The 56,632-nt window shown below is 63.5% G+C and carries 55 protein-coding genes and 2 pseudogenes (2 of these 57 only partly in view); 45 read left to right on the forward strand and 12 right to left on the reverse strand.

The genetic code is table 11. The features are described 5' to 3' along the window. The 5 genes from AC5WEY_RS15875 to AC5WEY_RS15895 all read left to right on the forward strand — a co-directional run. Nucleotides 1-1,163, forward strand: partial view of a lysine N(6)-hydroxylase/L-ornithine N(5)-oxygenase family protein gene (locus AC5WEY_RS15875; RefSeq protein ID WP_495646625.1) — the 3' portion only. The gene continues 109 nt to the left of window position 1, outside the view; only the last 1,163 of its 1,272 coding nucleotides appear in the window; its start codon lies off the left edge, out of view; its stop codon occupies nucleotides 1,161-1,163. 5 nt (nucleotides 1,164-1,168) lie between these two features. Continuing rightward, nucleotides 1,169-2,233, forward strand: a complete 1,065-nt coding sequence (locus AC5WEY_RS15880) for an iron chelate uptake ABC transporter family permease subunit (RefSeq protein ID WP_495646626.1) — start codon at nucleotides 1,169-1,171, stop codon at nucleotides 2,231-2,233. Then, entirely contained in the window at nucleotides 2,230-3,294 is a 1,065-nt protein-coding gene (locus tag AC5WEY_RS15885) for a FecCD family ABC transporter permease (RefSeq protein ID WP_495646627.1), read from the forward strand. Before AC5WEY_RS15880 ends, AC5WEY_RS15885 begins: the two co-directional genes overlap by 4 nt. Next, nucleotides 3,291-4,097: an ABC transporter ATP-binding protein gene (locus tag AC5WEY_RS15890; RefSeq protein WP_495646628.1), complete on the forward strand. Its 807-nt coding sequence runs from the start codon at nucleotides 3,291-3,293 to the stop codon at nucleotides 4,095-4,097. The genes AC5WEY_RS15885 and AC5WEY_RS15890 overlap by 4 nt, the downstream gene beginning before the upstream one ends. An 80-nt stretch (nucleotides 4,098-4,177) precedes the next feature. Continuing rightward, complete coding sequence (locus tag AC5WEY_RS15895) at nucleotides 4,178-5,071, forward strand: siderophore-interacting protein (protein WP_495646629.1); 894 nt, start codon at nucleotides 4,178-4,180, stop codon at nucleotides 5,069-5,071. Here AC5WEY_RS15895 and AC5WEY_RS15900 read toward each other — a convergent pair. Beyond that, a complete protein-coding gene (locus tag AC5WEY_RS15900) occupies nucleotides 5,068-6,267 on the reverse strand; it encodes an FAD-dependent monooxygenase (protein ID WP_495646630.1) in 1,200 nt (399 codons plus the stop codon). The genes AC5WEY_RS15895 and AC5WEY_RS15900 overlap by 4 nt on opposite strands. A 120-nt stretch (nucleotides 6,268-6,387) precedes the next feature. Between AC5WEY_RS15900 and AC5WEY_RS15905 the strand changes: the two genes are divergently transcribed. Genes AC5WEY_RS15905 through AC5WEY_RS15915 form a run of 3 tightly spaced genes read left to right on the forward strand, consistent with a single transcriptional unit; the run spans nucleotide 6,388 to nucleotide 10,055 of the window. Next, on the forward strand, nucleotides 6,388-7,431 hold the full coding sequence (locus tag AC5WEY_RS15905) for an iron ABC transporter substrate-binding protein (protein WP_495646631.1): 1,044 nt from the start codon (nucleotides 6,388-6,390) through the stop codon (nucleotides 7,429-7,431). 9 nt (nucleotides 7,432-7,440) lie between these two features. Continuing rightward, the gene (locus AC5WEY_RS15910) at nucleotides 7,441-9,003 is read left to right on the forward strand and encodes an ABC transporter permease (protein ID WP_495646632.1); all 1,563 of its coding nucleotides are present in this window, start codon (nucleotides 7,441-7,443) and stop codon (nucleotides 9,001-9,003) included. After that, complete coding sequence (locus AC5WEY_RS15915) at nucleotides 9,000-10,055, forward strand: ABC transporter ATP-binding protein (RefSeq protein ID WP_495646633.1); 1,056 nt, start codon at nucleotides 9,000-9,002, stop codon at nucleotides 10,053-10,055. Before AC5WEY_RS15910 ends, AC5WEY_RS15915 begins: the two co-directional genes overlap by 4 nt. A 3-nt stretch (nucleotides 10,056-10,058) precedes the next feature. On the opposite strand, the pseudogene AC5WEY_RS15920 reads toward AC5WEY_RS15915, so the two are convergent. Continuing rightward, nucleotides 10,059-11,096 (reverse strand): annotated as a pseudogene (locus AC5WEY_RS15920) (MFS transporter); the annotation flags it as partial. Nucleotides 11,097-11,155: 59 nt separating this feature from the next. Here AC5WEY_RS15920 and AC5WEY_RS15925 point away from each other — a divergent pair. The 4 genes from AC5WEY_RS15925 (at nucleotide 11,156) to AC5WEY_RS15940 (ending at nucleotide 14,866) form a co-directional block, all read left to right on the forward strand. Further along, the gene (locus tag AC5WEY_RS15925; protein WP_495646634.1) at nucleotides 11,156-12,622 is read left to right on the forward strand and encodes a recombinase family protein; all 1,467 of its coding nucleotides are present in this window, start codon (nucleotides 11,156-11,158) and stop codon (nucleotides 12,620-12,622) included. A gap of 834 nt (nucleotides 12,623-13,456) precedes the next feature. Next, entirely contained in the window at nucleotides 13,457-13,642 is a 186-nt protein-coding gene (locus tag AC5WEY_RS15930) for a helix-turn-helix domain-containing protein (RefSeq protein ID WP_495646635.1), read from the forward strand. 13 nt (nucleotides 13,643-13,655) lie between these two features. After that, nucleotides 13,656-14,315 (forward strand): hypothetical protein, encoded by a 660-nt coding sequence (locus tag AC5WEY_RS15935; RefSeq protein WP_495646636.1) that lies wholly within the window; start codon nucleotides 13,656-13,658, stop codon nucleotides 14,313-14,315. Continuing rightward, on the forward strand, nucleotides 14,312-14,866 hold the full coding sequence (locus tag AC5WEY_RS15940) for a hypothetical protein (RefSeq protein WP_495646637.1): 555 nt from the start codon (nucleotides 14,312-14,314) through the stop codon (nucleotides 14,864-14,866). The genes AC5WEY_RS15935 and AC5WEY_RS15940 overlap by 4 nt, the downstream gene beginning before the upstream one ends. A gap of 69 nt (nucleotides 14,867-14,935) precedes the next feature. On the opposite strand, the gene AC5WEY_RS15945 is transcribed toward AC5WEY_RS15940, so the two are convergent. Beyond that, nucleotides 14,936-15,070 (reverse strand): hypothetical protein, encoded by a 135-nt coding sequence (locus tag AC5WEY_RS15945; RefSeq protein ID WP_495646638.1) that lies wholly within the window; start codon nucleotides 15,068-15,070, stop codon nucleotides 14,936-14,938. Between the two features lie 77 nt (nucleotides 15,071-15,147). On the opposite strand from AC5WEY_RS15945, the gene AC5WEY_RS15950 reads away from it, so the two are divergent. From AC5WEY_RS15950 to AC5WEY_RS15980, 7 genes are all read left to right on the forward strand, one after another. Further along, complete coding sequence (locus AC5WEY_RS15950; protein ID WP_495646639.1) at nucleotides 15,148-15,333, forward strand: ArsR family transcriptional regulator; 186 nt, start codon at nucleotides 15,148-15,150, stop codon at nucleotides 15,331-15,333. Continuing rightward, on the forward strand, nucleotides 15,330-15,548 hold the full coding sequence (locus AC5WEY_RS15955; protein ID WP_495646640.1) for a hypothetical protein: 219 nt from the start codon (nucleotides 15,330-15,332) through the stop codon (nucleotides 15,546-15,548). Before AC5WEY_RS15950 ends, AC5WEY_RS15955 begins: the two co-directional genes overlap by 4 nt. A 52-nt stretch (nucleotides 15,549-15,600) precedes the next feature. Continuing rightward, nucleotides 15,601-16,110 carry a hypothetical protein gene (locus tag AC5WEY_RS15960; RefSeq protein ID WP_495646641.1) on the forward strand — a complete coding sequence of 170 codons (510 nt, stop codon included), beginning with the start codon at nucleotides 15,601-15,603 and terminating at the stop codon, nucleotides 16,108-16,110. A 512-nt stretch (nucleotides 16,111-16,622) separates the two neighbouring features. Then, nucleotides 16,623-16,904 carry an endonuclease VII domain-containing protein gene (locus tag AC5WEY_RS15965; protein WP_495646642.1) on the forward strand — a complete coding sequence of 94 codons (282 nt, stop codon included), beginning with the start codon at nucleotides 16,623-16,625 and terminating at the stop codon, nucleotides 16,902-16,904. 138 nt (nucleotides 16,905-17,042) lie between these two features. Next, the gene (locus tag AC5WEY_RS15970) at nucleotides 17,043-17,657 is read left to right on the forward strand and encodes an HK97 family phage prohead protease (RefSeq protein ID WP_495646643.1); all 615 of its coding nucleotides are present in this window, start codon (nucleotides 17,043-17,045) and stop codon (nucleotides 17,655-17,657) included. 1 nt (nucleotide 17,658) lies between these two features. Further along, nucleotides 17,659-18,960: a phage major capsid protein gene (locus AC5WEY_RS15975; RefSeq protein ID WP_495646644.1), complete on the forward strand. Its 1,302-nt coding sequence runs from the start codon at nucleotides 17,659-17,661 to the stop codon at nucleotides 18,958-18,960. After that, complete coding sequence (locus AC5WEY_RS15980; protein ID WP_495646645.1) at nucleotides 18,960-19,118, forward strand: hypothetical protein; 159 nt, start codon at nucleotides 18,960-18,962, stop codon at nucleotides 19,116-19,118. Before AC5WEY_RS15975 ends, AC5WEY_RS15980 begins: the two co-directional genes overlap by 1 nt. A 1,299-nt stretch (nucleotides 19,119-20,417) precedes the next feature. On the opposite strand, the pseudogene AC5WEY_RS15985 reads toward AC5WEY_RS15980, so the two are convergent. Further along, nucleotides 20,418-20,864 (reverse strand): annotated as a pseudogene (locus AC5WEY_RS15985) (MFS transporter); the annotation flags it as partial. A gap of 62 nt (nucleotides 20,865-20,926) precedes the next feature. On the opposite strand from AC5WEY_RS15985, the gene AC5WEY_RS15990 reads away from it, so the two are divergent. After that, nucleotides 20,927-21,811 (forward strand): phosphoribosylaminoimidazolesuccinocarboxamide synthase, encoded by an 885-nt coding sequence (locus tag AC5WEY_RS15990; RefSeq protein ID WP_495646646.1) that lies wholly within the window; start codon nucleotides 20,927-20,929, stop codon nucleotides 21,809-21,811. Then, a complete protein-coding gene (locus AC5WEY_RS15995) occupies nucleotides 21,808-23,934 on the forward strand; it encodes a S9 family peptidase (protein ID WP_495646647.1) in 2,127 nt (708 codons plus the stop codon). The genes AC5WEY_RS15990 and AC5WEY_RS15995 overlap by 4 nt, the downstream gene beginning before the upstream one ends. 48 nt (nucleotides 23,935-23,982) lie before the next feature. On the opposite strand, the gene AC5WEY_RS16000 is transcribed toward AC5WEY_RS15995, so the two are convergent. Together AC5WEY_RS16000 and AC5WEY_RS16005 are read right to left on the reverse strand one after the other, a co-directional pair. After that, nucleotides 23,983-24,657: a response regulator gene (locus AC5WEY_RS16000; RefSeq protein WP_057476356.1), complete on the reverse strand. Its 675-nt coding sequence runs from the start codon at nucleotides 24,655-24,657 to the stop codon at nucleotides 23,983-23,985. Continuing rightward, nucleotides 24,654-26,147 carry a sensor histidine kinase gene (locus AC5WEY_RS16005; RefSeq protein ID WP_495646904.1) on the reverse strand — a complete coding sequence of 498 codons (1,494 nt, stop codon included), beginning with the start codon at nucleotides 26,145-26,147 and terminating at the stop codon, nucleotides 24,654-24,656. The genes AC5WEY_RS16000 and AC5WEY_RS16005 overlap by 4 nt, the downstream gene beginning before the upstream one ends. A 235-nt stretch (nucleotides 26,148-26,382) precedes the next feature. On the opposite strand from AC5WEY_RS16005, the gene AC5WEY_RS16010 reads away from it, so the two are divergent. From AC5WEY_RS16010 to AC5WEY_RS16030, 5 genes are all read left to right on the forward strand, one after another. Beyond that, entirely contained in the window at nucleotides 26,383-27,780 is a 1,398-nt protein-coding gene (locus AC5WEY_RS16010) for a cation:dicarboxylate symporter family transporter (protein ID WP_495646648.1), read from the forward strand. A gap of 130 nt (nucleotides 27,781-27,910) precedes the next feature. Next, the gene (locus AC5WEY_RS16015; protein WP_420030309.1) at nucleotides 27,911-28,420 is read left to right on the forward strand and encodes a glutathione peroxidase; all 510 of its coding nucleotides are present in this window, start codon (nucleotides 27,911-27,913) and stop codon (nucleotides 28,418-28,420) included. A 55-nt stretch (nucleotides 28,421-28,475) separates the two neighbouring features. Further along, entirely contained in the window at nucleotides 28,476-29,177 is a 702-nt protein-coding gene (locus AC5WEY_RS16020; RefSeq protein WP_495646649.1) for a DUF2334 domain-containing protein, read from the forward strand. A 169-nt stretch (nucleotides 29,178-29,346) separates the two neighbouring features. Beyond that, nucleotides 29,347-30,165: a hydroxyethylthiazole kinase gene (thiM, locus tag AC5WEY_RS16025; RefSeq protein ID WP_495646650.1), complete on the forward strand. Its 819-nt coding sequence runs from the start codon at nucleotides 29,347-29,349 to the stop codon at nucleotides 30,163-30,165. A 193-nt stretch (nucleotides 30,166-30,358) separates the two neighbouring features. Then, complete coding sequence (locus AC5WEY_RS16030; protein ID WP_495646651.1) at nucleotides 30,359-31,018, forward strand: LppP/LprE family lipoprotein; 660 nt, start codon at nucleotides 30,359-30,361, stop codon at nucleotides 31,016-31,018. Here the strand turns inward: AC5WEY_RS16030 and AC5WEY_RS16035 are convergent. Continuing rightward, nucleotides 31,015-31,653, reverse strand: coding sequence for an MBL fold metallo-hydrolase (locus tag AC5WEY_RS16035; RefSeq protein ID WP_057476361.1), 639 nt, complete (start codon nucleotides 31,651-31,653; stop codon nucleotides 31,015-31,017). The genes AC5WEY_RS16030 and AC5WEY_RS16035 overlap by 4 nt on opposite strands. Before the next feature lie 100 nt (nucleotides 31,654-31,753). On the opposite strand from AC5WEY_RS16035, the gene purS reads away from it, so the two are divergent. From purS to AC5WEY_RS16060, 5 genes are read left to right on the forward strand one after another with little or no spacing between them, the layout of a single operon-like run. After that, nucleotides 31,754-31,990 (forward strand): phosphoribosylformylglycinamidine synthase subunit PurS, encoded by a 237-nt coding sequence (gene purS, locus AC5WEY_RS16040; RefSeq protein ID WP_495646652.1) that lies wholly within the window; start codon nucleotides 31,754-31,756, stop codon nucleotides 31,988-31,990. Continuing rightward, a complete protein-coding gene (gene purQ, locus AC5WEY_RS16045; protein ID WP_495646653.1) occupies nucleotides 31,987-32,664 on the forward strand; it encodes a phosphoribosylformylglycinamidine synthase subunit PurQ in 678 nt (225 codons plus the stop codon). Before purS ends, purQ begins: the two co-directional genes overlap by 4 nt. Nucleotides 32,665-32,698: 34 nt before the next feature. Further along, nucleotides 32,699-33,049: a VOC family protein gene (locus AC5WEY_RS16050; RefSeq protein ID WP_495646654.1), complete on the forward strand. Its 351-nt coding sequence runs from the start codon at nucleotides 32,699-32,701 to the stop codon at nucleotides 33,047-33,049. Nucleotides 33,050-33,056: 7 nt separating this feature from the next. Next, nucleotides 33,057-33,386: a hypothetical protein gene (locus tag AC5WEY_RS16055; protein ID WP_495646655.1), complete on the forward strand. Its 330-nt coding sequence runs from the start codon at nucleotides 33,057-33,059 to the stop codon at nucleotides 33,384-33,386. After that, a complete protein-coding gene (locus AC5WEY_RS16060) occupies nucleotides 33,383-33,544 on the forward strand; it encodes a hypothetical protein (protein ID WP_156399415.1) in 162 nt (53 codons plus the stop codon). Before AC5WEY_RS16055 ends, AC5WEY_RS16060 begins: the two co-directional genes overlap by 4 nt. A 25-nt stretch (nucleotides 33,545-33,569) precedes the next feature. On the opposite strand, the gene AC5WEY_RS16065 is transcribed toward AC5WEY_RS16060, so the two are convergent. Continuing rightward, nucleotides 33,570-34,460: a hypothetical protein gene (locus AC5WEY_RS16065; RefSeq protein ID WP_495646656.1), complete on the reverse strand. Its 891-nt coding sequence runs from the start codon at nucleotides 34,458-34,460 to the stop codon at nucleotides 33,570-33,572. Nucleotides 34,461-34,516: 56 nt separating this feature from the next. On the opposite strand from AC5WEY_RS16065, the gene AC5WEY_RS16070 reads away from it, so the two are divergent. Further along, nucleotides 34,517-35,824, forward strand: coding sequence for a M18 family aminopeptidase (locus tag AC5WEY_RS16070; RefSeq protein ID WP_495646657.1), 1,308 nt, complete (start codon nucleotides 34,517-34,519; stop codon nucleotides 35,822-35,824). 314 nt (nucleotides 35,825-36,138) lie between these two features. Here the strand turns inward: AC5WEY_RS16070 and AC5WEY_RS16075 are convergent, their stop codons facing one another. Next, nucleotides 36,139-36,903: a nucleoside phosphorylase gene (locus AC5WEY_RS16075; RefSeq protein ID WP_495646658.1), complete on the reverse strand. Its 765-nt coding sequence runs from the start codon at nucleotides 36,901-36,903 to the stop codon at nucleotides 36,139-36,141. Between the two features lie 103 nt (nucleotides 36,904-37,006). Here AC5WEY_RS16075 and purL point away from each other — a divergent pair, with 103 nt between their 5' ends. The 10 genes from purL to purM all read left to right on the forward strand — a co-directional run bounded on the left by purL (nucleotide 37,007) and on the right by purM (nucleotide 50,460). Then, nucleotides 37,007-39,298, forward strand: a complete 2,292-nt coding sequence (gene purL / locus AC5WEY_RS16080) for a phosphoribosylformylglycinamidine synthase subunit PurL (protein WP_495646659.1) — start codon at nucleotides 37,007-37,009, stop codon at nucleotides 39,296-39,298. A gap of 101 nt (nucleotides 39,299-39,399) precedes the next feature. Next, nucleotides 39,400-41,127, forward strand: coding sequence for an alpha/beta hydrolase (locus AC5WEY_RS16085; RefSeq protein WP_495646905.1), 1,728 nt, complete (start codon nucleotides 39,400-39,402; stop codon nucleotides 41,125-41,127). Next, nucleotides 41,124-41,714 (forward strand): CPBP family intramembrane glutamic endopeptidase, encoded by a 591-nt coding sequence (locus AC5WEY_RS16090; RefSeq protein ID WP_495646660.1) that lies wholly within the window; start codon nucleotides 41,124-41,126, stop codon nucleotides 41,712-41,714. Before AC5WEY_RS16085 ends, AC5WEY_RS16090 begins: the two co-directional genes overlap by 4 nt. Nucleotides 41,715-41,716: 2 nt before the next feature. Next, nucleotides 41,717-42,103 (forward strand): sterol carrier family protein, encoded by a 387-nt coding sequence (locus AC5WEY_RS16095; RefSeq protein ID WP_495646661.1) that lies wholly within the window; start codon nucleotides 41,717-41,719, stop codon nucleotides 42,101-42,103. Nucleotides 42,104-42,228: 125 nt separating this feature from the next. Further along, nucleotides 42,229-43,791, forward strand: coding sequence for an amidophosphoribosyltransferase (gene purF, locus AC5WEY_RS16100; protein ID WP_495646662.1), 1,563 nt, complete (start codon nucleotides 42,229-42,231; stop codon nucleotides 43,789-43,791). Nucleotides 43,792-43,931: 140 nt separating this feature from the next. Beyond that, the gene (locus AC5WEY_RS16105; protein ID WP_495646906.1) at nucleotides 43,932-45,575 is read left to right on the forward strand and encodes an ABC transporter substrate-binding protein; all 1,644 of its coding nucleotides are present in this window, start codon (nucleotides 43,932-43,934) and stop codon (nucleotides 45,573-45,575) included. Between the two features lie 109 nt (nucleotides 45,576-45,684). Further along, nucleotides 45,685-46,671, forward strand: a complete 987-nt coding sequence (locus tag AC5WEY_RS16110; RefSeq protein WP_495646907.1) for an ABC transporter permease — start codon at nucleotides 45,685-45,687, stop codon at nucleotides 46,669-46,671. After that, entirely contained in the window at nucleotides 46,671-47,639 is a 969-nt protein-coding gene (locus tag AC5WEY_RS16115) for an ABC transporter permease (protein ID WP_032376376.1), read from the forward strand. The genes AC5WEY_RS16110 and AC5WEY_RS16115 overlap by 1 nt, the downstream gene beginning before the upstream one ends. Then, the gene (locus AC5WEY_RS16120) at nucleotides 47,636-49,273 is read left to right on the forward strand and encodes an ABC transporter ATP-binding protein (RefSeq protein WP_495646663.1); all 1,638 of its coding nucleotides are present in this window, start codon (nucleotides 47,636-47,638) and stop codon (nucleotides 49,271-49,273) included. The genes AC5WEY_RS16115 and AC5WEY_RS16120 overlap by 4 nt, the downstream gene beginning before the upstream one ends. A gap of 86 nt (nucleotides 49,274-49,359) precedes the next feature. Next, nucleotides 49,360-50,460, forward strand: a complete 1,101-nt coding sequence (gene purM, locus AC5WEY_RS16125; RefSeq protein WP_057476372.1) for a phosphoribosylformylglycinamidine cyclo-ligase — start codon at nucleotides 49,360-49,362, stop codon at nucleotides 50,458-50,460. An 88-nt stretch (nucleotides 50,461-50,548) separates the two neighbouring features. Here purM and AC5WEY_RS16130 read toward each other — a convergent pair whose 3' ends face one another. From AC5WEY_RS16130 to ygfZ, 3 genes are all read right to left on the reverse strand, one after another. Continuing rightward, the gene (locus AC5WEY_RS16130; protein WP_008719426.1) at nucleotides 50,549-50,743 is read right to left on the reverse strand and encodes a DUF3073 domain-containing protein; all 195 of its coding nucleotides are present in this window, start codon (nucleotides 50,741-50,743) and stop codon (nucleotides 50,549-50,551) included. A 247-nt stretch (nucleotides 50,744-50,990) separates the two neighbouring features. Further along, nucleotides 50,991-51,629: an MOSC domain-containing protein gene (locus AC5WEY_RS16135; RefSeq protein ID WP_495646664.1), complete on the reverse strand. Its 639-nt coding sequence runs from the start codon at nucleotides 51,627-51,629 to the stop codon at nucleotides 50,991-50,993. Continuing rightward, on the reverse strand, nucleotides 51,626-52,747 hold the full coding sequence (gene ygfZ / locus AC5WEY_RS16140; protein ID WP_495646665.1) for a CAF17-like 4Fe-4S cluster assembly/insertion protein YgfZ: 1,122 nt from the start codon (nucleotides 52,745-52,747) through the stop codon (nucleotides 51,626-51,628). The genes AC5WEY_RS16135 and ygfZ overlap by 4 nt, the downstream gene beginning before the upstream one ends. 85 nt (nucleotides 52,748-52,832) lie before the next feature. On the opposite strand from ygfZ, the gene AC5WEY_RS16145 reads away from it, so the two are divergent. The 3 genes from AC5WEY_RS16145 to AC5WEY_RS16155 all read left to right on the forward strand — a co-directional run. Beyond that, nucleotides 52,833-54,131, forward strand: coding sequence for a dicarboxylate/amino acid:cation symporter (locus tag AC5WEY_RS16145; protein WP_057476375.1), 1,299 nt, complete (start codon nucleotides 52,833-52,835; stop codon nucleotides 54,129-54,131). Between the two features lie 24 nt (nucleotides 54,132-54,155). Next, nucleotides 54,156-55,022 (forward strand): aminodeoxychorismate lyase, encoded by an 867-nt coding sequence (locus AC5WEY_RS16150; RefSeq protein ID WP_495646666.1) that lies wholly within the window; start codon nucleotides 54,156-54,158, stop codon nucleotides 55,020-55,022. Nucleotides 55,023-55,153: 131 nt separating this feature from the next. Beyond that, nucleotides 55,154-56,632 carry the 5' portion of a cytochrome ubiquinol oxidase subunit I gene (locus tag AC5WEY_RS16155; protein WP_495646667.1) on the forward strand. 57 nt of this gene lie beyond the right edge of the window, so the window shows 1,479 of its 1,536 coding nt (coding positions 1-1,479); the start codon lies at nucleotides 55,154-55,156; its stop codon lies beyond the right edge, outside the window.

Consider the following 56,632-nt stretch of genomic DNA (forward strand, 5'->3'; position numbering starts at 1 on the left):
GGCTGACCTCGTGCTTCATCGAGTCCAAGGACGAATTCGCCTGGCATCCCGGAATGCTGTTGCCGGGGACGACGATGCAGATCTCGTTCCTCAAGGACTTGGCCACCCAGCGCAACGCCAGCAGCGAGTACACATTTCTGGCCTATCTGTCCGAACAGGGCCGACTCAACCACTTCATCAATCTGCAGACGTTCTTCCCGAGCCGGCTCGAGTTCCACGACTACCTGTCGTGGGCCGCAGGCAAGGTCGACGCGACGGTGCACTACGGCACCCGAGCGGTCGATGTCGTCGACACCGGTGACGGTTTCGGCGTCCGCACCGAGGGCCGACGAAGCGGCACCGTGCGCGGTCGAAACATCGTGCTGGCCGGTGGTTTGACGGCCACCCTGCCCGACGGGGTGACCGCGTCGGCGCGGCAGTTCCACAATCACGACCTGCTCGGGCACCTGGACCGACTGCCGTCGCGGACGCATCGTACGTTCGTCGTCGTCGGTGCGGGGCAGAGCGCTGCCGAGGTGGTGGACTACCTGCACTCGACCTACCGCGATTCCTCGGTGCACGCAGTGCTCCGCAAGTACGGGTACAGCCCGGCCGACGACAGCCCCTACGCCAATCGCATCTTCGATCCGACGGCCGTCGACGACTTCTATTCGTCGTCGCACACGCTGCGTGATCAGTTGCTGCACTATCACCGCGGCACGAACTATTCCGCGGTCGATCTGCCGCTGATCGAAGAGTTGTACGCGCGTGAGTACGCCGAACGAGTCAGCGGAGAGCGCCGGCTGTTCGTGCACGGAGCATCGCGATTGGTCGACGCCGTCGAGGATCAGTCCGGCGTCCGGGCTGCCGTCGAGCACGGCCCTACCGGGCTGACCGAGGACGTACTGTGCGACGCTGTCGTCTATGCCACCGGCTTCACGTCCCTCGATCTCCCCGAGATCCTCGGTCCGCTGTTCGACGCCGTCGAGTTCGACACTCGCGGTCCGCGCGTGACGCGGGACTATCGGCTCGTCCTGCGTGAACCGAGCGCGGGGTCGATCTATCTGCAGGGCGGGACCGAGCACACGCACGGTCTGACGTCGTCGCTGCTGTCCAACATCGCTGTTCGTAGCGGTGAGATCGTGAAGTCCGCCGTGAGCACGAGGGTGCGAACGGTGGTGTGAATCGGGTGCGTACGAGCGTGGGCGACGAGCCGGAACAGCGAGATGTTCCGGCCGAAGTCGTCGGTCTCGCGCGCACCGATGCACGGCGGGCCGCAGGGCTGTTCGTCGTCATCGGAATCCTCGCCGCGCTGTGCCTGGTGAGTATCGCGGTGGGTACCGAATACATCCCCCTCGGTTCGGTGTGGCACGGCCTGTTCTTCTCCGACGGGTCGACCGAATCCGTAATCATCCGCGAACTACGGCTTCCGAGAACAGTTCTCGGCCTTCTCGTCGGGGCGGCGCTCGGGGTTGCCGGTGCACTGATTCAGGCGATGACGCGAAATCCTCTGGCCGACCCGGGCATCCTGGGTGTCAACGCCGGGGCGGCGTTCTTCGTCGCGATCGCCGTGGGCGTGCTGGGCTTCACCAGCATCGACTCCTACATCTGGTTCGCGTTCGCCGGTGCCGCGCTCGCCGCGGTCGCGGTGTACGCACTGGGGTCGATGGGGCGAGCGGGCGCGACGCCGGTTCGCCTGACGCTGTCCGGAATTGCGCTCGGTGCGGTACTCGGCGGAATCACCTCCGGCATGCTGCTGCTCGACCCGGATGCCTTCGACCGCATGCGGTTCTGGAGCGCGGGGTCTTTGGCCGGGCGCGGCCTGGACATCGTGACGGCGACCGGACCGTTCATCGCGCTCGGGCTGTTGCTGGCTGCCCTCGTCTCACGTCCGCTCAACGCGATCGCACTCGGTGACGATCTGGCGCAGTCGTTGGGGGCGCGAGTGATCCGTACGCGCATCATCGGTGTTGTCGCAGTGACTCTGCTCGCCGGTGCCGCGACCGCCGCGGCCGGGCCTATCGGATTCGTCGGACTGATGGTCCCGCACATGGTGCGGTGGTTCGTCGGACCGGATCAGCGCTGGATTCTGATCTACACGGTGTTCGCGGCACCGGTGCTACTGCTGCTCTCCGACGTGGTGGGCCGCATCGTGATCCGCCCCGGGGAGCTGCAGGTGGGCATCGTCACCGCTTTTGTCGGCGCTCCGGTACTGATCGTGCTGGTCCGCCGAAAGAAGGCGAGCGGACTGTGACCCCGGGACAGCACGGCAACGTGGACTTCGGGCGGCGACTGTGGATCGTTCGACTGCATGATCGGGTGGACGGTCGAATCGACATCCGAACGGTGGCGGTGTGTGCTGCACTGCTACTGGTGACTGCAGTGGTCGCCGTCGTTGCGATCGGTACCGGCGATTACTACATTCCGCCGAACAAGGTGCTCGCCGCGGTGGTCGGCGACGCCTCGCGCATCACCGAGATCATCGTCATGGAGTGGCGGTTTCCTCGGGTGGTCCTGGCATTCCTGTTCGGCGGTGCCCTCGGCGTCTCCGGTGCGGTTTTTCAATCGTTGACGCGAAACCCGTTGGGCAGCCCCGACATCATCGGATTCGCCACCGGGGCGTACACCGGCGCGCTCGTCGTCATCCTCACCCTCGGCGGTGGTTACTACCAGACCGGAGCGGGCGCGCTCGTGGGCGGACTGGCCACGGCCGCAGTGGTGTATCTGCTTGCCTACAAGCGCGGCGTGCAGGGCTTTCGGCTGATCATCGTCGGGATCGGCGTCAGCGCGATGTTGGCCTCGATCAGCACCTGGTTGGTCGTGAAGGCCGATCTGGCCGACGCGATCGCGGCCGCCGTCTGGGGCGCGGGAAGTCTCAACGGGTTGGGGTGGGCGCAGGTGTGGCCCGCGCTGGCTGTGTCGGCCGTCATTGCCCCGTGCCTGGCAGTGTTGTCGCGTCGGCTACCGATGCTGGAGATGGGGGACGACGCGGCACGAGCGCTCGGGGTGCGGGCAGAACCGACCCGCCTGATGCTGGTATTTCTCGGCGTTGCGTTGATCGCATTGGTCACCGCGGCCGCGGGACCCATCTCGTTCGTCGCGCTCGCCGCGCCGCAACTCGCTCGCAGGCTTACCGGCACATCGGGAGTGTCGATGGTACCCGCAGCCTGTATGGGAGCGCTGTTGCTGATCGTGAGCGATGTTGTTGCACAGCGTGCCTTTGCCCCGACTCAGCTGCCGGTCGGCGTCGTGACCGTATCGGTCGGCGGCGCATACTTCGTGTGGTTGTTGGCGCGGGAAGGCAGGATGCAGTGACAGAGCCTCGATTGCACACCGACGACATCACGGTCGGATACGACAAGAGCGTGATCATCGAGAACCTGACCGTCGCGATTCCCGACGGCAAGTTCACCGTCATCGTCGGGCCCAACGCCTGCGGTAAATCGACACTGCTGCGAGCGCTCTCGCGGCTGCTGAAACCTTCGCGAGGGGCCGTTCTGCTGGACGGCAACGAGATTGCGTCGTATCCGGCGAAGGAAGTGGCTCGACGCCTCGGCCTGTTACCCCAGACCTCGATCGCCCCTGACGGTATCTCGGTGGCCGATCTCGTTGCGCGAGGACGATATCCGCATCAGAAGTTGATCCGGCAGTGGTCGACGGCTGACGAGGCTGCCGTGGTCCAGGCCATGGACGCCACCGGCGTGACGTCGCTGTCGGCCCGGCAGGTCGACGAACTGTCCGGCGGACAGCAGCAACGAGTCTGGGTGGCAATGGTTCTCGCGCAACAGACACCGCTGTTGCTTCTGGACGAGCCGACGACGTTTCTCGACATCGCCTATCAGATCGAACTGCTCGATCTGTTGGCCACGCTGCCCCGCGAGAACGGCAATACTCTGGTCGCGGTGCTGCACGACCTCAACCATGCGTCCCGGTATGCCGACCACATCATCGCGATGAAGGACGGCGCGGTGGTCACCGAAGGTCCGCCTGCGGAGATCGTCACCGCAGAGCTGGTCGAGTCGGTGTTCGGACTGCCGTGCCGCATCATCGACGATCCGGAATCGCATACGCCGCTGGTGATACCCAAGGCGGTGGGTCGCAAGCTAGGCAAGGCTTAGTTTAGAATGTGGGCAGATGGCATCAGAGCTAGCCGGAAGGTTCTCTCGAGTAAACGACGAGATATGTATCGAGGACGAAGATGAGTGAACGACCGAGTGGCTTCTACTACGCCGACGTCGTTGCGGTGGAGCAGCTCACGGTGCACATGGTGCGCGTGACGTTCGGCGGCGAGCATGTGGCGGGCTACCGCACCCTCGGGGTGCCCGACGAGTGTGTCGGCGTCTATTTTCCTCGGGCCGGGGAGATGAAGCCGCCGCCGATGACCGAGGTCGACGGTGTGTGGTGGTTCCACGGTCTGGACGACGCACCGGAGGGCCGCAACTACACCATTCGGCGCCTCGACGTGGATCGCGGTGAGCTGACCATCGACTTCTTCGCACACGAGGGCGGCGTCGCGGCCACGTGGGCGCAGCAGGCCGCCCCGGGGCAGACGGTGTTGTTCACGCGTCCACGATCCTGGTATTCACCTCCCGCCGACGTCGAATGGCTGCTGCTGGTCGCCGACATGACCGGGCTGCCCGCACTCGGCCGGCTCGTCGAACAATTGCCGGCCGGCGCGAAGGCTCACGCCATTGTCGAGGTGCTCGAGCGCGGCGATATTCAATCCTTCGAAACCTCGGCCGACGTCACGTTCGATTGGCGTGTCGGGACCGGAAACGGAGATAGCGCAAGCGTTCTCGACGATGCCGCGTTGGCGTACCCGCTACCCGAAGGATGCGGCTACGTGTGGTTCGCCGGTGAGGCGTCGTCCTCGCGTCGGGTGCGGAAGTACTTCCGTAAGGATTTGGGTTACGACATAGCGCATTTCGACATCATCGGATATTGGCGGGCAGATTCCGAGAAGTGGCTCGAGAAGTACAAGCAGTACCAGGAGGAAGCGCTGGCGGTGTACAACGGCGTCATCGAATCCGGTCGCACCGAGCAGGAAGCCAGTGAGGCATTCGATGCGCTGCTCGAGCGGGTAGGGCTTTAGCCAGCGTTGTCGAACTCGTAGTCCGGCAATTCCAGCGTCGCCGCGTCGGGAGCGAGGAACTTACTGGTGACGGCCTGTACCGGCTTCGATCCGGCCAGGCGCAGCACGCTACGGAAAGCAGCAACTCCCACAGCAGTTTTGGGATGCGCAACGCGAGGCACGCCGGGCGGAAGCTTCTGAGCCTGCTCGACGAACGGCCGCATCCGCGTCTCGAAGGCCTCGAATCCGGCGCGATGATCGCTCGCCCGGGCGAGTTCGCCGGCCAGAACATACGCACCGGTGACCGACAACGTGGTGCCCATGCCACTCAACGGCGTTGCGCACCAAGCGGCGTCGCCGAGCATCCCGATTCTGCCGTTCGACCAGCGCGGGGCCTTCACCTGCGCGAGGTAGTCGACGTAGAGTTCCGAATCCGGTCCCAGCGAGTCGAGAATTCGGGGCACTTCCCAGCCGACGTCGGCGAACTTCGCCCGTAAGGCGGCAATCACCTGCTCGGTGGACGCGCCCTCGTACCCGCCGTCGTAGGACACCCAGGACAGGCTGAAACGCGTCGTGCCGAGGTTGTCCGGGCGCAGATTGGCGACTCTGGATCCGGGGGCGTTGCACCAACGCCACCAGCCGTCGTCGCTCGGTCCCTTCGGCAACACCCCGTAGGCGGTGTACAGGCCGACCGGTGTGGTCTCGGCCTCGGCAGGAAACACCAGTTCTCTGCTGCTGGAACGGACTCCGTCGGCGAACAGTACGAGATCGAACCTCTCCGATGCGTTCGACCCGAACGTGACATCCACGCCGTCGGCATCCTGAGCCACACCGACGACGCGATCGCCGTACCGGTACTCGGTTCGCGGACCGGCTGATTCCACGAGAATCCGAGCGAACTCGCCGCGCAGAATTTCCAACTCCGCCGTCGGTCCGTCATGGGAGCTGTCGCCGACCGGGAAAGCGGCGATGGTGGCGTCGTTCTCGTCGACGAATCGGGTGCCCTTCTCGGTGGTGCCGTTGGCGAGCAACGTCGCGTCCATGCCCATCCGCCGCAGCACCTCGCGACCCGATCCACGGACGTCGATGTTCTGGCCGCCGTGCCGCAGGTGCGGAGCGCGTTCGACGACGGTGACGTCGTAACCGGCCTTGTCGAGCCAGAAAGCCACGATGGGTCCGGCGATGCTGGCACCGGTGACGAGCACACGCGAAGTCATGAGGGCGGTAATGCCCAGGCGGGTGGCCGTTCAATCCGGAGGGGGGAAAGTAGCTGAGCCTCACCTTGGTGGTGTACTTTCATCGAATTGTCCGAATAACCCGTTTTCGTCAGGAGAACCGTGTTCACCGTTCGCCGTCTGGCGCTGCTCTCGTGCAGCGCAACCCTCGCCCTCGGTCTCGTCGCCTGCAGCTCGGATAGCTCTTCCGACGAAGGCACGTCCACCTCCGAGTCCGCCACCGCAGACACCGCGCTGGTGGTGTACTCCGGCCGCGGTGAAGAACTCGTCGACCCGCTGATCGAGCGCATCGGCGGCGGTATCGAGGTCGACTATTCGGGCAACACCAACGCCCAGGCCGCGAAGATCCTCGAAGAGGGCGACGCGACGCCGGCCGACGTGTTCTACGGACAGGATGCAGGTGCCCTCGGCGCTCTCGACGAGGCGGGCGCACTCGCGCCGCTGCCCGAGGACATCCTCTCGCTCGTCCCCGAGCAGTACCGTGGCACCGACGGCACCTGGGTCGCCACCTCCGCACGGGCCCGCGTGCTGGCCTACAACTCCGACTCGGTGCAGGCAGCAGACCTACCCACCGGCATCGACGGACTGCTCGACCCCCGTTGGCGCGGACAGATCGGCTACGCACCGACCAACGCGTCGTTCCAGGCCTTCGTCACGGCCCTGCGCGTGCAGCGGGGTGAGGACGGTGCTCGCACCTGGCTCGAAGGATTCGTCGCCAACGAGCCCGTCGCCTTCGAGGGCAACGGCCCGCTGCTGACTGCCGTCAACGACGGACAGGTCGCCACCGGCCTGCTCAACCACTACTACTGGTACCCGTTCAAGGACGAGAACGGCGCTGACGCTCCCGTCGAGCTGCACTACTTCGAGCCCGGTGACCCCGGCGCGCTGATCAACGTCGCCGGTGCCGGTGTGCTGGCTGCGTCGGACAACCAGGAGGCTGCATTCGACTTCGTCCGCGAGCTGCTCTCGACCGAATCGCAGACCTACTTCGCGAACGAGACCGCCGAGTACCCCGTCATCGACGGAGTCACCTCGGATTACGACCTGCCGCCGCTGTCCGAGCTGGGCTCCACCGATCTCGATCTGGGCCGGCTCTCGTCCCTCGAGGAGACCCAGACCCTGCTCACCGACGTCGGAATCATCTAGTCGGTGTTCGTGTCTGCACTCCAGCCGCTTCGGCGTCGCCACTTCGGCGGTCGTCCCGTTCTCGGGACGACCGCGTTGTGCGTGGGAGCGCTGACGCTGACACCCTTGCTGTACCTGTTCGTTCGAGCGTTCGACGGTGGTACCGAGAAAGTACTGCGACTGCTCCTGCGGCAACGCACCCTCGATCTCGTCGTCCGGACAGCCACACTCGCGCTCACCGTGGTGGTCGCTTCCGTCGTGGTGGGGACGCTGCTGGCCTGGTTGACCGTACGGACCGATCTGCCGGGTCGACGCATCTTCTCGATGATCCTCGCGGCACCGTTGGCCATCCCGTCGTATGTGTCCGGGTATCTGTGGATTGCCGAATTTCCCTCCCTTGCTGGATTCTCCGGCGCTGCGCTGGTGCTCACCGTGTCCTGCTTCCCGCTGGTGATGTTGCCGGTGTCCGCGGCGTTCGCCACCGCGGACCCGTCGTTGGCCGAGGTCTCGCGCACTCTCGGTCGAGGAGCTGTGCGCACGGCGCTCACCGTCGAGTGCCGTCGCGTCGTTCCGGCCGCGGCGGCAGGCGCACTTCTGGTGTCGCTGTACACCATCAGTGACTTCGGGGCGGTGGCTCTGATGCGATACGACGCCTTCACTCTCGGCATCTACAGTGCGTACCGCGGCGGACTCGACCGCACCGCGGCGGCGGTCCTCGGCCTGGTGCTCGTGGTGGGTGCGTTGGTGTTGACCCTTCTCGAACGGCGTGCTCGACGCGGCGCCACGGCGCGCGTGGGATCAGGCACCGACCGGATGGCCGAGCCTGTGGTTCTGGGCCGGTGGCGCGTGCCTGCTCTGGCCGTTGTCGTTGCTGCCCTGAGTGTTTCGGTTCTGGTACCGATTCTGGCCCTGGCCCGGTGGCTCACTCGATCGCTGCGCTTCACCGTCGACTGGTCGGATGTGCTGGCTGTCACGGCCAAGACCGTCCAGTACTCGGCGACCGCTGCCCTGGTGGTGGCTGTGCTCGCGCTGCCGGTCGCGCTGTTCGCGGCCCGATCCACCTCCAGGGGTGCCCGCACCGCGGAGTTGTCCACGTACATCGCGCACGGTCTCCCGGGCATCACCGTCGGACTTGCCACGGTGTTTCTCGGAATCAGGTTCCTACCGTCGTTCTACCAGACCGCAGTACTGCTGGTGCTGGCGTACGTGGTGCTGTTCCTGCCGTTGGCCGTCGGCAGCACCAGGGCCGTCGTCGACGCCACTCCTGTTGTTCGTGAGGACGTTTCGCGCACGCTCGGTGCCGGACGTGTGCGTACCGACCTTCGGGTGACCATTCCCGTCGCAGCACCGGGCATCGCTGCCGGGGCCGCACTGGTGTTCCTCACCGTCGCCAAGGAACTGCCGGCGACCCTGATGCTGCGACCGCGTGGAGTCGACACCCTCGCAACCACTCTGTGGTCCACCACCGAGGCGTTCCGATACGGCGAGGCGGCTCCCTACGCCGTGGCGCTGATCGTGATCTCCGTGGTTCCGACGATCGTTCTGACGCGGGCGCTGGGGCGCACGACACGGAAGAGGGTGGCATCGCCATGAGTACGGTGGTCTCCGGTCTTGTTGCCTCCTATGGCAGTACGACGGTGCTACACGGCATCGATCTCGACCTGGGCGACGGTGAGATGCTGGCCGTGCTCGGCCCCTCCGGCTGCGGCAAGACGACTCTGCTTCGATCGATCGCGGGGCTGCACCGGATCGACGCGGGTCGTATCACCTCCGACGGGCGGGACCTCTCCGTTGCCGGACGTGTCCAGGTACCCCCGGAGAAGCGGGGGATAGGCCTGATGCCGCAGGAAGGCGGCCTGTTCCCGCACCTGACCGTGCGTCGAAACATCGAATTCGGTTTGCGCACAGGGTTTCTGCGGCCATACCTGTCCGGTCGAGCGGAGCGGATGCGACGCGTCGACGAAATGCTCGAGCTCGTCGGACTGCCCGACGCGGGTGGTGTCCAGCCCAGCGAACTCTCGGGTGGTCAGCAGCAGCGCATCGCATTGGCACGTGCGCTGGCTCCGGCTCCGTCGGTGGTCCTGATGGACGAGCCGTTCGCCGCTCTCGATGCAGGTCTGCGCACCTCGATCAGGCAGGACGTGCGAGAGTTGTTGCAGGCCAGCAAGACCGCGTCGATCCTCGTCACCCACGACCGAGCCGAGGCGCTCGGCACGGCGGATCGTGTCGCTGTACTGCTGGGCGGACGCTGCGCCCAGATCGACACGCCGCGCCAGGTGTACGAGCGGCCGGCCACGCCCGCCGTCGCGCGGTTCGTCGGCGACGCGTACTTCGTCGATGCGGTGGGCCACGGCGGTTACGCCGAGACGATTCTCGGACGAATCGATACCATCACCCGCGCGAGTGGAACCGGGCAGGTCCTGCTCCGCCCGGAACAGTTGTCGGTCTCGGATCGGGGTGGCGGTGCATTCGTCGTCGAGCAGGAGTTCTTCACCGGCCCAGAGTCTTCGGTGACTCTGCGGCACCGCGATACCGGGCTGCGACTTCGGTGCATCGCCCGCACCTCCGATCGATTCGCCCCCGGCAGTGTCGTGGACGTATCCGTCACGTCTCCGGTGCACTGGTTTCCGCGTCAGGTGAGTTGAGGGCTATCGGGTCGGTTCCGCTGCTCGCTTGGGCATGAACAGTGCCGCGACAGCCATCACCGCTGCCGCCGCCAAGACACCCAGAAAGACCGGATGGATGGCGTCGGACAGTTGTTCGGGGCTCGGATCGCCGGAGACGCGCGAATTGACGATGGCACCGAAGATTGCGACACCGACTGCGCTGCCGATGGACCGGGCGAACATGTTGGTCGAGGTGGCGACGCCGCGCTCGGACCATTCGACGCTCGACTGGGCGGCAATGAGGGTGGGGCTGGCGATCAGGCCCATCCCGAGGCCGATCACGAAGCACACCGCGCCCACCTGCCACACCTGTGAACCGACACCGAGGCCGGTGGCGAATGCCGCTCCGACGACCGCGATGGAGGCACCGATGAGCGCCGTGGTGCGGAAGCCGAAGCGCAGATACACCCGTCCGGACTGTGACGCCGCGATCGGCCAGCCGAGGGTCAAGGTGGACAGCGAGAAGCCGGCGACGATCGCGCCGGTACCCAGAACGCCCTGTACGAACGTCGGCACGTACGAGGTGAGTCCGAGGATCAATGCACCGACGAGCAGCGAGATGAAGCTGCTGACCACCAGGACCCGACGCGTGAACACCCACAGCGGCAGGATGGGCTCCTCGGCGCGGGACTCCACCCACGCGAACACCGCAAGCAGTACGAAGCCCACGACGAAGATCACCAGGCTGATCGGCGAATTCCAGGCCCAGGACTGGCCGCCCTCGAGCAGGCCGAGCAGCACCATCGCCGCGCCGACGGTCAGCAGCCCGGCACCGAGGTAGTCGATCTTCGGCTTGGTGCGCTCCACGGCTCCCTCGTCGAATTTGCGCCACAGCATCACTGCGGCGAGCGCGCACAGCGGAATGTTGACGAAGAAGATCCAGCGCCACGACAAGTATTCGGAAAAGATCCCGCCCAGCGCAGGACCGAGCACCGAGGAGATCGCCCACACGCTGGCGAGGTAGCCCTGCACCTTGGCGCGCTCGGCCAGGGTGTAGATGTCACCAGCGATCGCCAACGCACTAAGCACACACGGACTAGCGTGGGAAGCTCGACCAACGCAGTACCGAGGAGCCCACCATGACGAACGTTCTCTTGTATGTGCGAGTTAGCAAGAATCTGACCGGCAAAGCGCGCTCGACCGAGCAACAAGAGAATGTGTTGCGCGCCGAGATAGCCGAGGGTTACCCCGATTGGGAAATCGTCGGAGTCGTCAAGGACGAAAGCATCTCCGCATCGGAGTACACGACGAAAGAGCGCCCCGGCTACCTCGACCTACAACACAAGGTGTCCGAGGGTGGAATCGACATCGTTGGAATCTACGAATTCTCTCGACTGACCAGACGCGGACCCGGCAGCGATTGGGAACACCTGACCGGATTGTTTCGCCTACACGGCGTGAAGCTCTTCGACAACGGCATCGGCCGCGCTCTCGACTTCAACAATCCAGAAGATGTCCACTACGCCGAAACAGCCGCTTCTCAGGCGAAGGTCGAATCGGCTCGCATATCGAAGCGAGTCAAGCGCGATACGGCAGCACGGGCCGCGCAAGGTGGGGTGCATTCACAGCTCGGATTCGGCTGGAAGAGGGACGACGAAACCAATGCTTGGGTACTCGATCCGATCGCGGCCGAAGCAATCCGAACCGCCGCTGTCGACATACTCGACGGATCGGCAAATCTCACGACGATCGCGAAGCGCTGGAATGCCGCAGGCATCACGACGGCCAACGGGTGCGCCTGGACCAACGGAGGAGTCCGCAAAACGATCGTGCGCGCTTCAGTGGCCGGATTGCGAGTGTTCCGTGGTGAGACGTTGAAAGAGCGCGGCGCGTGGGAACCGATTCTCGACATGGACACCTACGCCAGACTCAAGGCCGTCCTGAGTGACCCGTCGCGGCGCATGAACCGAGGAACGGTACCGAATCACCTACTGACCGGAATAGCGCGTTGTGGTGTCTGCCAGCGGGGTTTGTCGTTCATCAACAGCCAACGTTTCGATCACACGTACCGGTGCCCAACGGGCCACGTCTATCGGAGCGAAGTCGAACTCGACAAGCACATCGAAAAGAAGCTGTTCGAGGCGATCTACCGGTACACGACGGATCTGTTTGTGATGACCGCCGACAGCGAAACCGAACCGGACGACAGCCACGGTACGGCGGCACACCTTGCCGAAGCCGCGAAGCTCGAAGAACAGTTGACGCACGCCCGAAATGCTATGGCCGAGGGCAGCATTCCTATGGCCGAGTACCTGGAGATCGCCAAGCTGATACAGCCGAAGATCGACGGCCACAAGCGAGACGCCGAACGCGCAGCGCCGAACCGAGTTCTGTACGACTTCGCGTCTGCCGTCGCTCTCGACCCCGAAAGCAAGTACGGGATGACAATCGACGGAGGAACGCCGCCAGTATGGGAGAACGCCGATCTCGCGACCCGCCGTAAGTTCGTCCGAGCTGCCCTCGAAATCGTGGTGAATCCGATCGTCGGCAAGCACACGAACAGTCCGTTCGATCCTGCTTTCGTGTCGGTGCGCTTCCTGGGATAGCCGAACCGTCTCAAATGAGACAGCCCCTGTCGATTCTGTGGCAGGGGCATTTTCGTGTCTGGACTTTGTTGTCACACCACCGCAGTCGGTTTCGTTCGTCTCCGTCGATCTGAGGGCCGCTAATCGCAGGGCATGACCGCGCACCTGAATTCGGACGACAGGAAACAGTGGGTCGCGTTCGGAGTCGGAGAAGGATTGTCGCAGCAGGAGATTGCGGACACGCTCGGGGTGAGTCTTCGGACGGTTGCGGGAGATAAAGTGCAAGATTGCATTTTACCGTCCGACGCACCACCGGTCACCCGCAAACACAAGCTCGGACGCGAGAAGCTTTCACGCGTACTCGGGTGCGCGGCCTAGACCGAACTCCGCGCTGTACCTGTCCGATTTCCGCTTACGAACCTGCCTCGATGGCTCGTTGGCTCGCTCCACCAACAGCTGCATGGCGTGATCGTGGCATAACGAACCGCTGTACCAATCGAGCGCATAAGCGCCACCCCGAGCGCACCGGACGCCTTCGATCGACTCGTAAGAGCATTTCTTCCTGCCGTAGCTCGTGCCCTTCTTCGGAGCTGAACGAGCAGAATTCGGTATCCCTGTGGGCACAGTCGATTTCCCTTCGTAGGCATAGAGAAAGCCACCGCAACAGGTCAGGAGCACGCCATGCCGATAGCGCGGGTTCACCTGTTGCGGTGGCTTTCTGGTGTCGACGGCCACGACGACAATTCTGAGATTACCTGGTCAGGCGGGGTAGCGCGGACCGGTCCGCATTTGCCGAACAAAAGGATTACCGTTCATTACAGAACAACACGTGAGACTACAGACAGGACAACAGATATGAACATCGATCCTCGAAAGCTATTGAGTGTGAGCCAGTTTGCCGATCTAGTCGGAGTAGGACCGCACACGATTCGAGCATGGATCAGAGAGGGGCGTATCGAGGTCTACCGAATCGGCAACCGCGTCATACGGATTGACCCCGATCAGGTCGACGCGATAGTCACCAAGCAACCGCGCAAGTAGAGGACGGCCCACGATGACATGGACACGACTAGACGATGACTGGGCCGACGTAGCCGACGAACTCGAACTCTCACACGAAGCCGAGCTGTTCCACATCCGAGCGCTGGTGATCTGCAACAAGTCTGGAAGCGATGGACGACTCAGTGCGCGAACATTGGCGAAGCTCTCCGCAGTCTTCGATGACGTACCCGAGTTGATCGAAGAACTCGTGGACAAGATGGGCTGGATCGACAACGGGGACGGCACCCTTCAAGTCCCTTGGGATAGTCAGGAAAAGGCCGAGACCGTATCGAAACGCAAGCGCGACAACGCAGAACGCAACAGGAAGTTTCGAGCGCGTGGAGAGGAGATGAGGCGTGACCGGTCACGTAACGCGTCACCAGAGCCTAAAGCCCCTGACCAGCAGAGCAATAACCATGACGCGTCACGCGATGCATCAGATGACGTCTCACGTGACACTACCCCTTACCTTACCGTCCCTTACCGTCCCAAAGACGGTAAAAGGGAAAGGGAAGAGGAATTTTCAAGAGAGGTCGTCGCTCCGCTCGACTCCGCGCCTGGGGGCGCTCCCTCGCTCACTCCCACTCAAGACGACGACAGCGAACCTACAGACAGCGCACCAACTAGGCCGCGCAAACCTCGAAGAGAACCGAAAGTTGTGATGCAGCTATGACTTTCTTCGATGACAACTGCGAAGTGACCGTATCGGTATCGACCTGGAGACCAGACGCGCGCTACAAGTTCGTGGAGACCGACGACGGCGAAGAGGTGTACCTGTTGCACAGCATCCACTTTCAGTGGAAGGTCCAACCCGAGTGGGACGAGTTCGGCGCTGTCAAGAAGTGGCCTGGTGACGGTAACGATTGGGCGCACCCCGAGAACGTCCGAAAGTGGTTGGCACAACTGTTGCACGAGATCTTCGGCCAGCAGTTTCGAGACCAGACCGGTAAGCCGAGCCTGATACCGAAGACGTTCGAGCCGCGCATCATTCGGTCGATTCGTGGGAACGGCTACGGCGCGTCGATATGGCTCAAAGCCGAGGAATCCGAATTGGACTGGTTCGATTACGACTACGACGACGACGACGAGAAGGACCACGACGACCTAGCGCTACCCGAGGAATACGAAATGCTCGCCCTCGCAGTTAAAGACGCAAAGCGGGTTGTCTCAGAGGCCATTTCCGCCAACCTGAGTGGCACGCTGCCGGACGAACCGTGGTATTAGGTCACCCAGTAGCCGGAAACAAAAAAGAGCCGCCTGCGTTGAATACAGACGGCTCTTACTGCGGGCCAACTAGATCGAGAGGACGACCCGTGCACGACGGCCGGTATCGGGATCGACGGTGAACCTCTCGCCCTTGGCGTAGAAGCGAACACCCTCGATCTTCGGGAACGGACGGACGGAACGATCGATTACGGGAGCGCTCACGGCAATCCTCCAATAGCTGAGCGGGATAACAACTCTCGCCAGCTTACACCCCGATCCCAGTAAGGACAACGCAGATGATGACCGATCACGAACTCGACCAGATCAGAACAACCCTCGACGCGCTCCGAGAACACGGGCCGATGACGGCCGAGCAGATTCACGAGCGAACCGGAAAGCCAACCGACGCAGTCGAAAGCCATCTGCGAATCCTTCTGCGCTGTCGACTGATAGACCGAGCCGGCGATGACTACAAGCCACGATGATCGACCATCCGCGCTTGCAGGAAACCATCCTGCGGATCATCAACCAAGGTGAAATCGATCTGTCTGACCTACTTTTCGAGATTCGACGCGGACACCCCGAGATGCCGACCACCGCTGTCGTCCGAGAGCTTGCCGCGCTGATTGCCGAGCTGGCACTCATTCCGACACACATCGTTCACGTCACAGTCGTTCGACCACAACAGGAGACACCATGAAAGCATTCCTCATCGCCGGATCGATCCTCGCCGGACTGTTGATCTTCACGGCGTGCACTTTCGCTCTCGCGCTCGGATCGAGCAATGCACCGTCCCGCAACGTGAATGGAACGCCCTATCTGCCACCACCGACCACCACGACTGCTCCACCGACAACGGCACCACCACCACCACCGACGGCGACGCCAGTCGAGATACCGTTACCGCCAACAGAATCAGGCCCGATGCCCGATGTAGTTCCGAACATCGACGGGCCGAACATCTCGTGCCGGAAGATCTTCAAGTGTGGGGTGAACTGGTGAGCGGAATACTTCAGCGCAAGGTCGAGATCATCGCCAGAGAGACGTTGGAAAACCTGAGCGATGACGACAGAAAGCTCTATCCGACAGACGGTTTGGTCGAACTGGTCGAGAGCACCGATGATGACGAGTATGTGATCCTGTACGGCGGTCTACCGCTTGCCGCTGTGTTTCGTTCGTACCTCGATGACGACGCCAATCTCAGCTATCCGATGGCGTACTCGACGGTTGTGCCTGATCACCTTCCCGAGGGGTGGACGTGAAAACACCCTGCCTAGATTGTGGACGAGTCACAGAACGGATGACTCGCGGATTCTGTAGCGCGCACTATCAGAGCCGTCGATCGTCTGGAACCCTGCCGCCGAAGCCGCCCTATCTGAAAGACAGCCTGTGCACGATCCCCGGATGTGATGGTGCTTTCGAGGCAAAGGCGATGTGCAAGAAGCACTATCAACATTTCTTGCGGCACGGTATTCCGGAACCACTCGTGCGCCAGTTCGATTGCAAGTACTGCGGAAGGTCGATCGTCACTACCGAGCCGCTGAAAATGTTTTGCGGTCCCAAATGCGTTTCGGGATGGAATGATTCGAACAGAGCGATTACTCCGCACAGTCGCGCAACGAAGAATGCTTGGAGTCGCAAGAAGCACGGGTGGACACAACTCGGGTCCGATAGAGAGGTCGCATGCATTGAATGCGGCAACCCTTTTCGCTATACCAACGGGCGCGGAAGGCATCCCAAGCTGTGCAGCGAGCAATGCCGAAGTGACCGGCGAATGAGACTCGAACTGAAAGAGTTCTACGGGATCTCGCTAGAAGAATATCGCGAGACATTTCAGGGACAGAATGGAATCTGCCCAATCTGTTTGGGTCCGTTACTCACTCAAGGCCGTGCGCGTGCTGCCGTCGATCACGACCACCAGACCGGAGTGGTTCGGGGACTACTTTGCAATGCGTGCAATCTTGGACTAGGCCAGCTGGGAGATACCCTGGAACACATAGAACGTGCTGCCGAGTATCTGAGATCTCACGCGACCAAATATTCCGCTACACTCTGAGTTACGCACAGCCGCAACATGTTCTAGGCAGGGCCACAACCGGTGGGGTTCATGGTCACGACGCCCGAACACGACGCCAGCACATGCGTTCTCAGAGTGTAGACAGACCTCTATCCAAATCCAGCCAAAGGCACAGCCATGCACAACCGCATGATTCTGCGCTCGGCAAGTATGGAAATGCGTTCAGGCACAACCGATACAGCACCAGGGCGTCTGCTCGAAGGCTATGCCGTTGTGTACAACCAGGACACCGAAATCAATTCCTGGGAAGGCAAGTTCACCGAGCGTATATCCAAAGGCGCTTTCGCCGAATCGTTGAAACGCCGCCAGCCTGTCGTTCAGTTCGACCACGGTCGAGATTCCCGCGTGGGGTCCGTACCGATCGGAAAAATCGAGGAGCTACGCGAGGACAACAAGGGATTGTTCATCCGTGCAGCACTTTTCGACAATCCAACGGTCGAGCCTGTTCGTCAAGCTATCGAGGCACAGGCGATTTCCGGTATGTCGTTCAAGTTCCGCGTAACCCGTGACGAGTGGACGAACGACAAAGGCCGCAAACTCAGTACCGCCGAGGTAGACCGCGCACTCCGAAACGGAGACCCGTTGCGCCGCAATATCAAAGCAGTCGATCTAGCCGAACTCGGACCCGTCGTATTTCCGGCCTATGCCGGTACATCGGTAGGCGTTCGATCTGAAGACACAAACCCACCTGAGTTGCTGAAAATGCGACTCGCACTTATGAATTGGAACTGAAATGGCATATCCACGAAAGAAGAAGGCAGCACCGAAGTCTCGCGATTCGTTCGTAGACACATCGGCTCTCGATGACCTTCGCGCCGAAGCCGCAGAGATCCTGGAACGGTCGCAAGAAGCCGGTTCGATCGCAGACGACGACCAGGAACGCTTTGACGAGATCGAAGCCGAGGTCGAACGGATCAACGCGGCCCTCGATTCGCAGGAGCGTCTACGGGCGCTTGTCGATGCTGGCGCAGTCGAAACCACGTCCCCCGTTCGTAAGACTGGTGGTGCTCGGACTCGCGACCGTGCAGAGTCCCCTCTCAAGGGTGCCCAGGTGCTCCGTAGCGGCGATAGCTTCGAGCAGTGGGCAGTAGACAACGGCAGAGTTGAACGGGCCGACGAGAAGCCCGATCTCGATCTCTACCTCCGTGGCGTGCTCGGCGGCGGTTGGGCCGGTGCTGACCTCGAACGCGGCCTTGCCGAGGGTACGTCCACCGCTGGTGGTGTCATGGTCCAAGGTCAACTGGCCGCTGGTGTCATCGATATGGCGCGCTCGAAGTCGCAGCTCGTGAACGCGGGTCTGTCCGTGGTGCCGATGACCTCGAACACGCTCACGGTTCCGAAGCTCACCGCGAATCCGGCACCCGCTACCCGCAACGAGAACGCGGCCATCGTGCAGAACGACCTCACGTTCTCGGGTGTCACTCTGACGGCGCGGTCCGTCGCTCGGATTATTCGGGTATCTCGTGAGTTGGTCATGGATGCCCCGCAGACAAGCGGCGTTGTTGCAAAGGCGCTCGCGGATTCGTTCGCAGACGAGTTCGACCGGATCGGCTTGTTCGGTACCGGTACAGCACCCGAGCCCCGAGGACTGTTGAACTACGCGGGAATTCCTGTCGTCAACCACGGTGCCAACGGCGCGGCGCTGACCTACGATTTCCTGTTGGGTTCGGCCGGTGCCGTTCGGGCAGCGAATCACGAACCGACAGCTCACCTGTTGAGTTCTCGTGGTGCAACCGCGCTCGGTATGGCGAAGGACTCGACCGGGGCGTATCTCGCTGCCCCGCAGGGACTCTTGCCGTTGCTCTCGACCAACCGGATTCCGAACAACATCACCACCGGAACCTCGAACGTGTCGAGCTACGTCTTCACCGGTGATTTTTCCGCACTGGTGTTGGGCGTACGTGAATCCTTCGAGCTGACATGGCTTACCGAGCGATTTGCTGACACCGGCGAGATTGCAGCGGTTGCGCATGCTCGGATCGACTACGCGGTTCTCGATGAAACGGCGTTCGTGATCGACAAGGGAATTCTGTAATGCCCAGTGGTGGTTTCGTATTCCTCGCTCGGATCTGGAAGGCGAACGCGGTCAGTGCCGAACGTGAGTTCTGGTCGGAGTTCGATCGGAGCAAGCGCGAAGGTATCGATCTCGATCTGTGGCGCGCAATCGGCAGCACCGAGGACGGCGAACAGTAGCCACCGCATAGTCATTCGATGAACCCGCGCATCGTTTGAACGAACATCACAGCTCGAAAAGCAGTACAGTTTGACCTGTCTCGATTCGTCACCGAGACAACAGAATCCGGTGCTGGAGTTCCTCACAGTACAGCGGCACAATCGGATTCACGGTTGAGGTGTCAGCGATTCACCTCGATCACATAATGGCCTGTTCGACAGTAGAGAGATCCCGGTTCCCGTCATAGCTCCGTACTCCCGCTGTCGAGCAGGCCATTTTTGTGGCCCAAAACACCGTCTCATTGCCACGCTGAGACACGAACACCACCACCTTGGACCGAGTGCCCAGACGACAGCCATGAGTACGCCAGAAGCGCAGTGAGACAGCAGCAATCACGATGTGCTGTATACATGAACTCGAATCGTGTTGGTCAATTCGGTTGTAGTGCAATGGAATACACCACCTTGCACGCGCTCGATGGACACCACCACCTCGATAGCCATGCCTGTATGCCACTGCCTCGATACCGATGTGCTCACACCATGATTGCTGTCTGCTCTTGACCAATGAATCTGTTCACTTGCTTAGATCACAAACACTTTTGCCTTTGTCACTATCACCACTTCGACAGCGCAGTCGAGCCGTATGGATAGCGTGCCTGCCCTGCGTAGCGTGTCGCCTGCCTACCCTGCTCGAATGGTGCTTGTGCACAACCCAATTGACTATTAGTTCCTGAACTTGACATTGAGACTGTTTGTGTCGCAACTGGTTTCGTCATCAAAGTCGAATCAAAGAATGCACCTCGATGTGTGGACTCAGAATGCAGTAGTCCGATAGTCGTGCATCGAATTGTGCTCCGTCGCAAAGCACTTGATTGCACACTGCCTATCACCCTGCCCCACATTTTGAAATTCACCTAGTCGCATTCTTTCTATTCCACTGCTCGCACACCTGACCGTAGGCCGAGATTGGAGTAGAGAATACGGTGCCAGAAAGGGTGGGGGGGAATGGATAAACGTATTTCTCAGGCATTACGTCGACCCCGGAGTCGGCCCGTTTTCCCTCTAACACGTGAAAATCTGGCATCGTCGGCAACAAAACGCCTGGTCAGAGGCTTGCGAAAGTGGTACGAACGTCTAGGTTTGCCGAGCCGCCACCAGAGCGCACCAAACAATTGCCCTGAATTGCATTGTGGTGCAACGGAATTACTCGAATCTGATCGAATTCGTGAACTCGGAGAAATCATCTCAGGCGGCAATTCATTCGCCACTCCGCAGGCCGACACGCCCAACCGTGACCAGATTGTGACCATTCTCACGTACTGACTTCAACCATTGTGCCGCATTGGAATTCGCTGTGTGTGCCCTTAATTTTCTGGCGATCGTGATGCCCATCGGCTGCACGGCACCCGCACCGAGACCCTGGACCGCCCGAAAGGCGATCAGGGCGGGCATGCTCCAGGCCAGGCCACACAGGACCGAGCCGAGCAGAAACACCGCGATGCCGAACAGCATGATCTTCTTGCGGCCGAACAGGTCGGCCAGTTTGCCGTACAGCGGCACCGATACGGCCTGCGCCAGAAGATAGATGGAGAACAGCCACGGAAACTGCGTGAACCCGCCCAAGTCGTCGACGATGGACAGCACCGCCGTGGCGATGATGGTCGCGTCGAGAGCGACCAGAGACGTGCTGAGCATCAACGCAACCAGTATCGGTCCGCGTTCGGAGCGGAATCCGACATCCGAGGTCGTGTTGTTCGTTGCCACGGCTATCAGTCTGATGCCTACCGGCACCCCCGCCGCCACCGGCCCAGATAGTGTTGAACACCGTGCGACCATCATTGAGTAGCTACGAGCATCTGGCCGGCGGCAAGGTCCGCGATCTCTACACCATCGACGACGCGCATCTGCTGCTCGTCGCGAGCGACCGCATCTCGGCGTACGACCACATCCTCGACACCCCGATCCCGGACAAGGGGCGGGTACTGACGGCGATGAGCGTCTTCTTCTTCGAAGAACTCGGCGGCGTGAACCATCTGGCCGGCGATCCGCTCGACGAGCGCATTCCCGCCGAACTGCTCGGCCGCGCCCTGGTGGTGAAGAAGCTGAACATGGTGCCGATCGAATGCGTCGCGCGTGGCTATCTCACCGGCTCCGGTCTGACCGATTACAACGCGACCGGAGCGGTGTGCGGCGTCCAACTTCGACCCGGTCTGATCGAATCGAGCAAACTCGACGAGGTCATCTTCACTCCCGCCGCCAAAGCAGAACTCGGCGAGCACGACGAGAACATCACCTTCGACCAGGCCGTCGAGCAGGTCGGTGCCGAACTTGCCTTCAAGCTGCGCGAGGACACCATCGAGATCTACTCGCGCGCCGCGAACTTCGCTCTGGAACGCGGAATCATTCTCGCGGACACCAAGTTCGAGTTCGGGACCGACGCCGACGGCAATCTCGTTCTCGCCGACGAGGTGCTCACTCCCGATTCCTCGCGGTACTGGCCTGCTGATTCGTACGAGGAAGGTCGCGTCCAGCCGAGTTTCGACAAGCAGTTCGTCCGAGACTGGTTGACCGGCGAATCCGGCTGGGACCGCAAATCCGACACCCCACCGCCACCGTTGCCCGACGACATCGTCGCCGCAACTCGCAGCCGTTACATCGAGGCCTACGAGCGCATCTCGGGTCTGAACTTCGACGATTGGGTCACGCCATGACGATCACCCCTCCCATTGCCAAGAAGGTGCCGCTCGAGCGCACCCATCACGGCGATACGTTCATCGACAACTACGAGTGGTTGCGCGCCAAGGAAGACCCCGAGGTGATCGCCTACCTCGAGGCCGAGAATGCGTACACCGAGCAGCAGACGGCCGGTCTGGAGTCGTTGCGCGGCAAGATCTTCGACGAGATCAAATCGCGCACCCAGGAGACCGACCTGTCCGTTCCGACGCGCATGGGCCAGTGGTGGTACTACTCGCGCACCGTCGAAGGAAAGTCGTACGGCCTCCAATGCCGTTGCCCCGTCGACTCTGCCGACGACTGGACACCGCCGACGCTGTCGTCCGACGTGGACGTCCCCGGCGAGCAGATCCTGCTCGACGCCAATCTCGAGGCGGAGGGTCACGACTTCTTCTCCCTCGGTGCGTTCTCGATCAGCCTCGACGGCACGTTGCTGGCGTACTCGACCGACACCGAGGGCGACGAGCGGTACACGCTGCGCTTCAAGAACCTCGACACCGGAGAACTGCTGGCCGACACCATCGAGAACGTCGCGCCTGGAGCCACCTGGACCGCCGACGCCACCCACGTCTTCTACCTGACGGTCGACGAATCCTGGCGTCCCGACACCGTCTGGCGACACACCCTCGGTAAGACCGGAGACGTCAAGGTCTTCCACGAGCCCGACGAAAGCTACTGGGTCGGGTTCGGGTCCACCCGCAGCGAGAAGTACCTGATGATCTGGGTCGGTTCCAAGATCACCTCCGAGTGCCTCGTTCTCGAATCCACCGATCCCGAGGGTGAGTTCCGCGTCGTACTCCCGCGCACGGACGGCATCGAGTACAGCATCGAACACGCCGTCGTGGCCGGTGAGGATCGCTTCCTCATCACCCACAACGGCTCGGTGAACGGCTGGGGCACCGAGGGCGAGAAGGCCGAGAACTTCCTGCTCGCCGAAGCCCCGGTGAGCGATCCGCTCGATCAGCGCATTCTGGTTCCGCATCAGGGCGACGTCCGAGTCGAGGACATCGACGCCTTCGCCGGCCACCTGATCTTCACCTACCGGCGAGAAGCATTGACCCGCATGGCGATCTGGCCGCTGACCGACGAGGGATACGGCGAATACCGCGAGCTCGAGTTCGACGAGGAGCTGTATTCGGTCGGAGCCGGCTCGAACCCCGAGTGGGACCAGCCTCTGCTGCGGATGGTCTACACCTCGTTCATCACCCCCGGTCAGGTCTACGACCTCGACATCGCCAGCGGTGAACTGCTGCTCCGTAAATCGCAGCCGGTTCTCGGCAAGTTCGACGCCGGTGACTATGTGCAGCATCGTGATTGGGCTACCGCGCCGGACGGCACGCAGGTTCCGCTGTCGGTGATCGCTCGCAAGGACGTCCCCGAGGGGCCTGCTCCCACATTGCTGTACGGCTACGGTTCGTACGAGGCGTCGATGGACCCGTCGTTCTCCGTGGCGCGCCTGTCTCTGCTCGACCGCGGCATCGTCTTCGTCGTCGCACACGTGCGCGGCGGCGGCGAGATGGGGAGGCATTGGTACGACCAGGGCAAGACGCTGAAGAAGAAGAACACCTTCACCGACTTCATCGCTGCGGCGCAGCATCTCATCGACACCGGTCGCACCTCACCGAAGCATCTGGTCGCCGACGGCGGTAGCGCAGGTGGTCTGCTGATGGGTGCGGTGGCCAATTTGGCACCCGAGTTGTTCAACGGCATCCTCGCCAACGTTCCGTTCGTGGATCCGCTCACCTCCATCCTCGACCCGTCGCTGCCGCTGACGGTCATCGAATGGGACGAATGGGGAAACCCGTTGGCGGACAAGGAGGTGTACGAGTACATGAAGTCGTACAGCCCCTACGAAAACGTCGAGGCCAAGGACTACCCGTCGATCCTGGCTATCACGTCCATCAACGACACCCGCGTCCTGTACGTCGAGCCCGCCAAATGGGTTGCTGCCCTTCGTGCCACCAAGACCGGTGACTCGGACCTGCTGCTCAAGACCGAAATGAGCGCCGGACACGGCGGAGTCAGCGGACGCTACGAGAAGTGGAAGGAAGCGGCCTTCGAGTACGCGTGGATTGTGAGCGCCTCCGGCGCACGTGCATAGAAATTCGTAGCGTGCTACGAATTTCCGCTCACAAGCGGCGGAGCCGCTCTAACGCCACACGTAGCGGACCTGCGGTCGCCCGGCCTTACCGTATTCGGTGTGCCGGGTGACCAGGCCGTCGTCGGCCAGACGCTCGAGGTAGCGCCACGCCGTCACTCGGGAAACTCCGACGACCTTCGCGGCCTCGGATGCGTTGAGGCCGTCGGTCGATTCCTTGACGCTGGCGGTGATGCCGTCCATCGTCTGCGGGGCAATGCCTTTGGGAGTCGAGACGCGTTCGTCGGCCGTGCGCAGGTGTGCCATGGCGCGGTCGATGTCGCGTTGACTGGACGCGTTCTCGCCGGCCGGTAACGCATCGTGGAATTCGCGATAGCGCTCGAGCTTGTCGCGGAATGCAGCGAACGTGAACGGCTTGAGCAGATACAGCACGATGCCGTGCGCCACCGCCGAACGCACCACCGACAGATCGCGCTCGGAGGTGATGGCGATGACGTCGGGGCTCGGGCGCAGGCCGCCGAGCGCCGCTGCGACGTCGATGCCACTCGCGTCGGGCAATCCGATATCGAGCAGCACCAGATCGACGGATTCGGTACTCGCGAATCTCATGGCAGCAGCGCCTGTGTGCGCTACCCCGGCCACCTCGAAGCCCGGGGTGCGCTCGACGTACGTCTTGTGGGCCTCGGCGATCAACGGTTCGTCGTCGACGATCAGTACCTTGATCACGACGGGGATCCCGGGATGGTTGCAACCAGCACCGAGCCGTACGTCACTTCCGACGTCAACGTGCCGTTGTGCCGCGTGATCACCTGTGTCACGAGCGCGAGGCCGAGCCCGCGGGAGCCGGATTTGGTCGAGTATCCCCGTCGCAGAGCAGCTTTCAATGTCTCCGGCGGCATACCGGGACCGCTGTCCGCCACGCGGACGACGAGTTCACCGTCGGCATCGCGGACCGTCACTTCGACCCACGGTTGGTCGGATTCTTTCGAGGCATCGATGGCATTGTCTATCAGATTGCCTACCAGCGTAACCAATTCACGCGCACTGAGGACCCCCTCGTGTTCCATCGCTGTGTCGTCGGTGATCGTCAGCTCGACGCCCTGCTCGGCGGCCTGACTGACCTTGCCCAGCAGCAGTGCCGCGAGTGCCGGTTCGCCGACGGCGTTCATCAGTCGGTCGATGAGAGTTTGCGACAGCTCCAAATCGGCCGTCGCGAACTCCACGGCTTCCTCGGGCCGACCGAGTTCGACCATCGTGATGACCGTGTGCAGCCTGTTCGCCGATTCGTGAGCCTGCGACCGCAGCGACTCCGCGAAACTACGCACCGAGTCGAGCTCACCCATCAACGACCGCAATTCGGTCTGATCGCGAATCGTCAGCACCTTCCCCAGACGTCGCCCCTCCCACATCACCGGATCCTGATTGACAACCAGCACACGATCTTTCGTCAGATGCAGTTCCCCGCGCACGATGCCCGTGTCCATCTGCTGCATTGACTCCGGCAACGAGGTGAACGACACCGGGCCTTCCGGCAGATCGAGGAGGCGTCGAGCCTCGTCGTTGACCAGCTCTGCGTCGTCGCCGCGTCCGAACACGAGCAATCCCTCACCGATCGAATGCAGGACGGCGTCGTGATGCTCGTACATGGTGCGCAGCTCCGCCGGTGCCATGCCCAGTGTCTGACGCCGGAGCCGGCGGCTGAGCAAGGTCGATCCGACAGCCGCGACGACGAAGGCGGCGAGCACGACCCCGATGATGAGCGGTAGCCCCTGAAAGAACTGGTCGCTGATCTTCTGGCGAGTGACACCGGCGGAGACGAGGCCGACGATCTCGCCGGACGAATCGGTGACCGGGGTGACCGACCGGATCGAGGGGCCGAGGGACCCGACGTAAGTCTCGGTGAAGGTCTCGCCCTGCAGCGCACGGTCGATGTTGCCGCTGAAGGGCTTACCGATCAGGTCGACGGTGGTGTGTGTGAAGCGCGTGCGATCGGGGGCCATGACAACGATGAAGTCGACGCCGGTGACCTGCCTGATCTTTTCCGTCTCCGGCTGCAGACGCGAGGTCGGATCGTCGGATTCGATGGCCAGCGGCGTCGACGGTTCGTTGGCGATACTCACGGCGATTGCCGTGACTTCGCGTCGGGTCGCGTCGTCGCTGTTGGAACGTTCGTTGAGCACCGTCAGGATGCCGCCGGCGAACACGACGACCGCCATGACTACGAGCTGCAACACCAGCACCTGGCCGGCAACGCTCAGCGGCCGTTTCGAGGACACCACTTTCCTTTCGCGCAAGAAACATCGATGTGAACAGAATGAACGTATAGGTGACTCCAGTCACTGCGTGCAGCAACATCATCTCTCAGCAGGGGTGATGCACCTCACTCCACTCCCAATAGTTACGAAGTCCGCAGTTCGACTCGCGCTTCACTTCAAACCAGAAGGAACATTCATGACAACCATCGATGCCGAGCGGTTCGACAATCCGCCCACCGAGCCCAAGAAGAAGCGCGACAGAACTCACTGGCTGTACATCGCGGTGATCATCGCGGTGATCGCCGGTGTCATCGTCGGCCTGGTGTGGAAAGACTTCGGCGTCTCGCTGGCCGTGCTCGGCACGCTGTTCGTCAGCCTGATCAAGATGATGATCAGCCCGGTCATCTTCTGCACCATCGTCCTCGGTATCGGATCGGTTCGCGCCGCAGCAAGTGTCGGTCGGGTCGGCGGCCTTGCCCTGGCCTACTTCCTCAGCATGTCGACCATCGCGCTCGGTATCGGCATGGTCGTCGGCAACCTGATCCAGCCCGGCGACGGTCTGGACATCCCGCCCAGCGGCGGAGCCGATGAACTCGTCAAGACGGCCGAGGCGGCCGGCGGCACGATGGACTTCATCGCAGGCATCATTCCGACCTCGCTGCTGTCGTCGCTCACCGAAGGCTCGGTACTGCAGACGTTGTTCGTCGCCATCCTTGTCGGCTTCGCCCTGCAGGCCATGGGCAAGAGCGGCGAAGGCATCCTCAAGGGCATCGGTGCAGTACAGAAGCTCGTCTTCCGCATCCTGACGATGATCCTGTGGCTCGCCCCGATCGGTGCTTTCGGTGCCATCGCCGGTGTCGTCGGCAAGACCGGATTCGACGCGGTACTGCAGCTCGGCACTCTGATGCTGGCCTTCTACGTCACCTGCTTCATCTTCGTGTTCTTCTTCCTCGGCCTGATCCTGAAGTTCGTCTCCGGATTCTCCATCTTCAAGCTGGTCAAGTACCTGGCCCGTGAGTACCTGCTCATCGTCGCCACCAGCTCGTCCGAGTCGGCCCTTCCGCGTCTGATCGCCAAGATGGAGCACGTCGGAGTCGAGCGCACCACCGTCGGCATCGTCGTCCCCACCGGCTACTCGTTCAACCTCGACGGCACCGCGATCTACCTGACGATGGCCTCGATCTTCATCGCCGACGCCATGAACCTGCCGCTCTCCATCCCAGAGCAGTTCTCCCTGCTGCTCTTCATGATCATCGCCTCGAAGGGCGCAGCCGGAGTCTCCGGAGCCGGTCTGGCCACCCTGGCCGGCGGCCTCGAAAGTCACGCCCCCCAGCTCCTGGACGGCGTCCCGATCATCGTCGGAATCGACCGCTTCATGTCCGAGGCCCGCGCCGTCACCAACTTCTCGGGTAACGCCGTTGCCACGCTGCTGGTCGGCACCTGGACCAAGACCCTGGACAAGGAACGAGTCAACACGGTGCTCGACGGCAACCTGCCGTTCGACGAGGAAACCATGGTCGACGACCATTACCCCGAAGACGACGCACCCGCCGACAAGCAGGTCAGCATCGAGAAGCACGCCGCCAAGGCGTAAGGCCTGCCGGGCGACGCGCATCCCCCCGTCGCCCGGTTCGGAAAAACGCAAGTACGACCCCGCCACCAGCGGGGTCGTACTTGCTTTTGTACGTCGGTTCCATTCTGTCGGTACTCACAGGTAAGTTCGGATGATGACTGAAGTTCAGAACATCGGCATCAACACGCTGGGTGGTGCGCCCACCTCGCTCGACGAGTACGCCGGAAGGGCCGTCCTCGTGGTCAATGTCGCCTCCAAGTGTGGACTGACCCCGCAGTACGAGAAGCTCGAGAAGCTTGCCAACGAATACTCGGCCCGTGGCCTCTCGGTCGTCGGAGTGCCGTGCAACCAGTTCGGTGGCCAGGAACCCGGCACCGCCGAAGAAATCGAAACTTTCTGCTCCACCACGTACGGCGTCACGTTCGCGATGACCGAGAAGGTCGACGTCAACGGTGACAACCAGCACCCGTTGTACGCCGAACTGACCAAAACCGAGGACGCCGAAGGCAAGGCCGGAGACGTTCAGTGGAACTTCGAGAAGTTCCTGATCTCGCCCGACGGCGTCGTCACCGATCGCTTCCGTCCGCGCACCGAGCCGGACGCTCCCGAGGTCCTCGCCGCGATCGACAAGATCCTCCCGAAGGAAACGATCGCCGTTTAGCTTCTGTCTGCATCGACGTCGAGCCTCGTTCACGCTGGTGTGCGAGGCTCGAGTCATGTCTGGACGCCTGATCGTGTCGGTGAGCGGAATCAAGAACGACACCTACGAGCATGCCGCCGAGTTCGCGCAGATCCTGGACGGGCGCTGCGTCCCGTTGTCGCTGCTCGTCGCACCGCGATTGAAGGACAAATACCGACTCGCAGCGGACGTGCCCACCCAGGAATGGTTGCGGGCCCGACGCGACGGCGGCGATGCGATCGTTCTGCACGGATACGACCAGGCCGCCACGAAGCGTCGACGCTCCGAGTTCGCCGCTCTGCCACGTCACGAAGCTCGACTGCGCCTGATGGCCGCGGACCGCGTGATGGAACAGACCGGACTGCGCACGCGAATTTTCGCCGCTCCGCGCTGGATCGCCTCACCCGGAGCCGTCGAAGCCCTACCCGACGCCGGCTTCCGAATGCTCGCCGCGCTCAACGGAATTCACGACCTCGACCGCGACGGCGTCCTTCGTTCGCGAGTCTGGGGAATCGGTGAAGGATTCAAAGCCGAACCCTGGTGGTTCAAGGCACTGGTACTCGGCGCGGGTCGCACCGCGCGCCGCGATGGAGTGGTGCGCCTGGCCATCAGTGCCAAGCAGCTCGGACGCCCGGGGCCGCGACAGGCAATCCTCGATGCCATCGACCTATCCCTCCACCACGGAGCCGAAGCCGGCGTGTACGAATGGATCCCGCGCACCAACTCTCGCGTGGCCTAGCGGGTCGTTTCGCTCGCTCTCGCGTCAATGGACCCTTGCATGGCTCAGACGTATGCAAAGTGACATCGACGCGCACCGGGTCAGGGCGTGAATGTGCCAGTGCAGTGCCCAGACGTATGCAGTGGTCCATTGACGCGAACGGGGTGATCGCGGTCGTAGACTCGCAACAATGAGTGCCTCGACTGTGACCCTGGACGATATCGTTGCCGCACATCGACACATGCGTGAACGCAATCCGCTGGTGCAGTGCCTGACCAACACCGTGTCGGTTCAGTTCGTGGCGAATGCGCTGTTAGCCGCGGGTGCCGCTCCGGCGATGGTCGACAACCCCGAAGAAGCAGCCGGTTTCGCGGGTATCGCCGACGCGGTTCTCGTCAACCTGGGGACCCCGACGGCAGCGCAGGTGGAGAGTTCTCGGCTGGCGTCGGCCGCTGCGAGGGACGCGGGTAAGCCATGGGTACTCGATCCGGTAGGGGCGGGCGGCCTGCCGTGGCGAACGCAGGTGGCCGTCGAGCTACTTGTCAACCGGCCCAGCGTCATTCGCGCGAACGCGTCCGAGGTTCTGGGTCTGGCAGGTGCTCGGGGCGCTTCTAGAGGGGTGGATTCGTCTGCGCGAGCCGAAGATTCGGTTGATGCGGCGCGTTCGCTGCTCGATCGAGCTGACGTGGTGGCAGCATCGGGGGAGACCGATCACATTCTCGGCCCCGGCGGCATGGTGAAGGTGGGCGGCGGAAGCGCACTGCTGCAACGGGTTACGGCTACCGGGTGTGCGCTCGGTGCGCTGACGGCTGCCTACTGTTCGGTTGCTCCGAACGCGCTGATCGGTGCCGTCGCCGCGCACGCGCATGTCGCGGCGGCGTCGGAGATCGCGGCCCGGTCGACCTCGCGGCCGGGATCATTCGCCGTTGCGTTCCTCGACGGACTCGACACGGTCGACGAGTCGGCAATTCGTGAATTGGTTCGGCTCGACATCGGCTGGCCTGAATGACCCGCGCTCCAGTATGCAGCTGGTGCTCCACTGTGCCGCAGTATCCGCGGGAAGGTCGCAAAAAGTGCGCGTAGTGGTGCGAAAAATGCAGATCGCTGCGAAGGTAACGGACCTTTGATCGAAATGTGATGTAACGGAACATGTTTGCGAGTGGACATACCTGGCGTCGGACAATACGAACCAGGCGGTCTACATGAAACGACTTCTACTCGTCACCCTCAGTGCGTTCGCCCTAGTCGCGTGCGGCAACTCGGACGGTCCGGTCGCAGCGCCGCCCACTACTGCGCCGACTACTGCGCCCCCGGCAAGCGTCCAACCCCAGGCCAACCAGCCGCAAGCTGAGGCCGAGGCGAGCCGGCCGACAGTCGACACAGGGGATGCGGAGCCGAGCGGGCCGATCGATTGGAACACCGAAGAACTACCCGAGAACAACTCCATTCCCGACGCGACCGAGCCTGTGACCTGCCTCGACATGTCGTCCAGCTCGGTGACCGAAGCCGTGAACTCGCTGCCGCTGGTCTTCGCCGATTCACCGTGGGTCGCGACGCGGATGGGCGACCCGTGTGCGTCGTTCACCTGGGTCGAAGCGCTCCCGTCTGGGGCAACGGTGAGCTCGCCGACACATCTGCTCTTCTTTGACAACACCGACTACCTCGGCACCGCGACGCTGGAGCCGTACGGGTTCACGTCGGTGGCGGCCCAGTCCGCCGACACGATCACAGTCAACTACCGCTGGCCACTCGCCGGTGACGCGAATGCGAACCCGACCGGCGGACCCGCCACGATCGACTACCAGTGGGACGGAACGCAAGTGACCATGATCGGCACCCTTCCGCCCGAGGTCATCGGTTAGATCGAGACGGCCGATTCCTTGGTCAGCTCGCGGAATTCGGCGTCGGACATGTCCTTGAAGCGGCCGTAGTACGCGCCGGTCGCCTGGTCGGCAATCACTGCCTGATGAATGGGGAACGCCATCTTCGGAGCCACCGCGCGCAAGAACTCGACCGTCTCGGACAGCTTGGACCACGGTGCGGCCGCGGGAAGAGCGAGTACGTCGACCTGCTGCTCGGGAACGAACAGTGAGTCACCGGGATGGAACAGCTGGCCCGGGTTCTCGGGAGTACCGAGCAGGTAGCCAGTGTTGTCGATCTCCGGCAGTTCCGGATGGATGACGGCGTGGGTGCCGCCGACCCCGGTGACCGTGATGCCGCCGACGGTGAATGCATCGCCTGCGGGAGCTGCAGTCCACCGCTCGCCCAGTTGGCCCGCGGTCATCGGATCGGCATGCAGTGCCGCTCGCGGATTTGCCTCGAGAAGCGCCGGAAGTCGTTGTAGATCGACGTGATCCGGGTGCTGATGAGTGACGAGGATGGCATCGAGTCCGGTGATGCCCTCGAACCCGTGGGAGAACGTGCCGGGATCGAACAGCACGGTGGTGCCGTTGAGTTCGACGAGAACGCAGGAATGTCCGAAGTGTGTCAGCTGCATGGACTCCACAGTAAGCGCGGTTTCGCGCCTCCCGCCAGGGCTGCGTAGACTCCCACCTGCCGGTAACTGTCTTGCTGTACGTATTTCAAGGAGCGCTTTCGTGGCCCGAGTCGTTGTCGATGTCATGCCCAAGGCCGAGATTCTCGATCCGCAGGGTCAAGCGATCGCGGGCGCGCTGGGCCGTCTGGGTATCTCCGGTGTATCCGACGTCCGTCAGGGCAAGCGTTTCGAGCTCGAGGTCGACGACACGGTCGACGACGCTGCGCTGGAAAAAATTGCAGAATCACTGCTTGCCAACACGGTGATCGAGGACTGGAAAGTGACCCGCATTTCATGAGTGCACGCGTAGCGGTCATCACCTTCCCCGGAACCCTCGACGACGTCGACGCCTCCCGCGCAGTCACCCTGGCCGGCGGCGAGGCCGTCAGTTTGTGGCACGCCGACGCCGATCTGAAGAACGTCGACGCCATCGTCGTCCCCGGCGGATTCTCCTACGGCGACTACCTCCGGGCCGGCGCAATCGCGCGCTTCGCCCCGGTGATGGAGTCCGTCGTGAAAGCAGCCGAGGGCGGTATGCCGGTTCTCGGTATCTGCAACGGGTTCCAGGTGCTGTGCGAGGTGGGACTGCTGCCCGGTGCGTTGACCCGCAACGAAGGACTGCACTTCGTGTGCCGCGATCAGTGGCTGGCAGTGGAGAACACCGACACCGCGTGGTCGTCGCGCTACGAGCCCGGTGCCGAGATTCTGATCCCGGTCAAGAACGCCGAGGGTCGATTCCAAGCACCGCAGAACGTGCTCGACGAGCTCGAGGGCGAGGGTCGCGTCGTGTTCCGGTACAGCGGCACCAACCCGAACGGATCGCAGCGGGGGATCGCCGGAATCTCGTCGGCCAACGGTCGAGTCGTCGGCTTGATGCCCCACCCAGAGCATGCGACCGAGCCGCTTACCGGTCCGAGCGACGACGGCTTGGGCATCTTCTATTCGGCATTGGACACGATCGTCAACGCCTGAGTTTCATGTCGGTGGCCGCGGCTACTGTGCCGCCATGACACTGACGCTGGGCATGATCACGTTCGACACCACCGATCCGGGACCGCTCGCACGCTGGTGGGCGGCGCAGGTCGATGGGTCGATCGTGGAGGAGAACGACGGCTGGTTCTACGTCGTCGAACTCGCTGCGGCACCGTATCGATTGGCGTTTCAGAAGATCGACGACCCGACTCCCGGAAAGAACCGTATCCACCTCGACATGACGACCGCCAACCTCGACGGTGAGGTTGCGCGCCTGGTCGAAGCCGGTGCACGCGAGGTTGCGCAACACGCCATGGGCGACTTTCGCTGGGTGACGCTGAGCGACCCCGACGGCAACGTGTTCTGCGTGTCCGGTTCGCACTGAGCGCCGAATGCCGGCTCAGGCATGGGTGACTCTCGTGGTCGGTGTACTCGCCGTCGTCGGAGTCGCTCTCACCATTCGTCAGCGCACCGTTGCCGACAAACGGGCCCAGGCCTGGCAGCGAATCGCCTGGTGCCTCGACCACACCGTCAGCGACAGTGATGATGAAGCGGAGCTCGGCTGGGACGTCTTTGCGACGGTCACCGACTCCCCGCTCATCACCAGCACCGAACGCAAGGTGCTGCTGGCCGTGGCGGGCCGATCTGCACGTCGCGCACTGGCACAACCGCACGAAACCGAGGACACTGACGGTGAGAGCGAGCAGGAGGACCCGCGATGACCAGTACCGACGCACGCAACATCAAAGCACCACGGCCGACGGTCGCCGCTGCCGCTGCCCGCGCCTACATCACCATGGCCGAACGCGATCATCAACCCGTACCCGACTGGATTCGCGACGCCGCAGCGGGACGGCCGACCACCCCGCCGCCCGAATAGCGGGTCTACCGGCACGTGATCGCGGTCAGGCCGCGCGCGCTCGCAACTCCGTCAAGGTTGAGGCGAAGATGCCCGTTGGCCCGTGCGATACGTCGCAGTACTCGCCGTCTCGCCAGTAGAACACCGAGCGCGACAGTGGGCTCGGCGTGTCACGAGTGAACATATCTGCCAGATCGGCAAGCTCGGCTGCGGCAGCGAGCGCCACATCGGCGTTGCGCGGCCGGTGAAAAATGAACTCGTAGGCATTGGGAACGACGAACAATACGCCGTACAGACACTCGCCGAGGTGTGTGGAGATCAGCGTGTTCATGTCGGCAACCTTCGACGCGAGGTAGATCGAATCGCCGCTGAGGACCTCGATGTCGATGCTGTTTCTGCTGAGGATTCGGCCGTCCTCGAACTTCAGCGTTGCGGTGTTTCTTCGGCCGGCAGCCCAGGCGGCGTTCATGTCTCGGCCGACGAGATGCCGATCGGCGAGCGTCAGCGCTCGATTGGGAGACGACAGATTCAGTACACGTCTGGGTGCGTCCGGTGCGTCGAGCAGCGGGACCGAGTAGTCGTATTCCGCCATTGCTTCGAGTGCGGACGGTGGGACGATGCGCTCGCGCAACCTCGAGTGGAACTCGTCGTCCGGCAACGAGGTGATGAACGTCGGGTCGGCTTCGCGCATCACCTCGATCATGACGTCGACATGGCCGTCGATGATGCTGTCCCACGCCGATCTGCTTGCCCCCGAGCATCGGGCGAAGAGGTTCTCCAGTGGAAAGTGCGGGCCTGATCCCGCCGCCAATGTTGTTGCATCCTTGCGGTGAACCACCACCCCGCGCTTTCGGAATGCTTCGATCGTCTTCATCCGCACGATCGCGAATGTCGTTGCGTGAACTGCGCCGTAGTTCGGCAAAGACTGAAATTTCATGGTGTTCCCCCGAGTCGGTGTGTGCTCTTGATGCGTTCGACGCGGTGGCTGCCACAATGGTTCCCATGTCGTCCAACGCTTCTGCAACCGGTCTCTGCAACTTCGTCGACGTGTCGCCGTCGCCATTCCACGTCTGCAACACGGTGTCGGTGCAGCTCGAGGAGGCCGGTTTCGTGCAGCTCGACGAGATCGACGCCTGGCCGACCGAACCAGGTCGCTACTACCTGATCCGCGGAGGTTCACTCATCGCCTGGAGTACCGAGACGGGCAACTCGGGTCGTTCCGCAGGCTCCACTCCTGAGGGCCCGTTCCGCATCGTCGGCGGGCACACCGACAGCCCGAACCTCCGCGTGAAGCAGCATCCCGATCTGCAATCCGCAGGCTGGCAGATGGTGGGTCTCGAACCGTACGGCGGCGCGTGGCTCAACTCCTGGCTCGACCGCGATCTTGGTATCTCCGGCCGGCTGAGTGTGCGTGACGGCAACGCTGCGCGCGAAGTGCTCGTCAAGGTGGACGAGCCGATTCTGCGAGTCCCGCAGCTGGCGATCCACCTGTCCGAGGACCGCAAGGGTGTCACTCTGGACCCGCAACGGCACGTCAATGCCATTTGGGGCGTGGGTAATTCGCCGAAGTCTTTCATCGCCTACGTCGCCGAGAGAGAAGGCGTCGACCCGCATTCGGTTCTGGGTTGGGAACTGATGACCCACGACCTCGCACCCAGCGCCATCGTGGGCGTCGAGTCCGAGCTGGTCAGTGCGCCGCGTCTGGACAATCAGGGTACTTGTTACGCCGGGACCCAGGCTTTGCTTGCAGCAGTGGATAATCCGACCGATGTCACGCCCGTGCTTGCCCTTTTCGATCACGAGGAAGTCGGCAGCATGTCGGATCGCGGTGCGTTCTCGGATCTGCTGAACACCGTGCTCGAGCGCATCGTGCTCGGACGCGGCGGTGGCCGGGAGGAGTTCCTGCGCACGATGGCCGGATCCATCTGTGCCTCAGGCGATATGGCGCACGCGACGCACCCCAACTACCCGGACCGGCACGAGCCGGCACATCGCATCGAGCTCGGCGGGGGACCGGTGCTCAAAGTCAACCAGAACCTCCGCTATGCAACGGATTCCGCGGGTGCAGGTGCATTCGCACTCGCCTGCGATCAGGCCGGAGTTCCGTTGCAGCGCTACGTACATCGTGCGGACCTGCCTTGCGGATCGACCATCGGGCCGATCACCGCGTCACGCACGGGGTTGTCGACAGTGGACGTCGGCGCAGCGCAGTTGGCCATGCACTCGTCGCGAGAGTTGATGGGAGCCGCCGACGTGAAGTCCTACGCCGACGCGCTGGCGGCCTTCCTCGCCCCTGCCTGAGCCCGTTCAGTCCGTCGCAAAAGCGCGCGCATTCGTCAGGTGCGCGGAGTTTCGTGCCCGATTCCGGGGCAATTCCGCTCGCGTCTGGCAAACGCGAGCGCGTTTGCGAGATCGGGGGGCGGACGTCGAATGTCGGTGCGCCTTGGACCGCGGAGCTCGCGATCATCGTTCGGCAATCGCAAACGCGCGCGCATTCGTCAGGTGCGCGGAGTTTCGTGCCCGATTCCGGGGCAATTCGGCTCGCGTCTGGCAAACGCGCGCGCGTTTGCGAGATCCGGGGGGCCAGGCGAGATCCGGGGGGGTGGGCCGAAAACCTAGACCGGATCGAGTTGCAGGCACGCATCCGCCGCAAGCCAGAACAACTGTTCGCGCACTGTTGTCGCCTTGGTCCAACCGCGGTGATCCCAGTCGGCGGCCAGGGAGTCGCCCGCGTACAGCAGCTGCGCGAATCGCACCCCGCGGAACTGGGCAACGGCGCAGAAGGCCGAGGCTTCCATGTCGACGGTTCGGCAGCCCTCCTCGACGCGGCGCGAGACCCGGGCACGGGTCTCCCGGTAGAGCGCATCCGTCGTCCAGGATCGGCCGGTGACGAAGTCGACTCCAGCGTCGGTCAGTACGGACTGCAGTACGGCCACGCCTTCTGGATCGGCGTCGACCACTCGCCCAGGAGGGAGGTAGTGGAACGAAGTGCCCTCGTCGCGGAGGGCGCTGTCGACCACCATGACGTGTCCCATGCCGAGGTCGTCGGACAGGGCTCCCGCGCCGCCGACGGCCACGAACTGGGTGCATCCCATCGCGATGGCCTCTTCGAGGAACAGTGCGGCCAGCGGAGCGCCGACGCCCGGGTGGAAGACGGCCAGTTTCTCCCCGTTCCGTTCGATCTCGTAGACGGGGTGTTCGCCGTGCTCGGAGCGCATGATCGAGACGACTCGGGCGTCGCCTTTCGCGCAGATGCTCTCGATCACCTCGGAGAAGAAACAGACGACGGCTTTCGGCGGGACGTCGACTCCCTTGGCCACCATCGACGGGTCGATGACGCCCGTTTCGTCCAGATCGTCCTCGGTCAGTGCGATGTCCATCAGGTGATGTTCGCACGAGGCCGAACCGTCCGATGCCGTACATGTCGGCAGCACCTTATAGACTTCCCCTGGCATTTCGCTCCATCGAAGGGACCTATTCCTCGTGTCCGCTAGCTCTGTACCCACAGACACTGTCTCCAACGCCGTCGCCACCCCCGACGTTGCGCAGCCGTACAAGGAACTCGGACTCAAGGACGACGAATACGTCCGCATCAAGGAAATTCTCGGCCGTCGGCCCACCGATGCCGAGCTGGCGATGTACTCCGTCATGTGGAGCGAGCACTGCTCGTACAAGTCCTCCAAGGTGCACCTGAAGTACTTCGGCGAGACCACCACCGACGAAATGCGCAAGCCCATGCTCGCCGGCATCGGTGAGAACGCGGGCGTCGTCGACGTCGGCGACGGTTGGGCCGTCACGTTCAAGGTCGAGAGCCACAATCACCCGTCGTACGTCGAGCCCTACCAGGGTGCAGCCACCGGCGTCGGCGGCATCGTCCGCGACATCATGGCCATGGGTGCGCGCCCGATCGCCGTCATGGACCAGCTGCGTTTCGGTGCTGCCGATGCACCCGATACGCGCCGTGTCCTGAGCGGCATCGTCGCAGGCGTCGGCGGGTACGGAAACTCCCTCGGCCTGCCGAACATCGGCGGCGAGACGGTGTTCGACGCCTCCTACGCCGGTAACCCTCTGCTCAACGCCCTGTGTGCCGGCGTCATGCGCGTCGAGGACATGCACCTGGCCTTCGCGTCGGGTCTGGGTAACAAGATCATTCTGTTCGGTGCCCGAACCGGTCTCGACGGCATCGGTGGCGTGTCCGTGCTCGCGTCGGAGACCTTCGACGGTGACGAGACCGGTGGCGGCAGAAAGAAATTGCCTGCCGTGCAGGTGGGCGATCCGTTCACCGAGAAGGTGCTCATCGAAGCCTGCCTCGAGCTGTACTCGAACAAGTTGGTAGTCGGCATCCAGGACCTCGGCGGTGCCGGATTGTCTTGTGCTACTTCCGAACTCGCCTCGGCGGGCAGTGGCGGCATGCACATCGAGCTGGAGAAGGTGCCGATGCGCGCCACCGGCATGACGCCCGCGGAGGTGCTGTCGAGCGAATCCCAGGAGCGCATGTGCGCCGTGGTGACGCCCGAGAACGTCGATGCGTTCATGGCTGTCTGCACGAAGTGGGACGTGCTGGCTACCGTCATCGGTGAGGTCACCGACGGTGAGCATCTGCAGATCACCTGGCACGGCGACACCGTCGTCGATGTTCCGCCGAAGACCGTCGCGCACGAAGGACCGGTGTACAACCGCCCGGTCCAGCGTCCGGACACCCAGGACGCGCTGATCGCGAACACCACAGCGTCGCTGCAGCGCCCGGAAACCGGGGACGAACTGCGGGCGACGCTGCTGAAGATGATCGGCTCGCCGCAGTTGTGCAGCCGTCGATTCATCACCGAGCAGTACGACCGCTACGTGCGCGGCAACACCGTCCTGGCCGAGAACGCCGATGCCGGAGTGATCCGAATCGACGAAAAGACCGGGCGTGGAATCGCTTTGGCCACCGACGCGTCGGGTCGCTACACCGCACTCGATCCCTACCAGGGTGCGCAGCTCGCGCTCGCCGAGGCGTTCCGCAACGTCGCGGTCACCGGTGCGACGCCCAAGGCCGTCACCAACTGCCTGAACTTCGGCTCGCCCGAGGATCCGGGCGTCATGTGGCAGTTCCAGCAAGCCGTCCGCGGGCTGGCCGACGGCTGTGTCACCCTCGGCATTCCGGTCACCGGAGGCAACGTCAGCTTCTACAACCAGACCGGTGCCGAGCCGATCCTGCCGACGCCGGTGGTCGGTGTACTCGGCGTGATCGACGACGTGCATCGCCGTATCCCGACCGGCCTCGGACTCGAACCCGGCGAGACGCTGATTCTGCTGGGTGAGACCCACGACGAATTCGACGGATCCATCTGGTCGCAGGTCGAACACGATCACCTCGGCGGCGTCCCGCCCAAGGTCGATCTGGCTCGCGAGCAATTGCTGGCCGACATTCTGCTGTCGTCCTCGCGCGACGGACTGGTCTCGGCGGCTCACGACCTGTCCGAGGGTGGTCTTGCGCAGGCCGTGGTCGAAGCGGCCCTGGCTGGTGAAACCGGTTGCCGCATCATCGTTCCCGAGGGTGCCGATCCGTTCGTCACGCTGTTCTCGGAGTCGTCGGGTCGTGTACTGGTCGCGGTTCCGCGCACGGAAGAGACCCGTTTCACCGGTATGTGCACGGCCCGCAGTCTGCCGTGGACGCGCATCGGCGTTGTCGACGAAGGTTCGGATTCGATCGAGGTGCAAGGGCAGTTCTCCGTCCCGATGGCGGAACTGCGTGAGACGTTCGAAAGCACTCTCCCCAGACTTTTCGGCTGACCGAGGTGGGGGGACAGACATCGGTCGGGGAGCAGGCATCGAAGCGGCACGACAGAGAAGTCGACGCCGAACTCGAGCAGGATCAGCATCATCGGTACCACCTGCCGAACCTGGAATTCTCGGTTCCCTCACCCGACAAGCATCCGTTCGTCATGTGGGCGTGGGGCCTGTTGCGCCTCGACTTCACCGGAATCGCCTTCAGCGCGTTGTTCTTCTGCTGGTCGCTCACGCCGTCCCTGCTCCCGCGTGGATGGCTGTTCCAGGGCATCATCGGCGGAATCAACGCGGCCATCGGTTACGCGTTCGGCGTAGCTGTCGGATGGGCAGTCGCTCGATGGTGGCTCGCCTCGCGGTCGTGGTGGCCGTTGCCCCGCAAGGTCGAACTCGCCGTCAAGGCTGCGGTACCCGTCCTGGCCGTCGCCGCATCGATGGTCATGCTGGCGATCTCGGCGCAGTGGCAGCGCGAGCTCGCCGCGTTGATGGACGCCGAGGGCACCACCACAACGGGTTACCTGCGCACCGGTGCGCTCAGCATTGCCATTGCGGCGCTGCTGATTTCGTTGTCGCGGGTGTTGCGCGACCTCGTTCGGCTGCTCGCCCGTCAGATCAACCGCGTCGTGAAGATGCCCCGCGAAGTGGCCAACGCACTCGGGGTCGTCGTTCTCGTCGTGTTGTCCGTCGCTCTGGTTCAGGGCGTGCTGCTGCGTGCGGTCTCGGCGGTCACCAACTCGGCATTCAGTCTGCAGAACGACGAAACTCGGGACGGGGCAGAACAACCCGTCGCCGACGAGCGATCCGGCAGCCCGGACTCGTTGGCTCCCTGGGACACCCTGGGTTTCGAGGGTCGTAACTTCGTCTCCAGCGGTCTGCGCGCCGACGAGATGGAACGAGCCACGGGCCGTCCGAGCCTCGAGCCCATCAGGGCATACGCGGGATTGGAAACCGCGGAGACCCAGGACGAACGGCTCGACATCGTGGTGGCCGAACTCGAACGCACCGGGGCCTTCCAGCGCAAAGCCCTCATCGTCGTTCCGACCACGGGCACCGGTTGGGTCAATCCCACCGCCATCGAAGCGGAAGAGCTCATGTTCGACGGCGATGTCGCCACCGTCGCATCGCAGTATTCGTATCTGCCCAGCTGGATCTCGTTCATCGCCGAGGGCGACAAAGCGGCTCAGGCCGGCAAAGCGCTCATCGACAAGGTGCACGATCGCTGGCTGCAGGAGCCGGAGGCCACGCGCCCCAAGTTCTACGTCTACGGCGAGAGCCTCGGTACCCAGGCGGGCGAGGGTGCCTTCGACGGCTTGGCGGACATCAGGGCCACCACCGATGGAGTCCTGTGGGTCGGACCGCCGAACAACAACCGCATCTGGAGTCAGTTCGTCAGCCGACGCGACCCGGGAAGTCCCGAGGTCCGGCCGGTCTACTCAGAGGGTCTGACGGTGCGCTTCGCCGACAACTCGTCGGGCATCCCGCCGGAGGACCAACCCTGGTACGCACCACGGATCCTCTACGTCCAGCACGCGTCGGATCCGGTGGTCTGGTGGTCGCCCGATCTGCTGTTCGAGCGTCCCGACTGGCTGTCCGAACCACCGGGGCCGGACCGACTGCCCAGCATGCGCTGGTTCCCGGTCGTCACTTTCTGGCAGGTGGCAGCCGACCTGACCAACGCTGCGGGTGTCCCCGACGGACACGGCCACAACTACGGAACCCTGGTGCTCGACGGCTGGGTCGCCGTCGCCGCGCCCGAGGGCTGGACCGATCGCGACACCGAACGAGTGCGCGGAGTCATGGAGCAATTCGCCGGGCGAGACGGTCCCGAGAAGTGAAAGCCGCGCTGGCAACCGGACTCGCGACCACGGTGTGGAGTACCTACCTCCTCCCGGCGCTCGGATTCGATGCCCGTGCGCGGGCGGTGGCCAATGCCTCGTTCGCAGTGGGTGTGGCTGCACTGTCCCGAACGAGCGCGAACGAGCTCGGTCTGCGCAACGCTGCTGCCGGACTGAAGTGGGGCGCGGCGGCGTCGGCCGTTCCTGTTCTCGGATCTGCCGTCGTCGCGGCAGTTCCGGCGCTGCGCCGCCGGGTCCGGCCGTCCGAGGACGAGCTGGCCGAGTGGGTGCTGTTTCGCATTCCCGTGGGAACGGTGCTCACCGAGGAGTTGCTGTTCCGCGGTGTCCTCGACGCCGCGTCGCCCACCCTGTCGCCGATCTTCTTCGGCCTGTGGCACATTCACCCGGCCCGCGCAGCAGGAGACACCGTGATCGGGACGGTACTGGCGACGACCGCGGCCGGCGTTGTCTTCTCCTGGCTCAGGGCCCGCAGTGGGACTGTGCTCGCCCCGGCGCTGCTGCACTATTTCCTCAACGCGAGCGGCGCTGTGCTGGCGCGTCTCGCTGCGAACGAGAGGAGTCGGTAGCGGTGCCACCGCACAAGGAAGTCAGCCCCGCTGAGGTTCGCGACGCGGTACTGGCGGTTGCGGAGTGGATCAAGGGTGAGGCGGACAAACCGGCTCGCGCACAGATCGCCGCGGCGGTGCGCACCACCGCCAGAACTCTCGGCCAGAATGCGCCCGGATCCTCGGTGGAGGTACGCGTACCGCCGTTCGTTGCAGTGCAGTGCATCGTCGGGCCTCGGCATACTCGGGGAACTCCGCCCAATGTCGTCGAAACCGATGCTCTGACGTGGCTGCAGGTGGTCACCGGAACCCGCGATTTCGACGAGGCTCTCGCCGACGGTTCCATCGATGCGTGCGGCAGCAGGGCAGCCGAAGTAGGTCGCTGGCTGCCGCTGCTGTCCATCAGGTGACGGAAGCGAATCGGACACTCGTTCACCTGGTGGGAATCTCCCGTCCACACGATGCGTTGACTCCGGCCGTGTGCCCGTAGACTCAGGCACGGCCCCCCGCCCCGTCCCCCAAGGGAGCAATGCCCGTGACCAACGCCGATTTGTCGGTCGACAGTCCGAATCTTCTGGTAACCAAACCCCTCGACGAACCGGAGAACGAGCCGCGCGAAGAGTGCGGAGTGTTCGGAGTATGGGCACCGGGCGAGGATGTGGCCAAGCTCTCGTATTACGGCCTTTATGCGCTGCAGCACCGTGGCCAGGAAGCTGCCGGAATCGCAGTGTCCGACGGTTCCCAGGTATTGGTGTTCAAGGATCTCGGCCTCGTCAGTCAGGTGTTCGACGAGCAGACGCTCGGGGCGATGCCCGGGCACGTCGCCATCGGGCACTGCCGGTATTCCACCAGCGGGTCGGTCACGTGGGAGAACGCGCAGCCGATCTTCCGTACCACCACTGCGGGCACCGGGATTGCGCTCGGTCACAACGGAAATCTCGTGAACTTCGCCGAGCTCGCCACCAAGGCACGTGATGCAGGGCTGATCAACGATCGGTTGCAGGGCAACGGCACCTCGGATTCCGACGTCGTCACGGCGCTGCTGGCGCACAAGGCCGCCGATTGCACAATCGAGCAGGCCGCGATGGAACTGCTGCCGCAGCTCAAAGGCGCGTTCTGTTTGACGTTCATGGACGAGCACACCCTCTACGCCGCCCGTGATCCGCACGGTGTTCGCCCGCTCTGCCTCGGCCGCCTCGATCGTGGCTGGGTGGTGGCCAGTGAAACGGCTGCGCTCGACATCGTCGGTGCTGCGTTCGTTCGAGACATCGAGCCCGGCGAGCTGCTCGCGATCGATGCCGACGGCGTCCGGTCGTCGCGTTTCGCCGCCCCCGAGCCCAAGGGATGCGTATTCGAGTACGTCTACCTCGCGCGGCCCGACAGCGTGATCGGTGGCCGTTCGGTGCACTCGACCCGCGTCGAGATCGGACGACGGCTCGCCAAGGAGCATCCGGCCGAGGGTGATCTGGTGATTCCGGTGCCCGAGAGCGGAACTCCCGCCGCGGTCGGTTTTGCTCAGGGGTCCGGAATTCCCTACGGCCAGGGGCTGATGAAGAACGCCTACGTGGGGCGCACGTTCATTCAGCCGTCGCAGACCATTCGTCAGCTCGGCATTCGGCTCAAACTGAACCCACTCAAAGAGGTCATTCGGGGCAAAAGGCTGGTGGTGGTGGACGATTCGATCGTCCGCGGCAATACCCAGCGTGCGCTGATCAGGATGCTGCGAGAAGCCGGTGCGCTCGAAATTCACGTCCGCATCGCGTCCCCGCCGGTACGGTGGCCATGCTTCTACGGCATCGACTTCGCTTCTCCCGCAGAGTTGATCGCCAACGGCGTCGACTCCGAGGACGGGATTCTCGAAGGCGTCCGCCAGGCCATCGGTGCCGATTCGCTGGGGTACATCTCCATCGACGGCATGATCGCGGCGTCGGAGCAGCCCGAATCGCGGTTGTGTGCAGCATGTTTCACCGGCAAGTACCCGATCGATCTGCCCGCCGACAATGCGCTCGGCAAGCACGTTCTCGAGGGTCTGCTGGCGTCGGCAGCCGGCCAGCCGGTGGCCAACGACGCGAATGTGAGCGCTCTCAGTAGGCCTTGACCTGCGGTTTGCCGATAGGGAACAGCAGGGTTTTCTCAATGCCACATATTGGAAACAGTCCATCGGTACTGTCCCGAGTTACATAGGACACACCGATTTGGATAGAGGCTCAGATGACCCTGTCGCCCGACGACGGACGCATGCAGCGCTACAGCGCGGCATCAAGGACAGCTGTGCGCAAGCACGGCAAGAAGACCGCTGCAGTGGCAGCACTGTCGGTACTCGCGTTGACGGCCGCAGCATGCGGCTCCGGTCGCACCGACGCCGGCGGATCCGGTGACGGCGACGGCGGAGACACGATCACCGTCGGCACCACCGACCAGGTGACCTCGCTCGATCCGGCGGGCTCGTACGACAACGGCTCGTTCATGGTGATGAACCAGACATACCCGTTCCTGATGAACTTCGCTCCCGGCAGCTCCGAGCTCGAGCCCGACGCCGCCGAGAGCTGCGATTTCTCCGAACCGACCGTCTACACGTGCACCCTGAAGGACGATCTGAAGTTCGCGAACGGCAACCCGCTGACGAGCGAGAGCGTGAAGTACTCGTTCGACCGGATCGTCGCGATCAACGACCCCAACGGGCCTGCGTCGCTGCTGACCAATCTCGACAGCATCGCGACGCCGGACGAGAAGACCGTCGAGTTCACGCTGAAGGCAGCGAACGATCAGACGTTCCCGCAGATCCTGGCAACACCGGCAGGTCCGATCGTCGACCAGACGGTGTTCCCGGCGGACAAGGTTCTCGACGACGACGCCATCGTGGCCGGCACCCCGTTCGCCGGCCCGTACTCGATCTCGAGCTACGCCAAGAACTCCCTCGTCAGCTTCACCGCGAACGGTGACTACAAGGGCATCCTCGGCACGCCGAAGACGTCGTCGATCAACACCAAGTACTACACCAGCTCCGACAACCTCAAGCTCGACGTGCAGAACAAGGCCATCGACGTCGCGTGGCGCTCGTTGACGCCGACGGACGTCGAATCTCTCGGCAGCGTGGACGGTCTGACGGTGCACGAGGGACCCGGCGGCGAATCGCGCTACATGGTCTTCAACATGAACACGATGCCCGGCGACACCCCCGATCAGAAGTTGGCCGTACGCAAGGCAATTGCGGCCTCGGTCGATCGTCAGGCACTGTCCGACGGTGTCTACAAGGGCACATACACCCCGCTCTACTCCGTCGTCCCCACCGGCTTGGCCGGTGCGAACACCGCGTACGGAGATGTCTACGGCACCACGCCCAACCGCGACGAGGCAGCCGGATTCCTCTCTGCCGCAGGCGTTGCCACCCCGGTGCAGCTCAACCTGCAGTACAACCCGGACCACTACGGTTCGTCGTCGAGCGAGGAATACGCCGCGATCAAGAGCCAGCTCGATGCGACGGGCCTGTTCAACGTGAACCTGCAGTCCACCGAGTGGAGCACCTACACCAAAGAACGCGTCGCCGACGCCTACCCGGTGTACCAGCTGGGTTGGTTCCCGGACTACCCCGACGCAGACAACTACCTGACGCCGTTCTTCGCGCCGGACAACTTCCTGCAGTCGCACTTCGAGAGCCCGGCCATCACGTCACTGCTCGACCTCGAGCGCACGACGGCCGACGAGAACGCGCGGATGCAGATCATCGGACAGATTCAGACCGAGCTCGCCACGAACTACCTGCCCACTCTTCCGTTGTTGGAGGGCAAGCAGATCGCCGTCGCCACCGATGCGATCAGCGGTGTGGACGAGACGCTCGACGCCTCGTTCAAGTTCCGGTTCGTCACGCTCGCCAAGAGCTGACGGCGTGCCCACTACCGACAGCACGGCGGTAGCGGGCGAGAAGCAAGCACAGCAGGCGAGCGCGCCGTCACGGTACGGCGCGCTCGCCCGTTATCTCGGGGTCAGATTTCTGCTGATCATTCCGACTGCCTGGATTCTCGTCACCGTCGTCTTCTTTCTGATGCGGGTGATCGGTGATCCGATCACGGCGGCCCTCGGTGGCCGCCTCCCTGCCGAGCAGATCGCCCAGCGCAAGGCCGAGGCCGGCTACGACCGGCCGATCCTCACGCAGTACTGGGAGTACCTGACCGGCCTGCTGCGCGGCGATTTCGGCCGCTCCGCCACCGACAATCGCGCAATCAGCGACGTCCTGCTCGTCAATGGCGCAGCCACACTGGAATTGGCCTTCTGGGCGTTGCTGGTCGCCTTCGCCGTCGGTATCCCGCTCGGCTTCTTCGCCGCCACCCACCGCGACCGATTCGGCGACGCCTCTTTGCGGATCTTCGCGATCCTGGCGTACGCGGCCCCGGTGTTCTTCGTCGGAATGCTGCTCAAGCTGTTGTTCGCAGTCAAGCTCGGCTGGCTACCGGTGGCGGGACGAGCCAGTACCAATGTGGAACTGGCACTGCAGAACGTCGCGCCCAAGACCAACATTCTGATCGTCGATTCGTTCCTGTACGGCGACACGGGCTACACCCTCGACGTGCTGGAGCACGCTGTGCTGCCTGCTCTTGCGCTGGGTCTGTTGACGGCCGGCGTATTCCTGCGGCTGGTGCGCGTCAACCTCATTCAGACGTTGCAGGCACCGTTCGTCGATGCCGCTCGGGCCCGCGGGTTGACCGAGGGAACGGTGACGCGAAGACATGCGTTCCGTAACGCGATGATCCCCATCGTCACCGTCATCGGCCTGCAGATCGCCGTGCTGCTCGGCGGCGCGGTGCTCACCGAAACCACCTTCGAGTGGCAGGGGCTGGGGTACGAACTCGCCCGGTACCTGCAGGCACGCGATTTCGTTGCGGTGCAAGGCATCGTGACGTTCCTGGCCGTGGTGGTCGCCGTCGTCAGCTTCGTCACCGACGCGATCGTTGCCCTCATCGACCCGAGAGTGAGGTTCTGATGAGCACCGAAGTCGTGCTGTCCGACGTACCTCCCACCCGTCCACACCGTCGAGGGTTTCCCGGCGTCGCGTTCGTCAAGTCCACCTCGGGATTGCAACGCGTCACGTTGATCGTCGGCTTGGCCCTGATGGTGGGGTTCGTCATCGCGGCGGTGTTCGCGCCGCTTCTCGCGCCGTACGGGTTCTCGCAGACCAGCGATGCCGGGCAGGATTTTGCTCGCCAAGCGGCGCCGTCCGCCGAGCACTGGTTCGGTACCTCGGTCCGCGGCGAGGACGTGTTCTCGCGGGTGATCTACGGTGCCAGAACGGCATTGATGGTGATCGCGTCGTCGTTGATTCTCTCGCTGATCATCGGCGTTCCTCTCGGGCTCGCCTCGGGATACATCGGGCGCTGGTTCGACCGCGTGCTCGTACTGTTCATGGACGCGATGTACGCATTCCCGTCTCTGCTTCTCGCGGTGGTCATCTCGATCGTCGTGGCGGGTGGACAGTCGTCGAGCTTCGGTGGCATCGCGTCCGCAGCAATTGCCATCACGGCCATCTTCGTACCGCAGTACTTCCGGGTGGTCCGCAACGCCACGGTGGCGGTCAAAACCGAACCGTACGTCGATGCCGCACGGGTCACCGGGGCCGGCACACCGCGAATCCTGTTCCGGCACATCCTCGCCAACGTGGTGCAGACGCTGCCGGTCATCATCACCCTCAACGGGGCCGAGGCCATCCTGACCCTTGCCGGACTCGGTTTCCTCGGGTTCGGCATCGAACCCACCTCCGCCTCGGAATGGGGCTACGACATCAACAAGGCCCTGCCCGACATCTCCAACGGCATCTGGTGGACGTCGGTGTTCCCGGGCCTCGGCATCGTGCTGGTGGTACTCGGTCTGACCATGGTGGGTGAAAGTGCAAGCGAGACACTCAATCCGCTGCTGCGCACCCGCAAGAAGTTCAAGAAGGCGGTGAAGGTATGACATCGAGCATAGTGACTCCACGTGAATCCGCACTGTCGGTGCAGTCGTTGTCCGTCACATTTCTGACCGATGCCGGCGAGGTCGATGCCGTCACCGAGGTCTCGTTCGAGGTGTTCCCCGGCGAGGTCTTGGCCGTGGTGGGGGAGTCCGGCTCGGGCAAATCCGTCAGCGTCCGATCCGCCATCGGTCTGTTACCCGACACCGCACGCGTCGAAGGGCACGTGGTGCTCGGCGGCCAGGACGTGACGACGCTGAGCAACAAGGCGTGGGCGCAGTTGCGCGGCAACAAGATCTCGATGGTGTTCCAGGAACCGGGCAGCGCTCTCGATCCGCTGTTCACCATCGGGTATCAGATCGTCGAGGCACTCCGGGCCCACACTCCTGACGACGGTAAACGGATGTCGGCGAAGGATGCCAAGGCGCGGGCCGTCGAGTTGCTGACGATGGTGGGTCTGCCCAACCCCGAGCAACGCTTCTCGTATTACCCGCACGAGCTCTCGGGCGGGCAGAAGCAACGCGTGATGATCGCAATCGCCATCTCGTGCGAGGCGAAGGTCATCATCGCCGACGAGCCGACAACGGCCCTCGACGTCACGGTGCAGGCCGAGATCCTCGAACTGCTCCGCGATCTCAAGGATCGGCTGGGCTGCGCCATCGTGCTGATCACCCACAGCATGGGCGTCGTATCCGATCTGGCGGACCGCGTCGTCGTCATGCAGAACGGCCGCGTCGTCGAGGAAGCTCCGGTGGCGCAGCTGTTCGCCGCCCCCGCCGACGACTACACCAAGAAGCTACTGGCCGCGGTGCCGACTCTCGCTGCGGTGGAGTCGGACAAGACCGTCGACACCTCGGGCGAACCGGTACTCGACGTGTCCCGGCTGATGGTGCAGTTCTCCGGTGGGGTCGGCTCCCCGGCGTTCCGTGCGGTCGACGACGTCTCACTCACCATCCACCGGGGCGAAACCCTGGGTCTGGTGGGTGAATCCGGCTCGGGCAAGTCGACCATCGGTAGATGTGTTGCGGCATTGCAGAAGCCCACCAGCGGCAGCGTGACGGTGATGGGACAGAACATTGCCGGGGTCAGCGAACGCAAGCTCAAGCCCCTGCGTAAGCGCTTCGGCTTCGTATTCCAGGATCCGTCGGCGTCGCTGAACCCGCGACTGACCGTCGGACAGTGCATCGCCGAGCCGATGATCGTGCACAAGTACGGCTCCAAGGACGCCATCGCGGCCAGAACGACCGAGCTTCTCGACGCCGTGCAACTGCCGTCCGGCACCGACAAGCGGTACCCGCACGAGTTGTCCGGTGGACAGCGGCAGCGCGTCAGCCTGGCGCGCGCACTGGTGCTGGGTCCGGATCTGGTGGTGGCGGACGAGCCGACCAGTGCGCTCGACGTGTCGGTGCAGGCAGCAGTGTTGGACCTGTTCGAGGCGCTACAGCAGGAATTCGGGTTCGCGTGCCTGTTCATCAGCCACGATCTCGCCGTGGTGGACCGCGTCGCGCATCGTGTGGTGGTGCTGCGCAACGGGGGAATCGTCGAAGAGGGAACCCCGTGGAAGATTCTGCGATCCCCGGAGGCGGACTACAAGAAGAAGCTGTTGGCCGCGATTCCGGGCAAGCGCCTGCACACGTGAGTTCTTCTCCTGACCGGGCACTCCGGTACCGTTGGGGCCGCGCCGAACCGGGCGCCGACATGAACTAGTACACAGGCTGGAGCCGAATGACCGAGGAATCCCAACCCACGAGCGCAACTCACTCGGGCGGTGCCTCCTACGCGGCGGCCGGGGTCGACATCGCCGCAGGAGACCGAGCAGTGCAGCTGTTCGCGCCGCTCGCCAAGAAGGCCAGTAGGCCCGAGGTGATGGGCGGTCTCGGCGGTTTCGCCGGTCTCTTCGCGCTCAAGGGCGACTACCGTGAGCCGGTCCTGGCCGCCTCGACCGACGGCGTCGGCACCAAGGTGGCCGTGGCGCAGGCCCTCGGTAAGCACGACACGCTCGGCCTCGACCTGGTGGCGATGGTCGTCGACGATCTCGTCGTCTGTGGAGCCGAGCCGCTGTTCCTGCAGGACTACATCGCCGTGGGCCGTGTCGTTCCCGAGCAGGTCGCAGAGCTGGTCAAGGGCATCGCCGAGGGCTGCATCATCGCCGGCTGTGCGTTGCTCGGCGGCGAGACGGCCGAACACCCGGGGTTGATGGCCGACGGCGACTACGACCTCTCGGCCACGGGCATCGGCGTCGTGGAAGCGGATTCGATCCTGGGACCCGAGCGGGTGCGTCCCGGTGACGTCGTCATCGGCATGGGATCGTCCGGTCTGCACTCCAACGGCTACTCGTTGGCTCGCAAGGTGCTGCTCGAGATCAATCACATGGACCTCGGCGGCCACGTCGAGGAGTTCGGTCGCACTCTGGGCGAGGAATTGCTCGAGCCGACCAAGATCTACGCCAAGGACTGCCTCGCGCTCGCAGCCGAGACCGACGTGCGCACGTTCTGCCACGTCACCGGCGGCGGACTCGCCAACAACCTCTCCCGCGTCATGCCAGAGGGACTGGTGGCCGAACTCGACCGCACCACGTGGAGTCCGGCCCCGATCTTCTCGCTCATCGCTCAGCGCGGACGCGTCGAGCGAGCCGAGATGGAGCAGACGTTCAACATGGGCGTCGGCATGGTCGCGATCGTCGCTCCCGAGGATGTCGACCGCGCGCTGGCCGTGCTGACCGCACGTCACATCGACTGCTGGACTCTGGGCACGGTGAAGAAGGCCACCGGTAAGGACATCGCTGCCGAGCGTGCAATGCTGCTGGGCAACCACCCGCGGTTCTGAACGGCAGGGTTCTGATCGCCCGAGCACCGGACGAACAAGTGAGGGGGAGCCGCTCAGCGGCTCCCCCTCAGTCGTTCAGTGCACAGTACTAGCGTCGCCAGTCCTCGTACTCGTCTTCCTCGACTCGGGAATGCACATCCGAGTCAGAGTGGATGCCACGATGGGAGTTGGACGAACCACCGGAGAGTTCTTTCTGCAGACTCTCCAAGTCCGTTGTCGGCGAGCTGTACTTGAGCTCACGAGCGACCTTTGTCTGCTTTGCCTTAGCCCTGCCTCGGCCCATGGCGGTGCCCCCTCGCGGACTTGCGGGGCGGCCTGGGGAAATTTGGCGGCCCCGTTAGAGTTGGTATTTCTTCCTGGCACACACTCTAGCGCGCGAATCGCCACGATGCGCATACGGTGCCACGTGTCGGTGGTGGGCACTCCGGCGCGACACGCCCGGGGGAAGGGTTCGCGCTGCCTGTACCTGCAGATATCCGTGCACAGGCAAACTATCTTCGTGTTGCGACACGAGAACTACGTGCTGCGCGTCATGGCCTTCGCGAGGATTTCAGCGCCGCGGCCGCATCGCGGTACACCTTCGGTGCCAAGTCGGGCTCGTCGAGCAGAGTGGCCATCGCGGTCGCGTCGGTACCTCGGAACAGGTCGCGAACCGTCACCCCGTGCTGCGGCACCGACTCCACGACCACGACGTCGCCGCTGCGAAACACGCCGGGCTCGACGACCCGGAAGTACGCGCCCACATCACCGCGATCCGCGAAGCGACGAATCCATCTGGGCTCGTCCATCCACCGCGCGAACGTTGCACAGGGCTTACGGGCGATCGTCACCTCCAAGGTGACCGTTCCGACGCGCCACCTGGACCCGATCACCGCGTCGGTCACCGGGACACCGTCGGTGCGGAGGTTCTCGCCGAATCGCCCCGGCGGAACCGGCACTCCCAACTCGTCGGCCCAGTACTGCGCCTCGGCCTCGTCGTAGGCGTACACGGCCTGATCGAGACCGCCGTGGAACTTGGTGTCCCGGCAGTGGTCCCCGCCGATGCCCAGCTCGTGCACATCCACCGGACCGTCGACCGGCCGCTTGTCGATGCCGCTGTCCACGACTCCGCGACGTCCGAACGGAACATCGGCGTGCACGACGCAGACCGCGAGAACGGTCCCGGTCACCGGCCGCGAAGGCGGTCGACGGCCGCGCGGCCGGCCTGAACGTCGTCGTACGCCGGGATCGAATCGGGATCGATCGACGCCGCACACGGACCCGCTTCGAGGGCAGTGTCCACCGGAATCGTTCTCTTGAGCAGAGCCAGCGCGATCGGGCCCAGCTCGAAGTGATCGATGACGGTGCCCAGACGGCCCACCGATCGTCCGCCTGCGGTGACCGGATCACCGGTGCTGGGCCGACCGTCCGCGGACCCGTCCAGGTGCAGCAGCACCAGGTGCCGCGGTGGTCGACCCAGGTTGTGGACACGCGAGACGGTTTCCTGGCCGCGGTAGCAGCCCTTCTCCAGGTGCACGGCACCGAACTCGGCGGCACTGCCGATCCAGCGAACCTCGTGCGGAATGGTCTTCTCGTCCGTGTCGACGCCCACCCGCGGACGCAGCGATTCCACCCGCAACGCGTCGAACGTCCAGGTTCCGGCCGGAGCGGCACCTGCGTCGCGCAGTCGGAGGAACCATTCGGTGAGGTGTGCGCGGGGGATCACCACGTCGTACGAGTTCTGGCCGGGCCACGGCATCCGCCGAACGAATCCGCCGCCGTCGATCGCCGTCGCACCGTAGATCTCGCTCGGTACCGGCACGCCGGCCTTGCCGAGCACCGAGGCCGCGTCGGTCCCGAGGACGGTGAGAACGGCCAATTCGTCGGCCTCACGGGGTTCGGCCTTCGCCCAGAACACCATCTTCTTCAGAAACGACAGCAGATCGGGGCCCGCGGTGCGTTCGGTATCGATGTACGTGACGCCGTCCAAGTCGGTCTGAACGAAGTGGTGCTCGATGCGGCCGTTGACGTCCAGGCTCAAATTTTCGGCCGAGCTGCCGTCGGACAGGTTCGAGACGAGCTGGCTCGAGATCGTGTTCAACCAGCTCAGGCGCTCGTCTCCGCTGATGGCGAGAACGAAGCGATGGGATCGATCGATGACGGCGGCCCCGCTGACGGCGTCGCGTTGTTCGCCGAACGGATTGCCGTAGTGCCAGGCCACCCCGGTGTCGACGCTGTCGTCCGGGGATGGAACCGCACCGGGAAGAGTGAGAAGAGGACTTGGACTGATCGTCACGGAATCGGACACCAGTCCATAGTAGGAGCCCGACGTTTTACCTACGCGCAACGCGTCCGATATCAGGGGGCGCCGTGCTCTGTCTAGGTTTCGATCCGTGAAAGCTTTGAGACACCCCGCAGCGCAGATCGGCTTGGCCGCAATCGGCGGAATCGTGTTCGGACTGATCGTCGGTGACTGGGCCGCGAACCTGAAGTTCGTCGGCGATCTGTTCATCCGCCTGATTCAGATGTCGATCGTGCCGCTGGTCATGGCGTCGGTGATCGTGGCAACGGGGTCCATGTCCGGAACCGGCACCGGCAAGATCGCGGTGCGCACGTTCAAGTGGATGATCGGTTTCTCGTTCGTGGCAGCAGTACTGGCATGGGTGCTCAGTACTCTCATCCGTCCCGGTGCGGGCATGGAGTTCACCCAACAACTGGACCCGAGCCTCGAAGAAAGCGCGAGCGAGGCGCTCGGCTGGCAGGACACCCTGCTGAACTTCGTCTCGACCAATGTCTTCAGCGCGATGTCCACAGCGACGATGGTGCCGATCATCGTGTTCTCGTTGCTGTTCGGGATCGCGTTGCGCAGCCACATCACCAAGACCGGCGACGACCGAGTGCTGACGTTCATGGACCAGATTCAGCAGATCGTTCTGACCATGATTCGCCTGGTCATGACCATCGCTCCGGTCGGTGTCTTCTGTCTGCTCGCAGCTCTCGCCGGGGATGTCGGGTTCTCCGTCGTCTCGACGGCCTTGAGTTATTTGGGCACCACCCTGCTCGGGGTCCTGATTCTCTTTGCGCTGTTCGTGGTCGTGGTGACCGTACGAACCCGATTGGATCCCAGGAGCCTGCCGAACAAGCTCACCGAGCAGACGGCGATTGCGGTCACGACCACGAGTTCTGCCGTCACGTTCCCGACCGTTCTGAAGAACACCGTGGAGAAGGTGGGCGTCAGTCAGAAGGTCGCGAACTTCACGCTCTCGATCGGGCTGACCATGGGCTCGTACGGTGCCGTCCTGAACTACATGATCGTCGTGATGTTTCTCGCGCAGGCCGGCGATGTCGAACTCACTGTCGGCCAGATTGCCCTCGGGATGGGTCTGGCGATCCTGCTGAACATGGGCACGATCACGGTGCCGGGTGGGTTCCCGGTGATCGCGATGTTCCTCGCAACGTCCTTGGACCTGCCGTTCGAGGCAGTCGGCCTGTTGATCGCCGTCGACTGGTTCGCCGGAATCTTCCGCACCTTCCTCAACGTCAACGGAGACACGTTCGTCGCGATGTTGGTGGCCAACGCCGACGACGAGATCGACCGTGACGTCTACAACGGAACCAAGACGGTAGTCGCCGAGGACATCGACCTCGACGAGTACCGCGACGTGATGGCGCAGGCAGATCGAGCCGACTGACCGGCTGGCTCTACAGTGACGGCCATGGCCGATTCGGTAGTGGTGACGTTGGACGGCCGAGTGCACGACGCCGGACAGCCGTTGTTGTTCGCCGACGAGCTGGCTGCCGTACGCGGCGACGGTGTGTTCGAGACATTGCTCGTGCGGGGCGGCGCAGCCTGCGCAGTGGAGTTGCACCTGGCTCGTCTGGCGGCGTCGGCGGCGGCACTGGACTTGCCTGCTCCCGACCTGGACGAGTGGCGAACGGTGATCGACACGTCCGTCGGTCTCTGGTCCGAGGACTCGGCGAACGAGGCCGTTCTCCGGTTGGTGCTCAGTAGGGGACGCGAGAGCGGCGGGGAGCCGACGGCGTTCGTGACGGTGGGGCCCCTTCCCGAGCGGGTGCGGACAGCACGTGCGAACGGGGTGTCGGTGATCACGCTTGATCGAGGTTATTCGGTCGAATTCTCGTCGACAGCGCCCTGGCAGCTCGCCGGAGCGAAAACGCTGTCGTACGCAACGAACATGGCGGCGCTGCGGCACGCGTCCGCCCAGGGGGCCGACGACGTCATCTACCTGAGCAGCGAGGGGCGGGTACTGGAAGGACCCCGTTCGACGGTGGTGCTCGCGCGCGGTAAGACACTGGTCACACCGTCGGTGGAGCAGGGCATCCTGGCCGGAACCACCGTCGCGGGTCTGTTCGAGGTGGCCGAGGCCTCCGGGTGGACCTGCGAGCGTGGACATCTTTACCCGGCGGATCTCATTGCGGCAGATAGCGTTTGGCTGGTCTCCAGTGTGACCCTCGCGGCGCGGGTCACGACGATGAACGGTGTCGTTCTCGGCCGTCCCGGCAGCGGCGAACAGGTGTCCGAGATGGTCGATCGAGCCGTGGACGTAGCCGCTACGCCATAGGTGCCGAACGACCCTGCCGAAAGACTCTTCCCTACTACTACTCGTAGTAGTACATTCGAATCAGTCGCGGGCCAATGCCCTGACCTGCGGTGTTGCCCGTCACAGCTCGGGTGGAAGAGTTCGGAGTATCGATGGACGCGTTGGATGTCTCGCGGTGGCAGTTCGGTATCACCACCGTTTACCACTTCATTCTCGTACCTCTCACCATCGGCCTCGCGCCGCTGGTGGCCGCCATGCAGACCATGTGGGTGATCACCGGCAAGGACTCCTGGTATCGGCTGACCAAGTTCTTCGGCAAGCTGTTCCTCATCAACTTCGCGCTCGGCGTCGCGACCGGAATCGTCCAGGAATTCCAGTTCGGGATGAACTGGAGCGAGTACTCGCGCTTCGTCGGTGACGTGTTCGGCGCGCCACTCGCTCTCGAGGGATTGCTGGCCTTCTTCCTCGAGTCCACGTTCCTCGGGCTGTGGATCTTCGGTTGGAGTCGGCTCCCCAAACTCGTTCACCTGGCGACTATTTGGCTCGTCGCCATCGGCGTGAACGCCTCTGCCTTCTTCATCATCGCAGCCAACTCCTGGATGCAGCATCCCGTCGGCGCGATCTACAACGAGGAGACCGGCCGCGCCGAGCTCACCGATATCTGGGCCCTGCTCACCAACAACACTGCGCTGGCGGCATTCCCGCACGCCGTAGCAGGTGCATTCCTCACCGCCGCAACCTTCGTCGCCGGCATCTCCGGTTGGTGGATGGTGCGCGAGGCGCGAAAGAACAAGCTGGACAAACCGGCTACTGGGGTCACTCCGCAGGCTGCGCTCTCCGATAGTGGGGTCACTCCGCAGGCTGCGCTCCCGGCCACCGATTCACGCACGATGTTCCGATCGGCCGCGCGCATGTCGTTCATCGTCATGATCGTCGCAGGCGGCGCGCTCGCCATCACCGGGGACATTCAGGGCAAGCTCATGTTCGAGCAGCAGCCGATGAAGATGGCATCCGCAGAATCGTTGTGCGACACGGAAACCGGAGCCAGCTTCTCGCTCTTGACCGTGGGTACCCACAACAACTGCGAATCCGTGGTGCACCTCATCTCGATCCCCGGTCTCACCTCGTTCCTGGCGGAGAACGACTTCGGTGCCACCGTGCAGGGCGTCAACCAACTCCAGGATCAGTACGAGCAGCAGTTCGGCCCGGGCAACTACAAGCCCAACCTGTTCGTCACGTACTGGGCATTCCGGATGATGATCGGTCTGGCCGCAGGCTCGGCCCTGCTCGCCATCGCGGGATTGTGGGTCACCCGAGGTGGCCGGATTCCCGACCAGAAGTGGTTCTCGTGGCTGTCTCTGCTGGCCATTCCGACGCCGTTCCTGGCCAACAGTGCCGGCTGGATCTTCACCGAAATGGGCCGTCAGCCATGGGTTGTCGCGCCCAATCTCTCCGGAGTCGACCAGATCCGCCTCACCGTCGACCAGGGCGTCTCCGACCATCCCGTCGGGCTCGTTCTCGCGTCGCTGGTGACGTTCACACTGCTGTACGCCGCTCTCGGAGCTGTCTGGTTCTACCTGCTCCGGCGCTACGTCATCGAAGGACCTCTCGACCACGACGCGCACCCGCAC

The sequence above is a fragment of the Rhodococcoides sp. S146-33 genome (assembly GCF_059489205.1).

What these genes read in the sequence shown, in the direction of transcription:
- AC5WEY_RS15995 (WP_495646647.1), top strand. Translation starts at nt 21,808, where the DNA reads ATGACGATCACCCCTCCCATTGCCAAGAAGGTGCCGCTCGAGCGCACC.
- thiM (WP_495646650.1), top strand. Translation starts at nt 29,347, where the DNA reads ATGAGTGCCTCGACTGTGACCCTGGACGATATCGTTGCCGCACATCGA.
- AC5WEY_RS15965 (WP_495646642.1), top strand. Translation starts at nt 16,623, where the DNA reads ATGAGACTCGAACTGAAAGAGTTCTACGGGATCTCGCTAGAAGAATAT.
- AC5WEY_RS16060 (WP_156399415.1), top strand. Translation starts at nt 33,383, where the DNA reads ATGACCAGTACCGACGCACGCAACATCAAAGCACCACGGCCGACGGTC.
- AC5WEY_RS15955 (WP_495646640.1), top strand. Translation starts at nt 15,330, where the DNA reads ATGATCGACCATCCGCGCTTGCAGGAAACCATCCTGCGGATCATCAAC.
- AC5WEY_RS16005 (WP_495646904.1), bottom strand. Translation starts at nt 26,147, where the DNA reads ATGGCGGTCGTCGTGTTCGCCGGCGGCATCCTGACGGTGCTCAACGAA.
- AC5WEY_RS15970 (WP_495646643.1), top strand. Translation starts at nt 17,043, where the DNA reads ATGCACAACCGCATGATTCTGCGCTCGGCAAGTATGGAAATGCGTTCA.
- AC5WEY_RS15900 (WP_495646630.1), bottom strand. Translation starts at nt 6,267, where the DNA reads ATGACTTCGCGTGTGCTCGTCACCGGTGCCAGCATCGCCGGACCCATC.
- AC5WEY_RS16105 (WP_495646906.1), top strand. Translation starts at nt 43,932, where the DNA reads ATGCAGCGCTACAGCGCGGCATCAAGGACAGCTGTGCGCAAGCACGGC.
- AC5WEY_RS15935 (WP_495646636.1), top strand. Translation starts at nt 13,656, where the DNA reads ATGACATGGACACGACTAGACGATGACTGGGCCGACGTAGCCGACGAA.
- AC5WEY_RS15915 (WP_495646633.1), top strand. Translation starts at nt 9,000, where the DNA reads ATGAGTACGGTGGTCTCCGGTCTTGTTGCCTCCTATGGCAGTACGACG.
- AC5WEY_RS16010 (WP_495646648.1), top strand. Translation starts at nt 26,383, where the DNA reads ATGACAACCATCGATGCCGAGCGGTTCGACAATCCGCCCACCGAGCCC.
- AC5WEY_RS15975 (WP_495646644.1), top strand. Translation starts at nt 17,659, where the DNA reads ATGGCATATCCACGAAAGAAGAAGGCAGCACCGAAGTCTCGCGATTCG.
- AC5WEY_RS16065 (WP_495646656.1), bottom strand. Translation starts at nt 34,460, where the DNA reads ATGAAATTTCAGTCTTTGCCGAACTACGGCGCAGTTCACGCAACGACA.
- AC5WEY_RS16015 (WP_420030309.1), top strand. Translation starts at nt 27,911, where the DNA reads ATGATGACTGAAGTTCAGAACATCGGCATCAACACGCTGGGTGGTGCG.
- AC5WEY_RS15940 (WP_495646637.1), top strand. Translation starts at nt 14,312, where the DNA reads ATGACTTTCTTCGATGACAACTGCGAAGTGACCGTATCGGTATCGACC.
- purM (WP_057476372.1), top strand. Translation starts at nt 49,360, where the DNA reads ATGACCGAGGAATCCCAACCCACGAGCGCAACTCACTCGGGCGGTGCC.
- AC5WEY_RS16075 (WP_495646658.1), bottom strand. Translation starts at nt 36,903, where the DNA reads ATGGACATCGCACTGACCGAGGACGATCTGGACGAAACGGGCGTCATC.
- AC5WEY_RS16055 (WP_495646655.1), top strand. Translation starts at nt 33,057, where the DNA reads ATGCCGGCTCAGGCATGGGTGACTCTCGTGGTCGGTGTACTCGCCGTC.
- AC5WEY_RS16070 (WP_495646657.1), top strand. Translation starts at nt 34,517, where the DNA reads ATGGTTCCCATGTCGTCCAACGCTTCTGCAACCGGTCTCTGCAACTTC.
- AC5WEY_RS16030 (WP_495646651.1), top strand. Translation starts at nt 30,359, where the DNA reads ATGAAACGACTTCTACTCGTCACCCTCAGTGCGTTCGCCCTAGTCGCG.
- AC5WEY_RS16020 (WP_495646649.1), top strand. Translation starts at nt 28,476, where the DNA reads ATGTCTGGACGCCTGATCGTGTCGGTGAGCGGAATCAAGAACGACACC.
- AC5WEY_RS15930 (WP_495646635.1), top strand. Translation starts at nt 13,457, where the DNA reads ATGAACATCGATCCTCGAAAGCTATTGAGTGTGAGCCAGTTTGCCGAT.
- AC5WEY_RS15950 (WP_495646639.1), top strand. Translation starts at nt 15,148, where the DNA reads ATGACCGATCACGAACTCGACCAGATCAGAACAACCCTCGACGCGCTC.
- AC5WEY_RS15980 (WP_495646645.1), top strand. Translation starts at nt 18,960, where the DNA reads ATGCCCAGTGGTGGTTTCGTATTCCTCGCTCGGATCTGGAAGGCGAAC.
- AC5WEY_RS16150 (WP_495646666.1), top strand. Translation starts at nt 54,156, where the DNA reads ATGGCCGATTCGGTAGTGGTGACGTTGGACGGCCGAGTGCACGACGCC.
- AC5WEY_RS16120 (WP_495646663.1), top strand. Translation starts at nt 47,636, where the DNA reads ATGACATCGAGCATAGTGACTCCACGTGAATCCGCACTGTCGGTGCAG.
- AC5WEY_RS16115 (WP_032376376.1), top strand. Translation starts at nt 46,671, where the DNA reads ATGAGCACCGAAGTCGTGCTGTCCGACGTACCTCCCACCCGTCCACAC.
- AC5WEY_RS16035 (WP_057476361.1), bottom strand. Translation starts at nt 31,653, where the DNA reads ATGCAGCTGACACACTTCGGACATTCCTGCGTTCTCGTCGAACTCAAC.
- AC5WEY_RS15925 (WP_495646634.1), top strand. Translation starts at nt 11,156, where the DNA reads ATGACGAACGTTCTCTTGTATGTGCGAGTTAGCAAGAATCTGACCGGC.
- AC5WEY_RS16130 (WP_008719426.1), bottom strand. Translation starts at nt 50,743, where the DNA reads ATGGGCCGAGGCAGGGCTAAGGCAAAGCAGACAAAGGTCGCTCGTGAG.
- AC5WEY_RS16050 (WP_495646654.1), top strand. Translation starts at nt 32,699, where the DNA reads ATGACACTGACGCTGGGCATGATCACGTTCGACACCACCGATCCGGGA.
- purQ (WP_495646653.1), top strand. Translation starts at nt 31,987, where the DNA reads ATGAGTGCACGCGTAGCGGTCATCACCTTCCCCGGAACCCTCGACGAC.
- AC5WEY_RS15895 (WP_495646629.1), top strand. Translation starts at nt 4,178, where the DNA reads ATGAGTGAACGACCGAGTGGCTTCTACTACGCCGACGTCGTTGCGGTG.